General features: G+C 70.8%; 44 protein-coding genes and 1 pseudogene (1 of these 45 only partly in view). 25 read left to right on the top strand and 20 right to left on the bottom strand.

The window, feature by feature from the left end; genetic code table 11:
- Both ACFYMC_RS08720 and ACFYMC_RS08715 read left to right on the top strand, forming a co-directional pair.
- Window positions 1–489, top strand: a 489-nt coding sequence (locus ACFYMC_RS08720) for a transposase (protein WP_388520875.1), incomplete at its 5' end; no start/stop codon positions are given.
- A 23-nt stretch (window positions 490–512) separates the two neighbouring features.
- Complete coding sequence (locus tag ACFYMC_RS08715) at window positions 513–998, top strand: GNAT family N-acetyltransferase (RefSeq protein WP_388520872.1); 486 nt, start codon at window positions 513–515, stop codon at window positions 996–998.
- Here ACFYMC_RS08715 and ACFYMC_RS08710 read toward each other — a convergent pair.
- The 3 genes from ACFYMC_RS08710 to ACFYMC_RS08700 form a co-directional block, all read right to left on the bottom strand.
- Window positions 988–1,971 (bottom strand): GNAT family N-acetyltransferase, encoded by a 984-nt coding sequence (locus tag ACFYMC_RS08710; RefSeq protein ID WP_388520868.1) that lies wholly within the window; start codon window positions 1,969–1,971, stop codon window positions 988–990. The genes ACFYMC_RS08715 and ACFYMC_RS08710 overlap by 11 nt on opposite strands.
- 177 nt (window positions 1,972–2,148) lie before the next feature.
- Window positions 2,149–3,423, bottom strand: coding sequence for an Ig-like domain-containing protein (locus ACFYMC_RS08705; protein ID WP_388520865.1), 1,275 nt, complete (start codon window positions 3,421–3,423; stop codon window positions 2,149–2,151).
- Window positions 3,424–3,613: 190 nt separating this feature from the next.
- On the bottom strand, window positions 3,614–4,111 hold the full coding sequence (locus tag ACFYMC_RS08700; RefSeq protein ID WP_388520862.1) for a hypothetical protein: 498 nt from the start codon (window positions 4,109–4,111) through the stop codon (window positions 3,614–3,616).
- Window positions 4,112–4,218: 107 nt separating this feature from the next.
- Between ACFYMC_RS08700 and ACFYMC_RS08695 the strand changes: the two genes are divergently transcribed.
- Window positions 4,219–4,581 carry a hypothetical protein gene (locus ACFYMC_RS08695; protein WP_388520859.1) on the top strand — a complete coding sequence of 121 codons (363 nt, stop codon included), beginning with the start codon at window positions 4,219–4,221 and terminating at the stop codon, window positions 4,579–4,581.
- Window positions 4,582–4,752: 171 nt separating this feature from the next.
- On the opposite strand, the gene hutH is transcribed toward ACFYMC_RS08695, so the two are convergent.
- The 5 genes from hutH to ACFYMC_RS08670 all read right to left on the bottom strand — a co-directional run bounded on the left by hutH (window position 4,753) and on the right by ACFYMC_RS08670 (window position 10,877).
- Window positions 4,753–6,291 carry a histidine ammonia-lyase gene (hutH, locus tag ACFYMC_RS08690; RefSeq protein WP_388520907.1) on the bottom strand — a complete coding sequence of 513 codons (1,539 nt, stop codon included), beginning with the start codon at window positions 6,289–6,291 and terminating at the stop codon, window positions 4,753–4,755.
- Window positions 6,292–6,573: 282 nt separating this feature from the next.
- On the bottom strand, window positions 6,574–7,692 hold the full coding sequence (locus tag ACFYMC_RS08685) for a diguanylate cyclase domain-containing protein (protein WP_388520856.1): 1,119 nt from the start codon (window positions 7,690–7,692) through the stop codon (window positions 6,574–6,576).
- 106 nt (window positions 7,693–7,798) lie between these two features.
- Window positions 7,799–8,635, bottom strand: coding sequence for an enoyl-CoA hydratase/isomerase family protein (locus ACFYMC_RS08680; protein ID WP_388520853.1), 837 nt, complete (start codon window positions 8,633–8,635; stop codon window positions 7,799–7,801).
- A gap of 25 nt (window positions 8,636–8,660) precedes the next feature.
- Entirely contained in the window at window positions 8,661–9,827 is a 1,167-nt protein-coding gene (locus ACFYMC_RS08675; protein WP_388520850.1) for an adenylate/guanylate cyclase domain-containing protein, read from the bottom strand.
- A 162-nt stretch (window positions 9,828–9,989) separates the two neighbouring features.
- Window positions 9,990–10,877 (bottom strand): biotin--[acetyl-CoA-carboxylase] ligase, encoded by an 888-nt coding sequence (locus tag ACFYMC_RS08670; protein ID WP_388520847.1) that lies wholly within the window; start codon window positions 10,875–10,877, stop codon window positions 9,990–9,992.
- 113 nt (window positions 10,878–10,990) lie between these two features.
- On the opposite strand from ACFYMC_RS08670, the gene ACFYMC_RS08665 reads away from it, so the two are divergent.
- The 4 genes from ACFYMC_RS08665 (at window position 10,991) to ACFYMC_RS08650 (ending at window position 13,698) form a co-directional block, all read left to right on the top strand.
- Complete coding sequence (locus ACFYMC_RS08665; protein ID WP_388520844.1) at window positions 10,991–12,616, top strand: acyl-CoA carboxylase subunit beta; 1,626 nt, start codon at window positions 10,991–10,993, stop codon at window positions 12,614–12,616.
- Window positions 12,617–12,631: 15 nt separating this feature from the next.
- On the top strand, window positions 12,632–12,838 hold the full coding sequence (locus ACFYMC_RS08660) for an acyl-CoA carboxylase epsilon subunit (protein WP_388520841.1): 207 nt from the start codon (window positions 12,632–12,634) through the stop codon (window positions 12,836–12,838).
- 74 nt (window positions 12,839–12,912) lie between these two features.
- Window positions 12,913–13,041, top strand: a complete 129-nt coding sequence (gene mmpB, locus ACFYMC_RS08655) for a morphogenic membrane protein MmpB (protein WP_388520839.1) — start codon at window positions 12,913–12,915, stop codon at window positions 13,039–13,041.
- 54 nt (window positions 13,042–13,095) lie between these two features.
- A complete protein-coding gene (locus tag ACFYMC_RS08650) occupies window positions 13,096–13,698 on the top strand; it encodes a Maf family protein (RefSeq protein ID WP_388520837.1) in 603 nt (200 codons plus the stop codon).
- Here the strand turns inward: ACFYMC_RS08650 and ACFYMC_RS08645 are convergent.
- On the bottom strand, window positions 13,651–14,148 hold the full coding sequence (locus ACFYMC_RS08645) for a hypothetical protein (protein WP_388520834.1): 498 nt from the start codon (window positions 14,146–14,148) through the stop codon (window positions 13,651–13,653). The two genes, ACFYMC_RS08650 and ACFYMC_RS08645, sit on opposite strands and share 48 nt — an antisense overlap.
- A 528-nt stretch (window positions 14,149–14,676) precedes the next feature.
- Between ACFYMC_RS08645 and ACFYMC_RS08640 the strand changes: the two genes are divergently transcribed.
- Complete coding sequence (locus ACFYMC_RS08640) at window positions 14,677–16,437, top strand: acetyl/propionyl/methylcrotonyl-CoA carboxylase subunit alpha (RefSeq protein WP_388520832.1); 1,761 nt, start codon at window positions 14,677–14,679, stop codon at window positions 16,435–16,437.
- A gap of 87 nt (window positions 16,438–16,524) precedes the next feature.
- Here ACFYMC_RS08640 and ACFYMC_RS08635 read toward each other — a convergent pair whose 3' ends face one another.
- A complete protein-coding gene (locus ACFYMC_RS08635) occupies window positions 16,525–17,475 on the bottom strand; it encodes a DeoR/GlpR family DNA-binding transcription regulator (protein ID WP_388520829.1) in 951 nt (316 codons plus the stop codon).
- Window positions 17,476–17,637: 162 nt separating this feature from the next.
- Window positions 17,638–19,077 (bottom strand): NAD(P)H-quinone dehydrogenase, encoded by a 1,440-nt coding sequence (locus ACFYMC_RS08630; protein ID WP_388520826.1) that lies wholly within the window; start codon window positions 19,075–19,077, stop codon window positions 17,638–17,640.
- A gap of 220 nt (window positions 19,078–19,297) precedes the next feature.
- On the opposite strand from ACFYMC_RS08630, the gene ACFYMC_RS08625 reads away from it, so the two are divergent.
- From ACFYMC_RS08625 to ACFYMC_RS08615, 3 genes are all read left to right on the top strand, one after another.
- Complete coding sequence (locus ACFYMC_RS08625) at window positions 19,298–19,735, top strand: gamma-glutamylcyclotransferase (RefSeq protein ID WP_388520823.1); 438 nt, start codon at window positions 19,298–19,300, stop codon at window positions 19,733–19,735.
- Window positions 19,736–20,047: 312 nt separating this feature from the next.
- Window positions 20,048–20,854: a purine-nucleoside phosphorylase gene (locus tag ACFYMC_RS08620; RefSeq protein ID WP_388520820.1), complete on the top strand. Its 807-nt coding sequence runs from the start codon at window positions 20,048–20,050 to the stop codon at window positions 20,852–20,854.
- 81 nt (window positions 20,855–20,935) lie between these two features.
- The gene (locus ACFYMC_RS08615; RefSeq protein ID WP_388520817.1) at window positions 20,936–22,606 is read left to right on the top strand and encodes a phospho-sugar mutase; all 1,671 of its coding nucleotides are present in this window, start codon (window positions 20,936–20,938) and stop codon (window positions 22,604–22,606) included.
- 243 nt (window positions 22,607–22,849) lie between these two features.
- Here ACFYMC_RS08615 and ACFYMC_RS08610 read toward each other — a convergent pair whose 3' ends face one another.
- Window positions 22,850–23,500, bottom strand: coding sequence for a PH domain-containing protein (locus ACFYMC_RS08610; protein WP_388520814.1), 651 nt, complete (start codon window positions 23,498–23,500; stop codon window positions 22,850–22,852).
- A gap of 82 nt (window positions 23,501–23,582) precedes the next feature.
- Between ACFYMC_RS08610 and deoC the strand changes: the two genes are divergently transcribed.
- Genes deoC through ACFYMC_RS08595 form a run of 3 tightly spaced genes read left to right on the top strand, consistent with a single transcriptional unit; the run spans window position 23,583 to window position 26,887 of the window.
- Window positions 23,583–24,551, top strand: a complete 969-nt coding sequence (deoC, locus tag ACFYMC_RS08605) for a deoxyribose-phosphate aldolase (RefSeq protein WP_388520811.1) — start codon at window positions 23,583–23,585, stop codon at window positions 24,549–24,551.
- Between the two features lie 10 nt (window positions 24,552–24,561).
- Window positions 24,562–26,007: an aldehyde dehydrogenase family protein gene (locus ACFYMC_RS08600; RefSeq protein WP_388520904.1), complete on the top strand. Its 1,446-nt coding sequence runs from the start codon at window positions 24,562–24,564 to the stop codon at window positions 26,005–26,007.
- On the top strand, window positions 26,000–26,887 hold the full coding sequence (locus tag ACFYMC_RS08595) for an aldehyde dehydrogenase family protein (RefSeq protein WP_388520808.1): 888 nt from the start codon (window positions 26,000–26,002) through the stop codon (window positions 26,885–26,887). Before ACFYMC_RS08600 ends, ACFYMC_RS08595 begins: the two co-directional genes overlap by 8 nt.
- A 76-nt stretch (window positions 26,888–26,963) precedes the next feature.
- Here the strand turns inward: ACFYMC_RS08595 and ACFYMC_RS08590 are convergent, their stop codons facing one another.
- A complete protein-coding gene (locus ACFYMC_RS08590; RefSeq protein ID WP_388520805.1) occupies window positions 26,964–27,305 on the bottom strand; it encodes a hypothetical protein in 342 nt (113 codons plus the stop codon).
- A 56-nt stretch (window positions 27,306–27,361) separates the two neighbouring features.
- Here ACFYMC_RS08590 and ACFYMC_RS08585 point away from each other — a divergent pair, with 56 nt between their 5' ends.
- The gene (locus ACFYMC_RS08585; protein WP_388520802.1) at window positions 27,362–28,063 is read left to right on the top strand and encodes a uridine kinase; all 702 of its coding nucleotides are present in this window, start codon (window positions 27,362–27,364) and stop codon (window positions 28,061–28,063) included.
- 201 nt (window positions 28,064–28,264) lie between these two features.
- Here the strand turns inward: ACFYMC_RS08585 and ACFYMC_RS08580 are convergent, their stop codons facing one another.
- Window positions 28,265–28,990, bottom strand: coding sequence for a SigE family RNA polymerase sigma factor (locus ACFYMC_RS08580; protein WP_388520799.1), 726 nt, complete (start codon window positions 28,988–28,990; stop codon window positions 28,265–28,267).
- A gap of 184 nt (window positions 28,991–29,174) precedes the next feature.
- Between ACFYMC_RS08580 and afsQ1 the strand changes: the two genes are divergently transcribed.
- Genes afsQ1 through ACFYMC_RS08565 form a run of 3 tightly spaced genes read left to right on the top strand, consistent with a single transcriptional unit; the run spans window position 29,175 to window position 32,036 of the window.
- Complete coding sequence (afsQ1, locus tag ACFYMC_RS08575) at window positions 29,175–29,852, top strand: two-component system response regulator AfsQ1 (protein WP_388520795.1); 678 nt, start codon at window positions 29,175–29,177, stop codon at window positions 29,850–29,852.
- Window positions 29,853–29,862: 10 nt separating this feature from the next.
- A complete protein-coding gene (locus tag ACFYMC_RS08570) occupies window positions 29,863–31,389 on the top strand; it encodes a sensor histidine kinase (protein WP_388520792.1) in 1,527 nt (508 codons plus the stop codon).
- Complete coding sequence (locus ACFYMC_RS08565) at window positions 31,386–32,036, top strand: hypothetical protein (protein WP_388520790.1); 651 nt, start codon at window positions 31,386–31,388, stop codon at window positions 32,034–32,036. The genes ACFYMC_RS08570 and ACFYMC_RS08565 overlap by 4 nt, the downstream gene beginning before the upstream one ends.
- A gap of 46 nt (window positions 32,037–32,082) precedes the next feature.
- On the opposite strand, the gene ACFYMC_RS08560 is transcribed toward ACFYMC_RS08565, so the two are convergent.
- A complete protein-coding gene (locus ACFYMC_RS08560) occupies window positions 32,083–33,174 on the bottom strand; it encodes a LuxR C-terminal-related transcriptional regulator (protein WP_388520787.1) in 1,092 nt (363 codons plus the stop codon).
- Between the two features lie 162 nt (window positions 33,175–33,336).
- Between ACFYMC_RS08560 and ACFYMC_RS08555 the strand changes: the two genes are divergently transcribed.
- Window positions 33,337–34,542: an ATP-grasp domain-containing protein gene (locus tag ACFYMC_RS08555; protein ID WP_388520784.1), complete on the top strand. Its 1,206-nt coding sequence runs from the start codon at window positions 33,337–33,339 to the stop codon at window positions 34,540–34,542.
- Between the two features lie 6 nt (window positions 34,543–34,548).
- Here the strand turns inward: ACFYMC_RS08555 and ACFYMC_RS08550 are convergent, their stop codons facing one another.
- On the bottom strand, window positions 34,549–35,355 hold the full coding sequence (locus tag ACFYMC_RS08550; RefSeq protein WP_388520781.1) for an alpha/beta hydrolase: 807 nt from the start codon (window positions 35,353–35,355) through the stop codon (window positions 34,549–34,551).
- 113 nt (window positions 35,356–35,468) lie between these two features.
- Between ACFYMC_RS08550 and ACFYMC_RS08545 the strand changes: the two genes are divergently transcribed.
- The 3 genes from ACFYMC_RS08545 to ACFYMC_RS08535 all read left to right on the top strand — a co-directional run bounded on the left by ACFYMC_RS08545 (window position 35,469) and on the right by ACFYMC_RS08535 (window position 38,045).
- Window positions 35,469–36,617 carry an adenosine deaminase gene (locus ACFYMC_RS08545; protein WP_388520778.1) on the top strand — a complete coding sequence of 383 codons (1,149 nt, stop codon included), beginning with the start codon at window positions 35,469–35,471 and terminating at the stop codon, window positions 36,615–36,617.
- Between the two features lie 140 nt (window positions 36,618–36,757).
- Window positions 36,758–37,060, top strand: a complete 303-nt coding sequence (locus ACFYMC_RS08540; protein ID WP_388520775.1) for a hypothetical protein — start codon at window positions 36,758–36,760, stop codon at window positions 37,058–37,060.
- Between the two features lie 250 nt (window positions 37,061–37,310).
- Window positions 37,311–38,045: a hypothetical protein gene (locus ACFYMC_RS08535; RefSeq protein WP_388520772.1), complete on the top strand. Its 735-nt coding sequence runs from the start codon at window positions 37,311–37,313 to the stop codon at window positions 38,043–38,045.
- A 32-nt stretch (window positions 38,046–38,077) separates the two neighbouring features.
- On the opposite strand, the gene ACFYMC_RS08530 is transcribed toward ACFYMC_RS08535, so the two are convergent.
- The 3 genes from ACFYMC_RS08530 to ACFYMC_RS08520 form a co-directional block, all read right to left on the bottom strand.
- The gene (locus tag ACFYMC_RS08530) at window positions 38,078–38,293 is read right to left on the bottom strand and encodes a PspC domain-containing protein (RefSeq protein ID WP_388520769.1); all 216 of its coding nucleotides are present in this window, start codon (window positions 38,291–38,293) and stop codon (window positions 38,078–38,080) included.
- Window positions 38,294–38,404: 111 nt separating this feature from the next.
- The gene (locus ACFYMC_RS08525; protein ID WP_388520901.1) at window positions 38,405–38,983 is read right to left on the bottom strand and encodes a VanZ family protein; all 579 of its coding nucleotides are present in this window, start codon (window positions 38,981–38,983) and stop codon (window positions 38,405–38,407) included.
- A gap of 232 nt (window positions 38,984–39,215) precedes the next feature.
- On the bottom strand, window positions 39,216–40,139 hold the full coding sequence (locus ACFYMC_RS08520) for a LysR family transcriptional regulator (protein WP_388520766.1): 924 nt from the start codon (window positions 40,137–40,139) through the stop codon (window positions 39,216–39,218).
- Between the two features lie 98 nt (window positions 40,140–40,237).
- Here ACFYMC_RS08520 and ACFYMC_RS08515 point away from each other — a divergent pair, with 98 nt between their 5' ends.
- The 3 genes from ACFYMC_RS08515 to ACFYMC_RS08505 all read left to right on the top strand — a co-directional run bounded on the left by ACFYMC_RS08515 (window position 40,238) and on the right by ACFYMC_RS08505 (window position 43,514).
- Window positions 40,238–41,521 carry an MFS transporter gene (locus ACFYMC_RS08515; RefSeq protein ID WP_388520763.1) on the top strand — a complete coding sequence of 428 codons (1,284 nt, stop codon included), beginning with the start codon at window positions 40,238–40,240 and terminating at the stop codon, window positions 41,519–41,521.
- Between the two features lie 146 nt (window positions 41,522–41,667).
- Window positions 41,668–42,360 carry a L,D-transpeptidase family protein gene (locus tag ACFYMC_RS08510; RefSeq protein ID WP_388520760.1) on the top strand — a complete coding sequence of 231 codons (693 nt, stop codon included), beginning with the start codon at window positions 41,668–41,670 and terminating at the stop codon, window positions 42,358–42,360.
- Between the two features lie 119 nt (window positions 42,361–42,479).
- Window positions 42,480–43,514, top strand: coding sequence for a sigma-70 family RNA polymerase sigma factor (locus ACFYMC_RS08505; RefSeq protein WP_388520758.1), 1,035 nt, complete (start codon window positions 42,480–42,482; stop codon window positions 43,512–43,514).
- Between the two features lie 36 nt (window positions 43,515–43,550).
- Here ACFYMC_RS08505 and ACFYMC_RS08500 read toward each other — a convergent pair.
- Window positions 43,551–43,704, bottom strand: a pseudogene (locus tag ACFYMC_RS08500) (hypothetical protein); its annotated part runs 56 nt beyond the window's last position; the annotation flags it as partial.

Genomic DNA, 43,704 nt, shown 5'->3' with positions numbered 1-43,704 from the left:
TGCGCCAGCCACTCCCGGTTCTTCTGGGGCCTGCGGCTGTACCTGGTGTGCACCCCGGCGGGCATGCCGATCCTGTGGGCGCTTGCGAACCCGAAGCTGGACGAGCGCGAGGTGCTGACGGCGATGCTGGACCGCGAGCCGGACACGGTCACCGACCGGCCCGGCCTGCTGCTGATCACGGACAAAGGCTTCGCCTCCAAGGAGTTCGAGACCGTTCTGGCCCTGCGAGGGACAGAACTACTGCGGCCCTCGTTCAAGCGGGAGAAACGCCGCAAGGGCGAGTCCCTGCTGAAATCGGTACGGCAACTGATCGAGTCGGTGAACGACACCCTCAAGGGCCAGCTGGACCTGGAACAGCACGGCGGCCGGACCTTCGAGGGCGTCGCCGTCCGCGTCGCCCAGCGCGTCCTCGCGCTGGCCGCGGCGATCTGGCACAACCACAAGACCAAACAACCGGTCATGCGATCCCTGATCGCCTACGACCACTGATCACATCGGAATGACTCGTCTAGATGTACGAGCTCACGCGCGCCTCAGACCAGGACGCCGACGCGGTCGCCGAGGTCTGGCTCCGCTCATACGACGCTTCGCTGCCGGATGTTCGCCGGGCCCACTCCGACGAGGAGGTGCGGGCCTGGTTCCGGCAGGTGGTGGTACCGGCGGGCGGCACCTGGGTGGCCCGCCCTCCGGGCTCGGCCGAGATCGTCGGCGTGATGGTGCTGGAGGCGGGCGTGGTGGAGCAGTTGTACCTGGCTCCGGAGTGCCGGGGGCGGGGCCTGGGTGATGAGTTCATCGCGCTGGCGAAGCAACTGAGCCCGAAGGGGTTGGAGCTGTGGACGTTCCAGGTGAACACGTCGACGCACCGGTTCTACGAACGTCACGGTTTCAGCGTCGTGGAACGAACCGAGGGTGCGCGGAACGAGGAGGGCGAGCCGGATGTCCGCTACCGCTGGCGGCCCGCCCCCGAACCGGGAACCAAACCGCGGGCTAGAGCTTGACCTGGAAGACCGCCGCCGGGCGCTCCCACCGGTAGCCGAGCGCCTCATTGACCGCGCGCATCGGCTGGTTCTCGTCGGCGACCGTGGTCGCGATCTCCTGAACGGTCGGGTGGTGGGCGGCGAGTTCCGCCCGGGCCCGCTCCTTGACCGCGCGCCCGAGACCGCGTCCGCGGTGCGCCGGGACGACCACGGTGTCGTACTGGAGGGCGCGCGGGCCCTGCGGGTCGGGTAGCACGAGCTCCGTGTAGGCGGCGACTTCTCCTGCGGGGTCCAGGGCCGCGACGGTGAGCATCCTTCCACCGCGGGCCAGGATCAGTCGTTCAGCGGAGCGCAGCCGTTCGGCGTCCCAGGTGGGAGGGCGTTCGTCGAGGTCGCCGGTGGGCGCGTCGTCCATGGCGGCGTGGGCGACGGCGGCAGCGGTGGCGTACTCGTCCGGGACGATGCCGGGCCAACTCACCAGACGGTAGGGGTCGGGGAGCCGGCTCGGTCCGGTCGCGCCGGGCACCTCCTGCACGTACCAGGCCATCGGCAGTACGGGGGTGAAGCCCAGGGAGGTGGCGAAGTCCTCCCCGGGGCCACCTAGGGCGAGTTCCACGCTGACCGAGGTGCGGTGGTCGGCCAGGAGTTCACCACGCACCCGCTCCCACAGCGCCGTGCCGACGCCCTGCCGGCGAGCCCGCGGAGTGACCGTCAGGGTGTCCAGGTGGGCGGCGTGTGCGTTGCCCGGGTCGGTGAACAGCAGGACCGAGGCCACTCCGTCGTAAGGGCCGTGCGTCGCGTCGCCCTCTGAGGCCGCCACGAGGTGAACGTGGCGTCCACGGGCCGGAGGCACCCGGAGCCGACCGGCGGCCTCCACCCGGCCCGGGGGCGGCACGGACGGCGGCAGGTCGTGGGTGTGGGCGGCGTGCAGCACGGCCGCCCACGCGTCCACGGCGGCGTCGGACGGCTCCAAGGGGAGCGAGGCAATGGTCATGCACTCGACTCTATGCATCACGGTCTCGGACCGCGGCAGGGTTTTTCGTGACCCTGACGGGGCTCTGACAGTTGAGCCCGGCCTTGCCCCCGAGGGGCGCCGCCTACACCGGATACGCCGATGGCGGAGGGGGCCCGCTGCGGGTCCCCTCCGCCGTCGTACGGGGCGGCGGGTGGCTCAGACGGCCGATCCGGCCTTCCAGTCGGCCCAGCTCATGTTCCACCCGTTCAGGCCGTTCTCCGGCTGGATGGTGCGGTCGGGAGAGTTGATGACGGTCACCACGTCACCGATGAGGGACTTGTCGTAGAACCAGGCCGCCGGCTGGGACGGGTCGTTCGCGCCCTGGACGTCGTTGAGACCGACGCAGCCGTGGCTGGTGTTGGCGCTGCCGAAGATCGAGTCCGGTCCCCAGTAGTTGCCGTGGATGAAGGTGCCCGACGTGGACAGGCGCATCGCGTGCGGCACGTCCTTGATGTCGTACTCGCCCTTGCCGTCCTCGTTCTTGAAGCCGACTGTGGCGCCGTTCATCCGGGTCTCCTTGAACTTCTCGGAGATCACCATCTGACCGTTGTAGGTCGGGTTCGCCGGGGAGCCGGCGGAGATCGGGATGGTCTTGATGACCTGCCCGTCCCGGTTCACGGTCATGGTCTTCTTCTTGGCGTCCACGATGGAGACCTGGCTGCGGCCGATCTGGAAGGTCGCGGTGCGCTCCTGCACTCCATAGACGCCGGGGGCGCCCTCGACCCCGTCCAGCGCCATCTTCAGGGTGACGCTGGAGTTGGCCTTCCAGTAGGTCTCGGGGCGGAAGTCGAGGCGCTGGGAGCTGAACCAGTGGCCGACGACCTCCTGGCCGCTGCTGGAGTTCACCTCGATCGCGGACTGGACGGCCTTCTTGTCCTTGATCGGCTTGTCGAAGCGGATCGAGACGGGCATACCGACGCCGACGGTGCTGCCGTCCTCGGGGGTGAAGGTGCCGATGAAGCTGTTGTCCGGCGAAACGGTGGTGAACGAGCCGTTCTCGTGGGCCTCCCGACCCTCGGAGTCCTCGGCCGTGACGGACATCACGTACTTCGTGGCGCGCTTGAGCTTGCCCTCGGGCTTCCAGCTCATGCCGTCGGCGGCGATCTCGCCCGCCACCTCGGTGCCCTCCGAGGTCTTCAGGGCCACCTCGGTGAGCTTGCCCTCGGTGACGGTGACCTTGGTCGAGCTGTTGATCCCGACGTTGGTCGCGCCGTCCTTGGGCGTGATGGCTATTCGGGCCTTCGAGGTCTCCTTGGCGGCAGCCGCGTCGACCTCCGCCTGGGATTCCTTCGTGACCTCACCGCTGCTTGAAGTGTCCTTGGTGTCCTTGTCGCTGCACGCCGAGAGCACCAGTACGCCACCGAGCAGCGCGGACGCGGCCATCAGACCTCTGCGCCGCCGCTTGCTGTCCGTCCTCACACGCTTCTCCATCGTTGCCGAGCCCCGAGTCCCGGGTATCCCCCCGGGAGAAATCCCCGAGCGAGACCTCCGAAGCCCGGGGGCAGAGAAATCCCGCTCGCTTCGACAACGCGTTCCCGCACCTGATCGGTTCCACTCCCGGACCGACTGTGGGAAAACCCACCGACGGCGAGGGCGGCCTGTCCGCGTGCGGCGGCGGGCGCTACGCGCGGTAGCGGCCGTGCGAGGCAGGGCCCGAATCGCCCTCGCGGGCGCGGCGGTCCACCTCGTCCTGCGGGTGGTCCCGGCGGTCCTCCAGGGGGTCCTCCGGGTCGTGGTCCAGGGCTTCCTGGCCGTCCCGGTCATCCCTGGAGTAGTTCTCGGGGGTGTCCGCAGCGTCGTCGAGGTACCCATCTTCCTCGTCGAGGTCCCACTCCAAGGACTCGGGGTCGTGTTCCACGGGTTCCGTGCTCCAGGAAGCCTGCGCCAACTCCACCCCCGGGACCTCTCCAACCAGGTCAAAGGGGTCGACGAGGTAGGCCAGCGCCTCCGCAGCATCGGCCTGCACGGCACTTTGGGCGTGGTTCCGCTCCTCCTCCGGCATGAACTCATCGTCGACGATCCGTTCCAGGGCGGCGTCGGTCAACGCATCGGCGTCGTCCACCTCCAACACCAAATCCACACGAAGGCGTACATAGCGGGATGTCTCAGGAGAGGTCATACGTCGGAGACTAAGCCCGGGCACCCCCTGGCTTTCCCGCGACCCGCTGCTTTCATTAGCATCGGCCCACACGGCCAATTCACTGCTGCTGCAAGGGGGATCGACCCGTGTCCGCACGACGACCGCTGCTGACCGCCACTGCAGCGGGAACCCTCCTCTGCGCCGCCTGGCTGATGCCCTCAGCCAATGCCACCGCTGAGCACCCCACGGCGGCCACTCCGTCAGCGACCCTGCAGGCGATCCCGGCCCGTACCGCCGATTCGCGTTCCACTTCGCCTTCCGCTTCCGGCCCCACCACCGATTCCGCTTCGATTTCTGGCAGTAGCACCGGGGCGGGTGACGGTCCGTCACTCCACCTCGCCGCCACCGGGAGCATGGAGACCGTCCCCTACCTGATCGGCGGAACCGCCTTCCTGAGCCTGGGTGCCGGATTCGTCGCCTTCTCGGTCCGGCGCGGTCGGGCCCGCTGACCGCGCCCCGACCCGCTCGATCCTCGGTGGACCGACACGGCCCAGGCCCGCCCCCGTGCGGGGCGGGCCTGGGCTGTAAGGACGGGCGGGGTCCGTGCCGCCGCGCTCCTACGTGACCGAGCGGGTCTAAGGGCTGTCCCGTAATCCCCGGCGGGCGCACGGCGACAGCCCTTAGGCCAGTGGGCCGGTCACCGGCTCCACGGCCCCCACCAGTGCCCCGGAACGGACGAAGGCGTCGGCGGCGGCGAGGTCCGGCGCGAGGAAGCGGTCCGGACCCGGCCCTTGGGCGCCGGCGGCGCGCAGGGCCTCGATGGCCGCCCTGCTCGCGGGTGCCGGAGCCAGCCCGGTGCGCAACTCGACGGCGCGGGCCGCCGCGTACAGTTCGATCGCCACGATCCGGGTCAGGTTGTCGATGGCGGTGCGCAGCTTGCGGGCCGCCGACCATCCCATGGAGACGTGGTCCTCCTGCATCGCGGAGGACGGGATGGAATCGGCGGAGGCCGGCACGGCCAGCCGCTTCATCTCGCTGACCAGGGCGGCCTGCGTGTACTGGGCGATCATCAGTCCGGAGTCCACGCCGGCGTCGTCCGCGAGGAACGGCGGCAGGCCGTGCGAACGGTGCTTGTCCAGGAGCCGGTCGGTGCGCCGCTCGGCGATGGAGCCGAGGTCGGCCGCCGCGATGGCAAGGAAGTCCAGGACGTAGGCGACGGGCGCGCCGTGGAAGTTCCCGTTGGACTCCACCCGACCGTCCGACAGGACCACCGGGTTGTCCACCGCGGAGGCGAGCTCCCGGTCGGCGACGAGGGCGGCATGCGCGAGGGTGTCACGGCCGGCGCCGGCGACCTGCGGAGCACAGCGCACCGAGTAGGCGTCCTGGACGCGCGGCGCATCGTCCTGGTGGTGCCCGGTGAGCTCGCTGCCCTTCAGTACCGCGCGCATGTTGGCGGCGGAGGCCCCCTGCCCGGGGTGGGGGCGAATGGCATGCAGTTCGGGGGCGAGGACCTTCTCGGTGCCCAGGAGCGCTTCGAGGGAGAGCGCGGCGGTGATGTCGGCGGAGGTGTAGAGGGTGTGCAGGTCGGCGAGGGCCATCACCAGCATGCCGAGCATGCCGTCGGTGCCGTTCAGGAGGGCCAGGCCCTCCTTCTCCCGTAGTTCTACGGGGGCGATGCCGTGCTCGGCGAGGAGTTCACCGGCCGGCCTCACGGCCCCGTCGGGGCCTTCTGCGTCACCTTCGCCCATCAGCGCCAGCGCACAGTGCGAGAGCGGGGCGAGGTCGCCGGAGCAGCCGAGCGAGCCGTACTCGTGGACCACCGGGGTGATCCCGGCGTTGAGTACGTCGGCCATGGTCTGGGCGACGTGCGGACGGACGCCGGTGTGGCCGGAGGCCACGGTCTTCAGGCGCAGGAACATGAGCGCGCGGACGACCTCCCGCTCCACCCGCGGCCCCATGCCCGCGGCGTGCGAACGGACGATGTTGCGCTGGAGTTGGGCGCGCAGGTCGTGGTTGATGTGGCGGGTGGCGAGGGCCCCGAAGCCCGTCGACACTCCGTACACCGGCTCGGGCTTGGCGGCCAGGGCTTCCACGACCTCGCGCGCCCGGGCCAGCGCTTCGAGGGCCTCGGCGGACAGCTCGACCCGGGCGTTGCCCCGGGCTACGGCGATGACGTCTTCGGCGGTGGTACCGGACGTCCCCACCACGACAGTGTGCATATCCATATTCAGCACCCTACGGACTGAATCCCGAACTGTCACTAGTCCCGTGACCGGGACGGTACCGGCCGGATCGCCCCAGCAGCGGACACCCTCGGCAGCCACCCTGCGGGCCCACCGGAATCCGGCCCGGACCGCGCCGACCGACCGTCAGGGGCGCCCCGCGCGGAGAGTCGAGGACCCGGGGGCCGACTCGATCGCAACCCCACCCCCAGAACCTGCGGTCACCCAGCCGCCGACCAGCGGCGAAGCCGCTCCTCGACGGCTCTGCGCGGCAGGGACCTACCCGCCGTCTCGACCTCGGAAGCGCCGCCGCTCGGCGCTGGTCGAGGGCGGGGCGTCGGCCAGCCGGACCACGGCGTTATCCCGGCCCGCCACGACGGGCCGCGCGGACCGCACCGCCTTCGCCCGGTACTGGGCGGCGTCCGCCAACCGGAACAGCCGCCTGGAGGACTTCACCGGTCCGATCGGGTCCCCGGTGGAGGCGACCCCGCAGGCGACCCCCTCACCGAGCTCCAGATCGGCCGCCCGGGTGCACAGCTCCTCGGCGACCACAACCACCTCGTCGGCCGTGGGTCCCTCACTGACCAGGCAGAACTCGTCCCCGCCCAACCGAGCCGCGAGAGCGCCGGGCAGCTTGGCCCCGCAGAGCGAGAGCACGGAGCCGAATCGTTCCAGCAGCCGATCGCCCATCGCATGGCCGAGGGAGTCGTTCACCGCCTTGAGCCCGTTGAGATCGCAGACCACCAGGCTGACCACCACGTTCCGACTACGGTGCGAGGTCAGGGCCGCGTCCAGGCGCATGTCCACCGCCCTACGGTTGGCCAGGCCCGTGAGCGGATCGGTGAAGGCAAGCCTGCGCGCCTCCTCCAGCCGCTCGGTCTGCACCAGTCCGGCCGCGATCACCGCCGCCAGGACGGTGGCGAACTCCGCGTCCTCGGCGCCGAACTCCACCTCCGCGACGTTGCGCGCCACATACAGCTCACCCCAGGCACGACCGTCCAACACGATCGGGGCGACCACACAGCTGCCCCGCCCCCGCCTGCGCAGTCCGGCTCCACGGCGCCCCCGCTGCTGCCCGTAGGCGGTCTCCACCCAGGCGTGCGGTCCGCCGCCACCGGCCCACCGCTCGTGCAGGAACTCGGTGATCTCGGGGAAGTCGTGCACCGGATAGGACTCGTCCGAGGGGAACTCCCGCTCGTCCGCCCTCCGGTCGCCCTCGTTGACCAGCACCCGCAGCCGCCCGCGGTCTCGCTCCCAGGCCGAGACGGCGGCGAAGGAGCCGTCCATGGCCAGTCGAGCCCCCCGGGCCGCCGCCCGCACGCACTCCCGTGCGTCCGATGCGGCGGCCATGGCCTGCGCAAGACCCACAACGGCCCGCAGCCGCCCGTCGACACCCATCACTCCAGGTTACGGACCTATGTCCGATTTAGCGGCGATTGAGGGCGTCATGCGGGGCTGGCCGGGTGACCGAAAAACGCAGGGCGACTACGTTCCGTGCTCGACGCTACTCCCCCGGCCACACCGGGCGTCGCTTTTCGTTGAACGCCGCCACGCCTTCAGCCCGGTCCCCGGAGAAGGCCACCGACCGCCACGCCGCGTCCTCGACCTCCAGGCCGGCGCGCAGGTCCAGGCCGTGACCGAGGCGCAGCGCCCGCTTCGCGGCTCGCAGACCCACCGGGGAGTTGACCGCCATCGCCGCCGCCAGCTCCAGGGCCCGGGCTCCGTTCCGGCCGGCCTCGACCAGCTCGTCGACCAACCCGATCGCCAGGGCCTCGGGGCCCTCGACCCGACGGGCCGTGAAGATCAGCTCGGCCGCCCGGGCCGCCCCGACCCGGCGCGGCAGCAACTGCGTACCACCACCGCCGGGGATGACCCCGACGGATACCTCCGGCAGGCCCACCAGGGCAGTGGTGTCGGCGACGATCACATCGCAGGACAGGGCGAGTTCGAAACCGCCACCGAGTGCGAAACCGTGGACGGCCGCGATGGTGGGCACGGGCAGTTCCAGGACGCCGGTGTACGCACCACGGGCGAGCGGGCGCTGGCGCACCAACTCGGCGTCGGTGAAGGAATTGCGCTCCTTCAGGTCGGCGCCGACGCAGAAGGCGCGCTCATGGGTGGAGGTCAGGGCGACCACCCGCACCGAGGCGTCGGCCGCGAGTGCGGCGCAGGCCGCGCCGATCGAGCGGGCCATCTCCGTGGAGACCGCGTTCATCGCCTTCGGGCGGTCCAGCACCAGTTCGGCGACGTGACCTCCCTCGCCGTGCCGCCGCACCGCCACGAACTCGCCGAAACGCTGTTCCGCTACTTCTGCCGACCCTGCCGACTTCGCCGACGACATCCCAGCCCCTCCCGGTTAACGAGCGTTACCCGGGGATCTTAGGCGCCCGCCGCGTCAGCAGCCAGGGCTCCACCACGCCGAGCCCGCGCACCGGCCGCTGCCACATCGGCTGGAGCGCGAAACGGTACGAGGGCGCCGCCGCCCCGCCCTGCTGGGCCAGCTCCAGGGCAGCCGCCGCCTCCGCCTCCGACGTGGGCGCATCACCGGTGCGCCCCAGTTCCTCGGCCAGCGCGGGATCCACCAGGACCGCGTTCTTCGGAGCTATCGAGGTGAGCCGACTGGCGAGGTTCACCGTCGTCCCGAACACATCGCCCATGCGGGTCGTCACGGTGCCGAAGGCGATACCGACCCGCAGCTCCGGCATCGTCTCGTCGCCCTCCATGGCATCGATGAGCCGCAGCGCGATCTCCGCCGCCGTGCCCGCGTCGTCGGCCGCGTAGAGGACCTCGTCGCCCAGGGTCTTGATGAGCCGGCCCCCGTGCGCGGCCACCAGATCGGCCGCCGTGGTCTCGAAGGCCTCGACGAGTTCGCCGAGCTCTTCCTCTTCCAGACGCCTGGTCAACCGGGTGAAGCCGACCAGGTCGGCGAAGCCGACGGCCAGCCTGCGGTCCACCATCTCCTCGTCGTCGGCCGCCTGCACGACCCGGCCGGTGGCCGCGGCGAGCTGTCGTCGCCAGACGTAGACGAGGAACTCCTCCAGCTCCGGGAGCAGCAGCTCCACCAGCGGATACGTGACCTCGGTACGGGTCATCCCCGGCTCCGGCGGCTCGGTCAAGCCCTCCAGGAAGGAGTCGATCTGCCATTCGGCCAGCCGGGCCGTCGTCTGCCCGGTGGAACGGGCCACCTGCACCGCCATCGGCTCGCTGAGCAGCCCGGCCTCCACCAGGCCGGCCAGCCGTCGCAGCGCGAGGACGTCCGCCTCGGTGAGCGCCTTGGCCTGGCCGATGTCGGCGAAGCCCATGGCCCGCCAGAACCGGGACGCGAGCTCCATCGAAACCCCGGCGCTGCGCGCCGCCTGGAAGGGCGTGTACCGGCGCTCGGCGCCCAAGATCAGCTGTTCGAGGCGGATCGCGAGCGGATCGGCGGTGGGTTCAGCCGTGTGGTCGACCTCGTGGAGCGGGGTGTGCTGATCGCGGCCCACCGGCCCGATCGGCTGGGGAGTGCCGCCGGAATGAGTGTCGTCGACGGTCACGCGCCGCCTCCTGTCCGTTCCGTACACACTGCCTGGCCTGCCGGTCTCGCCTGGTCGCCAGGCGATCGGGATCGCCTAAACCATACGGCAGGTGTGCCGTAGCTCACTCCCACTCCAACCCTTCAACTACGTGGCTCCGGTCCCCTCCCGTGGCGGCCTTCCTCAACCGTTGCGCAGATGGACCACGTCTCCCGCCCCCACGGCCTCCTCGGCCCCGTCACCAGTTCGGACCACCAGACGCCCTTCCCCGTCCACCGCCACCGCCTCGCCGCTGAGCGTCCGCCCGCCGGGCAGCTCGGCCCGCACGGTACGCCCCAGGGTCGAGCAGCCGGCCGCGTAGGTCTCCTGGAGTCCGCTCGCTCCGGGGTCGCCGCCGGCGGCGCACCAGCGGCCGTACCAGTCCGCCAGGGAGCGCAGTACCGCCCGCAGCAGCGGGTCGCGGTCGGTGACGGCGGCCTTGGCGAGGGTCAGCGAACCCGCGAGCGGCACCGGCAGCTCCGCGGCACTCAGCGTCACATTGAGCCCGATGCCGATGACCACGCTGTCGCCGGCGCGCTCGGCCAGGATGCCGCCGGCCTTGCGCTCCTCGCCCTCGACCGCCACCAGCAGGTCGTTGGGCCACTTCAGGGCGGTGTCCACGCCCGCCGTACGCGAGACCGCGGTGGCGGTGGCCACGCCGGCCAGCAGGGTGAGCCAGTGCCAGCGTTCGGTGGGGACCTGGTGCTCACCCGGTTTGAGCAGGACGGAGAAGAACAGGCCGGAGCGTGCGGGTGCGGTCCAGGTGCGGTCCAACCGGCCTCGGCCGGCGGTCTGCTCCTCAGCTACCAGGACCGCGCCTTCGGGCAGTTCGGCGGCGCGTGCCGCCAGATCGGAATTGGTGGACCCGGTGCTGCTGACCAGCTCGGCGGAGGTCCACAGGCCACCGTCGGTGACCAGCGCCCGGCGCAGCGCGGAGGCCGAGAGCGGCGGGCGCTCCAGATTGGACCAGCGGCCGGCGGACGGGTCGGAGCCGCTCCGGGGAACGGGCGATGAGTCATCTGAAGGCGTCATGCAAGCCACACTAGGTGTGGGAAACACCGCAGTGCCGCGCGGCATGCGCGCCGATACGCTACGTGTCAGTAGCGATCAACAGACAGCAGACCAGTGCAGGGAGCCGCATCCCGATGTCCGAGCCGTCCCACCCCTCACAGAGTGACTCGTCGATCGACTCGCAGATCGACGTCCACACCACCGCCGGCAAGATCGCGGACTTGCAGCGCCGCATCGACGAGGCGACGCACGCGGGTTCCGCGCGGGCCGTGGAGAAGCAGCACGCCAAGGGCAAGTTGACGGCCCGTGAGCGCGTGGAGCTGCTGCTGGACGAGGGCTCCTTCGTCGAACTCGACGAGTTCGCCCGACACCGCTCGACCAATTTCGGCATCGAGAAGAACCGCCCCTACGGGGACGGTGTCGTGACCGGCTACGGGACGGTCGACGGCCGGCCCGTCTGCGTCTATTCGCAGGACTTCACCATCTTCGGCGGCTCGCTCGGCGAGGTGTACGGCGAGAAGATCGTCAAGGTGATGGACTTCGCCCTGAAGACGGGCTGCCCGGTCATCGGCATCAACGACGGCGGCGGCGCGCGCATCCAGGAAGGCGTGGTGGCGCTCGGACTGTTCGCCGAGATCTTCCGCCGCAACGTGCACGCATCGGGCGTGATTCCGCAGATCAGCCTGATCGTCGGTCCGTGTGCGGGCGGCGCGGTCTACTCCCCCGCGATCACCGACTTCACCGTCATGGTCGACAAGACCTCGCACATGTTCATCACCGGACCGGATGTCATCAAGACCGTGACCGGCGAGGACGTGGGTTTCGAGGAACTCGGCGGCGCCCGTACCCACAACACCACTTCGGGCGTGGCGCACCACATGGCCGGGGACGAGAAGGACGCGATCGAGTACGTCAAGTCCCTCCTGTCCTACCTGCCCTCGAACAACCTCTCGGAGCCGCCCGCCTTCCCGGAGGAGGCGGAACTGGACGTATCCGAGGCGGACCGCGAGCTGGACACCCTGATCCCGGACAGCGCCAACCAGCCGTACGACATGCACACCGCCATCGAGCACGTGCTGGACGAGGGCGAGTTCCTCGAAGTCCAGGCGCTGTTCGCGCCGAACATCCTCACCGGCTTCGGGCGGGTGGAGGGCCACCCGGTGGGGATCGTCGCCAACCAGCCGATGCAGTTCGCCGGCTGCCTGGACATCAACGCCTCCGAGAAGGCCGCCCGCTTCGTCCGCACCTGCGACGCCTTCAACATCCCGGTCCTCACCTTCGTGGACGTCCCGGGCTTCCTGCCGGGCACCGACCAGGAGTACAACGGCATCATCCGGCGCGGCGCCAAGCTGATCTACGCCTACGCCGAGGCCACCGTCCCGTTGATCACCGTCATCACCCGCAAGGCCTTCGGCGGCGCCTATGACGTCATGGGCTCCAAGCACCTGGGCGCGGACCTCAACGTGGCGTGGCCGACCGCCCAGATCGCCGTGATGGGCGCGCAGGGTGCGGTGAACATCCTGCACCGGCGGACCATCGCCGCCGCACCGGACGCCGAGACCATGGAGGCGACCCGGGCCAAGCTGATCACGGACTACGAGGACACCCTGCTCAACCCGTACATCGCGGCCGAGCGCGGCTATGTGGACGCCGTGATCATGCCCTCCGAAACCCGGGCGCACATCGTGCGCGGGTTGCGCCAGTTGCGCACCAAGCGGGCCTCCCTGCCCCCGAAGAAGCACGGCAACATCCCCCTGTAAGGAAGGGCGCTCCGCATGATCAAGGTCGTCAAGGGCAATCCGACGCCCGAGGAGTTGGCCGCCGCACTGGCGGTGGTCCAAGCGCGCGCCGCGGCGCTCGCCCAGGTGCCGGCCGGCGCGCCCCGGATCGCCGATTCCTGGTCGGACCCGTCCCGGGTGGCCCGCACCCGACTGCCGCAGCCGGGCCCGCGGACCTGGAGCCGCACCTACTGGCCCGGGTAGGCCCCGTCCACGGCCGGTGCGCTTGAGTACGGGTACTCAGGCGCACCGGGCGCGATCGGCGCCAGGATCGGAGCATGCTGTGGTCCGACCCCGAAGAAGAGCCGCCCGAGCAGATGCGCGAGGCGCAGGCCATGCTGCGCCGTCTGGGGTTGGTGTTGGCCCTCGCGATGGTGCTGGCGATGTTCGTGGCGGGCCTGCCCTGATCGCGGACCGCCCAAGGGCCGCCTGCGAGGAGGGGCAGCGCTTAGGCTGCCCGCATGACTGAACGACGCTCCTTGGTGCTCGCCTCCGCTTCACCCGCCCGGCTGGAACTGCTGCGGCAGGCGGGGCTCTCTCCGCATGTCATCGTCAGCGGGGTCGACGAGGACGCCCTGAGCGCCGACACGCCCGCCGAGTTGGCTCTGGTCCTGGCCGAAGCGAAGGCTTCCGTGGTGGCCGGGCTACCGGAAGCGAAGGGCGCACTGGTCATCGGCTGCGACTCGGTGCTGGAGCTGGACGGCGAGGCGCTGGGCAAGCCGGCGGACGCCGCGGAGGCGACGGCCCGTTGGATGTCGATGCGCGGCCGTTCGGGTGTGCTGCGGACCGGTCACAGCGTGGTCGATACGGACTCGGGCCGGCAGGTGTCGGCGACCGCGTCGACGACCGTGCACTTCGGGGAGCCTTCGGACGCGGAGGTCGCCGCCTACGTGGCGAGCGGGGAACCGCTGCACGTGGCGGGGGCGTTCACGCTGGACGGGCTGTCGGCGCCGTTCATCGACAGCATCAACGGGGACCACGGGAACGTGATCGGGCTGTCGTTGCCGCTCCTGCGCTCACTGCTCGGCGAGCTCGGGGTGTCCATCACCGACCTGTGGGTCTGATCCGGCGTCCGGCGCCGCGCCGGGGTCCGCGGGTCGACCCTGGTCCGGGGGGCCGTCCGGGCGGACGCGATAGACCGTCAGGGCGAGGACCAGCAGGCTGAACGCCGCCATCAGGAAGGCGAAGACCCCCCAGCCCACCGGGCCCACCACGAGTGCGCCGAGGACGGTCTGGGTGATCGCGCAGCCGATCAGCACCAGCCGGGCGGCGCCCGCCGGGGCCCGGTCCCTGGCGGCGGCCAGGACCAGCAGCGCAGCGGCTGCGGTGAGGAACAGGCCCAGGGTGCCGCCGAGAACATACGTAGTCGTGGCCATGACATCCGTATCGATGCCCGCCAGGGACATCGACTGACTCTGCACCGACCTGCCCAGCACCAGATGGACGAAGACCACGCCCACCGCCTCGATGAGCAGGAAGGTGGCGGCCAGCAGTGCCGTACCCTTCCGCGCCACGACACCGACCACTGCGCCACCCCTCGCCTGAGCGCCGATCTCGACACCGGTCCCGCCGGCTTCGGTCCGTGCCGACGGGCCACCAACCACCGGGGCCGGATCGGGCCGGCCACACCATCGGGCCAATCCTGAGCACGACTGTCGCCAGGAGGCTACTAACGAGTAAACGTTCGGACAAGAGTCGAGGTCGCTCGTCATACCGGCGGATCGGCTCCCGCCGGAGGGAGGGGGCGGTCCCTGGTGTACGCCCGGTCGACCGATCCACGAGCGGAGCAGGAAAATATTCGCCCGTTCGTAGGGAACCAACAAAGAATCACGACCGGCCGGAGAGCGTGCACACAGAGACCTTGGCCACAGGACAGCGTTACTGTTCAGTCGGGGACTCCCTCGGGCTGCGGCAGCACAAGGGTTTTCTCGATCCGAGCGAGCCGGAATCACACTCTGTGTGGGCAAGCTCACCTTTGGGAACGGGTCGAAAGGCCGTGTCGGCTGTCCCTAAACTCAGCTTGTTTCAAGGAGGGAGACATCGTGCGCAAGGTGCTCATCGCCAACCGTGGCGAAATCGCTGTCCGCGTTGCCCGGGCCTGTCGGGACGCCGGGATCGCGAGCGTAGCCGTCTACGCCGACCCGGACCGGGATGCTCTGCATGTCCGCGCGGCTGACGAGGCGTTCGCGCTGGGCGGTGACACCCCGGCCGCCAGCTACCTGGACATGGCCAAGGTGCTCCAGGCCGCAGCGGATTCAGGGGCCGACGCCATTCACCCTGGCTACGGATTCCTCTCCGAGAACGCCGAGTTCGCTCAGGCCGTCCTCGACGCGGGGCTTACCTGGATCGGCCCGCCCCCGCAGGCCATCCGCGACCTCGGCGACAAGGTGGCGGCCCGTCACATCGCCCAGCGTGCCGGGGCCCCGCTCGTCGCCGGCACCCCGGACCCGGTGTCCGGCTCCGAGGAGGTCGTGGCCTTCGCCAAGGAGCACGGACTGCCGATCGCCATCAAGGCCGCCTTCGGCGGCGGTGGCCGTGGCCTCAAGGTCGCCCGCACCCTCGAAGAGGTTCCGGAGCTGTACGACTCGGCGGTCCGTGAGGCCGTCGCCGCCTTCGGTCGCGGCGAATGCTTCGTCGAGCGCTACCTCGACAAGCCCCGCCACGTGGAAACCCAGTGCCTGGCAGACCAGCACGGCAACGTGGTGGTCGTCTCCACCCGTGACTGCTCGCTCCAGCGACGCCACCAGAAGCTGGTGGAGGAGGCTCCGGCCCCGTTCCTCTCCGAGGAGCAGAACGCCGAGCTCTACGCGGCCTCCAAGGCGATCCTGAAGGAAGCCGGCTACGTCGGCGCGGGCACCGTCGAGTTCCTCGTGGGCATGGACGGCACGATCTCCTTCCTCGAAGTGAACACCCGACTCCAGGTGGAGCACCCGGTCACCGAGGAGGTCACCGGCATCGACCTGGTGCGCGAGATGTTCCGCATCGCCGACGGGGAGGAGCTCGGCTACGGCGACCCGCAGATGCGCGGCCACTCCTTCGAGTTCCGCATCAACGGCGAGGACCCGGGCCGCAACTTCCTGCCCGCACCCGGCACCGTGACCGTCTTCGCGCCCCCGTCGGGACCGGGTGTCCGTCTGGACGCCGGTGTTGAGTCCGGCAGCGTCATCGGCCCGGCCTGGGACTCCCTGCTGGCCAAGCTGATCGTCACGGGCGCCACTCGCGAGCAGGCGCTCCAGCGCGCTGCGCGCGCCCTGGCCGAGTTCAACGTGGAGGGCATGGCCACGGCCATTCCGTTCCACCGCGCCGTCGTTGCCGATGCGGCATTCGCCCCGGCCGAGGGCCCGTTCAAGGTCCACACCCGTTGGATCGAGACCGAGTTCGTCAACGAGATCCCGGCCTTCACCACGCCCATGGGCGAGGAGACGGACGAGGAGCCCGGCCGCGAGACCGTGGTCGTGGAGGTCGGTGGAAAGCGCCTGGAGGTCTCCCTGCCTTCCTCACTGGGCATGACGCTGGCCCGGACCGCTGCCGCCGGCGGCGCCAAGCCCAAGCGCCGGGCGGCGAAGAAGTCCGGACCGGCAGCTTCCGGCGACACCCTCGCCTCTCCGATGCAGGGCACGATCGTGAAGATCGCGGTCGAGGAGGGCCAAGAGGTGAAGGAGGGCGACCTGGTGGTCGTTCTGGAGGCGATGAAGATGGAGCAGCCGCTGAACGCGCACCGCTCCGGTACGGTCGTGGGCCTGTCCGCCGAGGTCGGTGCTTCCATCACCTCGGGCGCCACGATCTGTGAGATCAAGGACTGATCTCCGCAGAAGACGCACCCGGCTGAGCGAGGGCCGCCCGGATCGATCCGGGCGGCCCTCGCCTTCGGTCCGGGGCCGGCGGAGCCCTCAGCGCCGGCGCAGGTCCGCCACGCGGGCCCGCTCCCCCGACTGCTCGGCGGCCAACGCGGCCGTGGCCCGCAGCTGTGGAGGACCGGTACGGCGTTGGACGGGTAGGGGCGAATCACGGCGCGGACGACGGCCCGGAGGCAGCCCCTCGCCACCCGCGCCCCCGATGCCCCCACCGGCTACGGTGACCTGCACGCCCTGGTCCGCGAGGGCCTGGAGCTCGGTGGCCGCCCGGTCGTCGTGCGCCGGTGGCTCGTCCGTCACCAGGCGGGTGATGAGGTCCGTCGGCACGGTCTGGAACATCGTGTCCGTGCCGAGCTTGGTGTGGTCGGCCAGGACCACCACCTCGGCGGCGGCCTGGACCAGCGCCCGGTCCACACTGGCGGAGAGCATGTTGGAGGTGGACAGCCCGCGCTCGGCGGTCAGCCCGCTCCCGGACAGGAAGGCGCGGGAGACCCGGAGCCCCTGGAGGGACTGCTCGGCCCCACTGCCGACGAGAGCGTAGTTGGACCCGCGCAGAGTGCCGCCGGTCATGACGACCTCCACGCGGTTGGCGTGGGCCAGGGCCTGTGCCACGAGGAGGGAGTTGGTGACGACGGTCAGACCGGGCACCCGGGCCAGCCTGCGGGCCAGCTCCTGGGTGGTCGTGCCGGCACCGACGACCACGGCCTCACCCTCTTCGACGAGGCTGGCGGCGGCATCGGCGATGGCGGTCTTCTCTGCGGTGGCGAGATGAGACTTTTGCGGAAAGCCGGACTCCCGCGTGAAACCACCCGGCAATACCGCACCGCCGTGCCGGCGGTCGAGGAGTCCTTCGGCCTCCAGTGCCCGCACGTCCCGCCGTACGGTCACTTCGGAGGTCTGGACGACGCGAGCGAGCTCCCGGAGCGATACCGCTCCGTTGGCGCGCACCATTTCGAGGATCAGTTGACGACGTTCTGCAGCGAACACGGAACTGACAGTAACCCCAACGACCGTCTGCTTTCAGCACTTTGCGCCGGATAGCAGAAGTTGTTCGCAGCGGAGAGCGAACAGTGGTATGTGCGGGCACCTTGGGCATGCCGCCGATCGAACGCGCCGCTCTCCGCTCAAACCTCGTACGCGTGCGGCAGGTTAGCCCTCGCCCGCCGTCTTGCGGGTGTGCAGTTGACGGGCCACCTCGGCGACCGAACCCGAAAGGGAGGGGTACACGGTGAACGCGTTTGCGATCTGTTCCACCGTCAAATTGTTGTCGACTGCGATCGAGATGGGATGAATGAGCTCGCTCGCCCGCGGCGCGACGACCACACCACCGACCACGATGCCGGTGCCGGGCCGAGAGAAGAGCTTCACGAACCCGTCCCGGATGCCCTGCATCTTGGCGCGCGGGTTGCGCAGCAGCGGCAGTTTCACCATCCGGGCGTCGATCTTTCCGGCATCCACATCGGCCTGGGTGTAGCCGACGGTGGCGATCTCCGGGTCGGTGAACACGTTCGAGGAGACCGTCTTGAGGTTCAACGGTGTCACCGCGTCACCGAGGAAGTGGTACATGGCGATGCGCCCCTGCATGGCGGCGACCGAAGCGAGGGCGAAGACGCCGGTGACGTCCCCGGCGGCGTACACGCCCGGGGCCGAGGTGCGCGAGACCCTGTCGGTCCAGATGTGACCCGACTCTTTCAGCCGCACCCCGGACTCCTCCAGACCCATGTCCGCGGTGTTCGGGATGGCGCCGACCGCCATCAGGCAGTGGGTGCCGGAGATGACCCGACCGTCGGACAGGGTGACCTCGACCCGGTCGCCGACCCGCTTGGCGGACTCGGCGCGCGAGCGGGCCATCACGTTCATGCCCCGCCGACGGAAGACGTCCTCCAGGACGGCCGCGGCATCCGGGTCCTCGCCCGGCAGCACGCGGTCCCTGGAGGACACCAGCGTCACCCGGGAGCCGAGGGCCTGGTAGGCGCCCGCGAACTCGGCGCCGGTCACACCGGAGCCGACGACGATGAGCTCCTCGGGGAGCTCGTCGAGGTCGTACACCTGGGTCCAGTTCAAGATCCGCTCGCCGTCCGGCTGGGCGTCCGGGATCTCCCGGGGGTGCCCACCGGTGGCGATCAGTACCGCGTCGGCCGTCAACAGGGTCTCGGTGCCGTCGGCGGCCGTGACGATCACGTCCCGGGTGCCGTCGATGCCCTGCGGGCCGGCCAGCCGACCACGACCGCGCATCACCCGTGCGCCCGCCCGGGTGACCGAGGCGGTGATGTCGTGCGACTGGGCCAGCGCCAGCCGTTTGACACGACGGTTGACCTTGCCGAGGTCCACGCCCACGACCTTCGCGGACTGCTCCAGCGGAGGGGTGTCGTCGGCGACGATGATGCCCAGTTCCTCGTAGGAGGAGTCGAAGGTGGTCATCACCTCAGCGGTGGCGATCAGGGTCTTCGACGGCACGCAGTCGGTCAGAACCGACGCCCCGCCCAGACCGTCGCAGTCGACGACGGTCACCTCCGCGCCGAGCTGGGCGCCCACCAGCGCCGCCTCATATCCGCCGGGGCCGCCGCCGATGATCACGATCCGGGTCACAAGTCCGCCTCACGTCTACCCGGCCGGCTGCCGCCCCGGCCGGTGGTCCGGGGGGTCTCCCCGGGGGATGCAGTACGTATGCCATTGTCCCGCACGCTTCAAGGTGCGTCGTCCCCGACCCCGTAATCAGGTGGTTGGTCCGGCGGCTGCGCAAGTCGGGAGTCAGTCGCGTGACAGTCCGAAAAGCAGCGAGCGGCGCCCCTCCCGTACCCTCGATCCCATGTCGCTCTACGCCGCGTACGCCGGCAACCTCGACGCGCGGCTGATGACGCGCCGCGCCCCGCACTCCCCGCTGCGTGGCACGGGCTGGATCAACGACTGGCGGCTCACCTTCGGTGGCGAGCAGATGGGCTGGGAAGGCGCGCTCGCGACGATCGTCGAAGCGCCGCGTTCACAGGTCTTCGTCGCGCTGTACGACATCGCCCCGTTGGACGAGGACTCCATGGACCGTTGGGAGGGTGTCGGCCTGGACATCTACCGCCGGATGAGGGTGCGGGTGCACACCCTGGACGGCGAGGAAGCCGCCTGGTGCTACGTGCTCAACGGCTACGAGGGTGGCCTGCCCTCGGCCCGCTACCTCGGCGAGCTGGCGGACGCGGCCGAGTCCGCGGGCGCCCCGCACGACTACGTGATGGAGCTACGCAAGCGGCCCTGTTGAGAGTCGGGGAGCCCCCCCCCAGCGGTGCGGCACGGCAGCCGCGCCACCTCGCCGTTCACCCCGGGCGCGCGAGTACGCCCGGCACGGGTGCGATCCCGTGTCGTGCGACACGGGGTATCCACTGCCCCGCGCGTCTTCGACCCTGCGATCGAGGCGGCGCCGGAAGGGCTATCGCCCTTGCCCCGGCGGCGCCCCTGCCCCGTGTCCCAGGACCCGCTCCGGGCAATTCGTCGGAAACGACAAGGCAACGATCCGAACACCGTGAGCTGCGTCATCTACGCGCGTAGGGATTGAGCGGCTACCCTCATCGGCGTGAACGCTTCTGCTACCGATCCCTACGCCGCCGCCGACGCCGCCGCAGCCCGCCTGCGCGAGCTGACCGGCGCCGAGACCCACGACGTCGCCCTCGTGATGGGCTCCGGATGGGCCCCCGCCGCCGAGGCCCTCGGCGCCCCCGAGGCCGAGTTCCCGGTCACCGAACTGCCCGGCTTCCCGCCCCCCGCCGTCGAGGGCCACGGCGGAAAGGTCCGCTCGTACAAGATCGGCGACAAGCGTGCGCTGCTCTTCCTGGGCCGGACCCACTTCTACGAGGGCCGCGGCGTGGCCGCCGTCGCCCACGGTGTCCGCACGGCCGTCGCCGCCGGCTGCAAGACCATCGTGCTGACCAACGGCTGTGGTGGCCTTCGCGAGGGCATGCGCCCCGGCCAGCCCGTCCTGATCAGCGATCACCTCAACCTGACGGCCGCCTCGCCGATCGTCGGCGCCAACTTCGTGGACCTCACCGACCTGTACTCGCCGCGCCTGCGCGCCATGTGCAAGGAGATCGACCCCTCTCTCGAAGAGGGCGTCTACGTGCAGTTCCCCGGCCCGCACTACGAGACCCCGGCCGAGATCAACATGATCCGCGTCATGGGCGCCGACCTGGTCGGTATGTCCACGGTGCTGGAGGCCATCGCCGCCCGCGAGGCCGGTGCCGAGGTGCTCGGCATCTCCCTGGTCACCAACCTGGCCGCCGGCCTGTCCGGCGAACCCCTCAACCACGAAGAGGTCCTGCAGGCCGGCCGGGACTCCGCCGCACGCATGGGCGAGCTGCTCACCCAGGTGCTGGCCCGCATCTGAGCCCGCCACAGGGCCGCGGGTCGGCAGACCGCCGGGCCCTCAACGAAGAAGCCGGAAAAAGCCGTACGAGAGGCGGAAGCAGTGCAGGACGCGCAGGACGTACACGGTGACGACCTGATCGCCCGGGCCCAGGCCTGGCTGGCCGAGGACCCGGACCCGCAGACCCGGGAGGAGCTCGCTGCTCTCATCGAGTCCGACGCCCGTACCGAACTGGCGGACCGCTTCGCCGGCACCCTGCAGTTCGGCACCGCCGGACTGCGTGGTGAGATCGGCGCCGGCCCGATGCGGATGAACCGCAGCGTGGTGATCCGCGCGGCAGCCGGGCTGGCTTCGTACCTGAAGGACCGGGGCCACACCGACGGTCTGGTCGTCGTCGGCTACGACGCCCGCTACAAGTCGGTGGACTTCGCACGCGACACCGCGGCCGTGATGACCGGCGCCGGTCTGCGCGCCGCGGTCCTGCCCCGTCCCCTGCCGACGCCCGTACTGGCCTTCGCGATAAGGCACCTGGGCGCCGTGGCCGGCGTCGAGGTGACCGCCAGCCACAACCCGCCCCGGGACAACGGCTACAAGGTCTACCTGGGCGACGGCTCACAGATCGTCTCGCCCGCCGACGCCGAGATCGCCGCACACATCGCCGCGGTGGGCGCGCTGGCGGAAGTGCCACGGCCCGAGGACGGCTGGGACTCCCTCGGCGAGGAGGTCCTCCAGGCCTACCTGGAGCGCACCGACGCGGTGCTCACCGACGGTTCCCCCCGCTCGGCGCGGGTGGTCTACACGGCCATGCACGGCGTCGGCAAGGACGTCCTGACGGCCGCCTTCGAGCGGGCCGGGTTCCCGGCGCCGGCCCTGGTGGCCGAACAGGCCGAGCCCGACCCGGCCTTCCCGACGGTGGCCTTCCCCAACCCGGAGGAGCCCGGCGCCATGGACCTGGCGTTCGAGGCGGCCCGGGCGGTCGGCCCGGACATCGTGATCGCCAACGACCCCGACGCCGACCGCTGCGCCGTGGCCGTCCCAGACGAGCAGGTCGAAGGCGGCTGGCGGATGCTGCGCGGTGACGAGGTGGGCGCGCTGCTCGCCGAGCACCTGGTCCACAAGGGCGCCCGCGGCACCTTCGCGGAGTCCATCGTCTCCTCCTCGCTGCTCGGCCGGATCGCCGAGGCCGCCGGCCTGCCCTACGAGGAGACGCTGACCGGTTTCAAGTGGATCTCCCGGGTGGAGGGGCTGCGCTTCGGATACGAGGAGGCCCTCGGCTACTGCGTGGACCCCGAAGGCGTCCGGGACAAGGACGGCATCACCGCCGCCCTGCTGGTGGCCGAACTTGCCTCGGAACTCAAGGAGCAGGGCCGGACGCTGACCGACCTGCTGGACGACCTGGCGATGGAGCACGGCCTGCACGCCACCGACCAGCTCTCGGTGCGGGTGCAGGACCTGTCGATCATCGCCAACGCGATGCGCAGCCTGCGGCAGGCACCGCCGGCCTCCCTCGCTGGGCTGCGGGTCGTCACCGCCGAGGACCTGAACGAGGGCACCGCGAGCCTGCCGCCCACCGACGGGCTGCGCTACTACCTCGAAGGCGACTACCGGGCCCGGGTGATCGTCCGCCCGAGCGGCACCGAGCCCAAGCTCAAGTGCTACCTGGAGGTGGTCGTCCCGGTCGGCGAGGCCAGCGACCTGGCCCCCGCCCGGGCGCGCGGCCAGGAGATCCTGGACGCCGTCAAGAAGGACCTGGCAGCCGCCGCGGGCATCTGACCCCCCGGCGCCGCACACGTCGAAGCCCACGCCCGGCCGGATCGGCCCGGGCGTGGGCTTCGACGTGTGCGCGGTGGACCCGAGCCACCGCGCACAGGTACGAGCTGCTCGGGAGGGGCCGACCTGGGCGACCAGATCCAGGTCGCCCGGCGCCGGGCCACGGGTGCGCACCGGCCCTGCGCCATGGGCTGTCCGTGCGGGGCGCGTCGGAGCAGTGCTTCCGGGGCGCCGCGCACGGGTCGCTCAACGGGTCGCGAACAGCGCCGCCAGCAGCGCCGCACCACCCACCGCCGGCACGATGATCTCGAAGGCCCAGCGGACCGCGGGCGCACCCTTGGCGGTGGGGCGCGCCGCCCCTCGCTCGGCGAGTTCGTTCAGCTCGTCGACGATCCGGTCGGCGGTGGCCCGCCGCACCCCGGCGTCCGCGACGTCGGCATTGACCTTCGTCCGCCCGTAGGGGTCGTCGGTGGCCGCCCGGGCCTGCTGCCGGGAGGCACGTTTGCGTTCACGAAGCGAGACCGGCACCGACCAGAGCTGGTACTTGGCACCGTCGGCGAGCACCTCGGTGGAATAGGAGGCCCGGACCGCGTCGACCGAGCCCCACGGAAGCTCGATGGTGCGGAAGGGGTTGCGCACCCGCATCCGGTCCTCGTTGGCGAACACGGCGGGCCGCAGGGTGAAGGCCACCACCAGGGGCACCGTGAGGAGGAGTCCGGCCAGGGCGAACCAGGGGGTGGAGCCGGTCCCGCGGACGACGGCGTCGATCCCGATCCAGGCGGCGAGGGCCAGGAGCGCCACGCCACCCGCCAGGGACATGGGGGAGCGGTAGACCCGGTCCGCGTACACCGGGCCGACCGGCTCCTTCGGGGGCTGGGGCTGCTGCTCACTGGTCATGCCGCAGATTGTGCCTCACCGCGGCGTCTGGTTCCCGGACAGGGGGGTGACAGGTTGCTACGCGCGTAGATATGCTCATCTGGTGACCATGCCCACCACCCTCACCGCATTCGCCGACGTGACGACGTCCGACAGTGCGCTGCGCCGCTTCCTGCACGGCCTGCCCGGCGTAGACGCCGTCGGCCTGGAAGCGCGCGCAGCCGCCCTCGGCACCCGTTCGATCAAGACGACGGCCAAGGCGTACGCCATCGACCTGGCCATCTCGATGATCGACCTGACGACGCTTGAAGGCGCGGACACCCCGGGCAAGGTCCGGGCGCTCGCCGCCAAGGCCGTCCATCCCGATCCCACCGACCGTACGACCCCGATGACCGCAGCCGTGTGCGTCTACCCCGACATGGTGGCCACCGCCAAAGCCGGACTGAACGGCGCGGACGTCAAGGTGGCCTCCGTCGCCACCGCCTTCCCTGCTGGCCGAGCGGCCCTGCCGGTCAAGCTGGCCGACACCCGGGACGCGGTAGCCGCCGGAGCCGACGAGATCGACATGGTCATCGACCGTGGCGCCTTCCTCGCCGGCCGCTACCTGGAGACCTACGAGCTGATCAGGGCCGTGAAGGAGGCCTGCGTCCGCGAGGACGGCAGCGCCGCACGCCTGAAGGTCATCTTCGAGACCGGCGAACTGTCCACCTACGACAACATCCGCCGCGCCTCCTGGATCGGCATGCTCGCGGGCGCCGACTTCATCAAGACCTCCACCGGCAAGGTGGGGGTGAACGCCACGCCCGCCAACACCCTGCTGATGCTCGAAGCCGTCCGCGACTTCAGGGCGCAGACTGGTATCCAGGTGGGCGTGAAGCCGGCCGGTGGCATCCGGACGACCAAGGACGCGATCAAGTTCCTCGTCCTGGTCAACGAGACCGCGGGCACCGACTGGCTGACCAACGAATGGTTCCGCTTCGGCGCCTCCAGCCTGCTGAACGACCTGCTCATGCAGCGCCAGAAGCTGAGCACCGGCCGCTACTCCGGCCCTGACTACGTGACGGTGGACTGAGCCCATGACCATGGAAACGCGGACTTCCGTATTCGAGTACGCACCGGCTCCCGAGTCCCGCTCGGTGGTCGACATCGCCCCGTCCTACGGACTCTTCATCGACGGGGAGTTCACCGACGCCGCCGACGGCAAGGTCTTCAAGACCGTCTCGCCGTCCTCCGAGGAGGTTCTCTCCGAGGTGGCCCAGGCCGGCGCGGCGGACGTGGACCGGGCCGTCAGGGCCGCCCGCAAGGCCTTTGAGAAGTGGTCCGCGCTGCCCGGCTCGGAGCGCGCCAAGTACCTCTTCCGGATCGCCCGGATCATCCAGGAGCGCAGCCGTGAGCTGGCCGTGCTCGAAACCCTGGACAACGGCAAGCCGATCAAGGAGACCCGCGATGCCGACCTCCCCCTGGTCGCGGCGCACTTCTTCTACTACGCCGGCTGGGCCGACAAGCTCGACCACGCCGGCTACGGCGCCAATCCGCGTCCGCTGGGCGTCGCCGGCCAGGTCATCCCGTGGAACTTCCCGCTGCTGATGCTGGCGTGGAAGATCGCCCCGGCCCTGGCCACCGGCAACACGGTCGTGCTCAAGCCGGCGGAGACCACCCCGCTCACGGCCCTCTTCTTCGCGGACATCTGCCGCCAGGCGGGCCTGCCCAAGGGCGTGGTCAACATCCTGCCCGGATACGGTGACGCGGGCGCGGCCCTGGTGGAGCACCCCGACGTCAACAAGGTCGCCTTCACCGGCTCCACCGCGGTCGGCAAGGCCATCGCCCGGCAGGTCGCCGGCACCCAGAAGAAGGTCACCCTGGAGCTGGGCGGCAAGGGCGCGAACATCGTCTTCGACGACGCCCCCATCGACCAGGCCGTCGAGGGCATCGTGGGCGGCATCTTCTTCAACCAGGGACAGGTCTGCTGCGCCGGCTCCCGCCTGCTGGTCCAGGAGTCGATCCAGGACGAGCTGTTGGACTCCCTCAAGCGGCGCCTGTCCACGCTGCGCCTGGGCGACCCGCTGGACAAGAACACCGACATCGGTGCGATCAACTCCGCCGAACAGCTGGCGCGGATCACCGCGCTCGCCGACCAGGGCGAGGCAGAAGGCGCCGAGCGCTGGTCCCCCGCCTGCGAAATCCCCACCGCCGGTTACTGGTTCGCTCCGACGCTGTTCACCAACGTCACCCAGGCACACACCATCGCCCGGGACGAGATCTTCGGCCCGGTGCTGTCGGTGCTGTCCTTCCGCACCCCCGACGAGGCCGTCGCGAAGGCCAACAACAGCCAGTACGGTCTGTCCGCCGGCATCTGGACGGAGAAGGGCTCCCGCATCCTCGCGGTGGCCAACAAGCTCCGTGCGGGCGTCGTCTGGGCCAACACGTTCAACAAGTTCGACCCGACCTCGCCCTTCGGCGGCTACAAGGAGTCGGGCTTCGGCCGCGAGGGCGGTCGCCACGGCCTGGAGGCTTACCTCGATGTCTGATGCACGTCTCAGCGTCTTCAAGACCTACAAGCTGTACGTCGGGGGCAAGTTCCCCCGTTCCGAGAGCGGCCGGGTGTACGAAGTGACGGACTCCAAGGGCAAGTGGTTGGCCAACGCTCCACTCTCCTCCCGCAAGGACGCGCGGGATGCGGTGGTCGCCGCCCGCAAGGCCTTCGCCGGCTGGTCGGGCGCCACCGCCTACCTGCGCGGACAGATCCTCTACCGCGTCGCGGAGATGCTGGAGGGCCGCCGGGAGCAGTTCGTCCAGGAGGTCGCCGAAGCCGAGGGACTGTCGAAGTCGAAGGCGGCTGCCCAGGTGGACGCCGCCATCGACCGCTGGGTCTGGTACGCGGGCTGGACCGACAAGATCGGACAGGTGGTGGGCGGAGCCAACCCGGTCGCCGGCCCGTTCTTCAACCTCTCCACCCCGGAACCGACCGGAGTGGTCACGGTCCTCGCCCCGCAGGAGTCCTCCTTGCTGGGCCTGGTGTCGGTGATCGCCCCGGTGATCGCGGGTGGCAACACCGCGGTCGTGATCGCCAGCGAGAAGTCCCCGCTGCCCGCCCTCTCCCTCGGCGAGGTGCTGGCCACCTCCGACCTGCTGGGCGGCGTGGTGAACATCCTCTCCGGCAGGGCCGCGGAGATGGGTCCGCACCTGGCAGCGCACCAGGACGTCAACGCGATCGACCTCACCGGGGCCGGCGCAGACCTGGCGCACGAGCTGGAGGTAGCCGCGGCGGACAACCTCAAGCGGGTGTTGCGTCCGCGGTCCGCCGACTGGTCGGCGGACCCGGGCACCAAGCGCCTCGTCGCCTTCCTGGAGACCAAGACCGTCTGGCACCCCACGGGGTCGCTGGGCGCCTCGGGCTCCTCCTACTGAGGCTGCGGGCCGCCTCGCGGCGGCCCGCTCGTGGAGGCACCCCGCCCTGGGCGGGGTGCCTCCGCCCGCCTCCGGCTCAGCCGGGCAGCAGCCCACCCAGCAGTGCAACGCCCGGGAGCTCGCCGACCTTGGCGCCCTTGGTCACCGTGTCGGTGACCGTGGTGGTGCTGATCGGCTGGAAGTCCGCCACCTGGGTCCCCACGCCGTTGTCCAACGGGTCCACCCCGGTGTTGGCCAGCGGGTCCACCTGAAGGTTCTTCACCGGCCCCAGCGCACCAGCGAGGGCGTGCGGTACGGACACCTCACCGGCCTGGGCCGCCGGCACCCCGATGCCGAGCGCCGCACCGGCCATCGAAACCGTCAGACCTGCGTTGAGCAGGGTGCGCCGAGAGCCCCCGGGTACCGCGTGCCGTGCCATGGAAGTCCACCTCACTCAACAGTGATCAAATACGCACGCAGCGTAGTGGAGATGTGATGCTCGATACCAACCGGCCACCTGGGGGATCCCCTACCCGGGTCAATGGTTCACACTGGTGTCCCGTGAGCTTCTCCCCTGTGCCGATGCGTGTCGTACTGCTCGCGGGGCCTTCCGGTTCTGGAAAGTCCTCGCTCGCTGCCCGTTCGGGCCTGCCGGTTCTGCGTCTCGACGACTTCTACAAGGAGGGCGACGACCCCTCCCTCCCCCTGGTCGAAGGTAGTTCGGACATCGACTGGGACTCCCCGCTCTCCTGGGACTCGGACGCCGCGATCCGCGCCGTCTCGGAACTGTGTGAGGGGGGCCGTACCCGGATACCCACGTACGACATCTCCACCAGCTCCCGGGTGGGCTGGGAGGATCTCGACATCTCCCGCACTCCGGTGTTCATCGCGGAGGGCATCTTCGCTGCGGACATCATCGAACGCTGCCACGAACTGGGTCTGCTGGCCGACGCGATCTGCCTCCACGGACGGCCGTCCACCACTTTCCGCCGCCGACTGCTGCGCGACCTGCGGGAGGGGCGCAAGTCCGTCCCGTTCCTGCTGCGCCGCGGCTGGCGCCTGATGCGGGCCGAACGCGCCACCGTGGCCCGGCACACCGCCCTGGGCGCTCATCCGTGCGGGCGGGACGAGGCGCTCGGCCGGCTCGCGGCTGCGGCCGGTGACCGTCGGCGCCCGGCCGGAACGCCCACGTCCTGAGGCCCGCATCGCGGGACGGCCCCTGGCGGACATGAAGGAGCGGGATCCGGCGGACCCCCGACCGCCGAACCCCGCTCCTCCTCCCCCACTCACCCGTCCCACCCCCGCGAGACGGGCTCCCACGTCCCCCGTGTCCGTGGGAAGTGCGGTTCCGGCCCGGCACCACGGCGGCCCCAACCGCCGCACCCGGCCGGTGCGCCCTCAGGCGACCAACTCGCCGAAGCAGTCCGCCTCGTCCCGGCCCTGCCCGAGCGCCTGGTCCTCGCGCAGCCGGCGCAGCGAACGCCAGATGCTCGACTTGACGGTGCCCACGCTGATGTCCAGGATCTCGGCGATCTCCGGGTCGGTGCGCCCCTCGTAGTAGCGAAGGACCAGCATCGTGCGCTGGGTCTCGGGAAGGCGCGCCAACGCCTGCCAGAGCACCGCGCGCAGTTCGGTGCCGCGCATCGCGTCGGTGTCGGAGACGGTCTCCGGGAGTTCCTCGGTCGGGTACTCGTTGAGCTTGCGCCGTCGCCAGGCACTGATGTGCAGGTTCGTCATGGTGCGACGCAGGTAGCCGCCGACGGCCGCCTTGTCGCTGATCCGGTCCCAGGCCCGGTACGTGGAGAACAGTGCGCTCTGAAGCAGGTCCTCGGCCTCGTGCCGGTCACCGGTGAGGTGGAAGGCGGTGGCGTAGAGGGCCGATCGACGTTCCCGGACGTAGGCGGTGAACGCGGCCTCGGCGCTCTGGCTCGGCTCGTGCGCCGGTGCCGGGTCCGGTGCCGGCAGCGCCGCTAGCGGCTGGTGCTGCGGCGCCTGGTGTTGACGGACCGCGGCGCGCGGGGCGCAGACGCGACCGATGCCGGCCGTGCTCTTCTCGGCGGTGCGGTTCACGTCGTGGAGACGCGTGACGACCGCGCTGTTGCTGAAGCTCTTCAGCGTGTTCACCGTGCGCCCCCCGTCGTGGAGTGATGCTGCTTCGTTCCGTGTGCCAACAGCCTGCCCCCGCCAGTTCATGGCGGTGTCCGCCGACTGTCACAGGCCTGTCACAGGGCCCGTGCGGTCGGCGGGGCGTGACGGCACCGCGTCCGGCCGGTCGAAACCCGACTGGGGCATGGGACAGAATGAGCCCGTGCCTTTCCTGTTGCTGATCGAGGACGACGACGCCATCCGCACGGCGCTCGAACTCTCCCTGTCCCGCCAGGGCCACCGTGTGGCCACCGCGGCGACGGGCGAGGACGGGCTCAAGCTGCTGCGCGAGCAGCGGCCCGACCTGATCGTGCTGGACGTGATGCTGCCGGGGATCGACGGCTTCGAGGTGTGCCGGCGGATTCGTCGCACCGACCAGTTGCCGATCATCTTGTTGACCGCGCGCAGCGACGACATCGACGTGGTGGTGGGGCTGGAGTCCGGCGCCGACGACTACGTTGTCAAGCCCGTGCAGGGCCGGGTGCTGGACGCCCGCATCCGGGCGGTGCTGCGGCGCGGGGAGCGGGAGGCGAACGATGCGGCGGCCTTCGGTTCGCTGGTGATCGACCGGGCGGCGATGACGGTCACCAAGAACGGTGAGGATCTCCAGCTGACGCCCACCGAGCTGCGGCTGCTGCTGGAACTGAGCCGGCGGCCCGGACAGGCGCTGTCGCGACAGCAGTTGCTGCGGTTGGTGTGGGAGCACGACTACCTGGGGGATTCCCGGCTGGTGGACGCATGTGTGCAGCGGTTGCGGGCCAAGGTCGAGGACGTACCGTCCTCGCCGACGCTGATCCGCACGGTCCGTGGTGTCGGTTACCGCCTCGACTCCCCTGCGTGAGCGGCGCTCTGTGAAGAAAGCACTGCTCACCGGCCGCCGCTGGACCAGCCTGCGGCTGCGGCTGATCGTCGTCTTCGGTCTGGTGGCGCTCACCGCCGCCGTATCCGCCTCCGGCATCGCCTACTGGCTCAACCGGGAAGCCGTCCTCACCCGCACCCAGGACACGGCCCTCGGCGACTTCCGCCAGGAGATGCAGAACCGGGCAGCTGCCCTGCCGGCCGACCCGACGCCCGAGGAACTCCAACGCACCGCCGAACTCATGGCCGGCGGCGTCCCCGGCTACAGCGTGCTGCTCATCGACGAGAAGCCGGATGGCCGGGTCCTCTTCGGGGCGGCCGGACCGCAGTCCTTCACACTGGCAGACGTGCCTGGCTCGTTGCGCCACGCGGTCAACGACCCGCAGAAGGTCACCCAGGCCAACGACGCCGAGTACCACATGTACTGGCAGCGCACGAAGCCCGCGGGAAACCCCTACCTCATCGGCGGCACCCGCGTGGTGGGCGGCGGCCCCACCGGCTACATGTTCAAGTCCCTCGCCCAGGAGCGCGACGACCTCAACTCGCTGGCCTGGTCGCTCGGCATCGCCACCGCGCTGGCTCTGCTCGGCTCCGCCCTGCTCGCGCAGGCAGCGGCCACCACCGTGCTGAGGCCCGTCCAGCGTCTGGGCGACGCGGCCCGCCGCCTGGGCGAGGGCGAGCTGGACACCCGGCTGGACGTGTCGGGCACCGATGAACTCGCCGACCTGTCCCACACGTTCAACAAGGCGGCCGAGGCGCTGGAGAAGAAGGTCGCCGACATGAGCGCCCGGGAGGAGTCCAGTCGCCGTTTCGTCGCCGACATGTCGCACGAACTGCGCACACCGCTGACCGCGTTGACAGCGGTGACGGAGGTACTGGAAGAAGAGGTCGACCACCTCGACCCGATGATCGCACCGGCGGTGACCCTGGTCGTCAGCGAGACCCGGCGGCTGAACACCCTGGTGGAGAACCTGATGGAGGTGACCCGCTTCGACGCCGGCACCGCCCGGCTCGTCCTCGACGATGTGGACGTCGCTGACCAGGTCACCGCTTGCATCGACGCCCGCGCCTGGCTCGACGCGGTGGAGCTGGACGCGGAGCGCGGCCTGATGGCCCGCCTCGACCCACGCCGCCTCGACGTCATCCTGGCCAATCTGATCGGCAACGCGCTCAAGCACGGCGGGTCTCCGGTGCGGGTCTCCGTGCGCACGGAGGAGGCCGCCACCGACCTGGGCGGGGCGGAGCTGGTCATCGAGGTCAAGGACAACGGCCCAGGGATCCCGGAAGAGGTGCTGCCGCACGTCTTCGACCGCTTCTACAAGGCCAGTGCCTCCCGCCCGCGTTCGGAGGGCAGTGGTCTGGGCCTGTCCATCGCGCGGGAGAACGCACACATCCACGGCGGCACCCTGAGCGCGTCGAACGCGCCCGAAGGCGGCGCGGTCTTCGTCCTGCGCCTGCCGGTGGACGCCTCCCCCCTGCTGCCCCGCCCCGAGGGCACTGCGGAAGGCGGTGCCCGTTGATCACCGTCGCGCCCCCGCGCGCCCTTTGCGCCCGTACCGCGCTGCGCATCGGTGCGTTGTTGATGGTCGGCGCCTTCGCCGGCGCCTGCGGAATCCGCGCCACGACCGTCCCGATCGACGTGGGGCCGGCGCCTTCTCGGGTGTCCTGCGACATGCCGTCGGGTGGTGGCGCACAGTCGGCGGAGGGCTTCAGGGTCGGCGTGCAACTGGTGTGCGGGGCTCAGCTGGTCCAGGTCGTCAGGGTGGTGACGGACGAGGGCCGGGCCGGGCGCGACCGGCTGCGGCTGGCCCAGGCGTTGTTGGCCGAGCTGGAACAGGTGCCCGCGGGCAGGGAGCTCGAAGCCGGCTTCTCCACCGGTGTGCCGACCGGTCTGTACGTCACGCCGGGCCGATCCGGTGACCCGGAAGGCACTGTCCGTCTGAGCCGGAAGCCGGAGGACCTGCCGGCCCTGGCGCTGGCGCAGATCGTCTGCACCTTCGCCGGCAACGGCATCACCGACGCCAAGGGCCCGGTCGTCCTCGGGGGCCCGGACTCCGACCCGCCGCGGGCGTGGGAGTGCACCGACGCGGTACGGGCCCGCCCGGAGGCGGTTCCGACGCTCGGGGAGATCGTCCGACCTACCGCATCGGCCTCCCGGGGGGGCTGAGGGCCACCCCGGTGGTTGCCGCGGGCTCGCTCCCGGAGTCGGACCGCTAGTAGGGTCGCCGGTGTTCGGATTCCCCCCTGGCGGGCCCGCGAGGATCATCCGGAGCGGGCCCGGCGGGCCGCTTCGAGCTTCCTGTGCGGACACCGTTGGCCTCCCGGATCAGGTAGCCGGCCTGGAAGCGGTTGCGAGCGCCGATCGCGCGCATGATCTCGGCGATGTGACGTTGGCAGGTGCGGTCCGACATGCCGAGGCGGCGGGCGATGACCTTGTCCTCCACTCCTTCGGAGAGCAGTTGGACGATGGTGCGCCGAAGGTCCTCGGAGAGGGCCTTGGCCTGTTCGGGGCCGAAGGGGGCCGCCGGATACGGCTCCGCGGTCAGCCAGCACCTTTCGAAGGCCTCCGCCATGAAGTGCACGACATTGGGATCGCGCACCACGAGCGCCGCGCCCGGCAGGTCCTCCTCCGGTACGGCCATCAGCCCGGTGGTGCGGTCGAAGATCAGCATCCGCACGGGGGCGTCGCTGAGGGTGCGGACCTGGGCACCGAGGGCCGTGACCCGCTCCACGTAGGCGGCGGTCGGCCGGTCGTAGCGTGCGGTGTGCTGGTAGAGCGTGCGCATCCGCACGCCCCTGCCCAGCATCGTCTCGTCACGTCCGATGGCTTCTTCCAGTGCGTCACGCGGACGACCCCCGCCGGGCTGGGCGGTGAGGATCTCGCCACGGCAGTCCTGGGCGAGTCCGGCGATCGTGGTGCGGACCGCGCCGAGGTCGGTGATCAGCTCCAGCGCTCCCGAACAGTCCCGTTCACGTCTCTTGGTGCCGCTCTGGTAGAGCGGCACCAACTCCTCCAGCTGCCCCTTCAGCAGGTCCATCCGCTCCTGACCGCGACGCAGTTCGTGCTCAAGCGGGGCCAGTGCGCGGGCCGCCGCGGAGCGCGGCGGTACGGCGCTGACGCGGTCGGTGGTGCCTGGGGTTCGCTGGAGCAGGTGGAGGGCGGTGAGCTCGTCGAGGGCGGCTTCGACGGACTCGGCTCCACCGAGGGCGGGCTCAGATGTGGCCTCCTTTGGCGTGAAGGAGTGCCGTTCAGCCGCGTAGGCGTAGAGGCGAAGCGCGGCTGGACTCAGACGATCCCCTGGCATATGCATATGCGTCCCGCTTTGCCCTGTTTTATAAACCCCTCCAGTTTCCGCCAATACAGAACAAGAGGTGGAACACGGTTCTGAGGGCAGCGCCGCGCGGGCAGAGTGGGACGCGCGGCGCTCGCCGGGGCAGACGGTCCCGGTGGTACGAGGGAGGGCGCGATGGCATCCACGAGACCCGTGGCGTTATTACTCAGCCCCCGCCCGTCCGCCGTGGCTGCGGCCCGCCTCGCCGGCGCCCAGCCGGTGGTGGTCTCGCCGGGACCACCCGTGCCTACCGACCGAGAGGGGGCGGAGCGGCAGGTACGGGTGGACTGGCGAGACCACCACCGGCTGGTGTCCGCGCTGGCCCGGCTGGACTGTGTCCGCCGGAGTCCACACGCCGGTCCCGTCTCGGTCTTCGGCTTCACGGCGGCGAACGCCCTCGCGGCGGCCCGCGCCAACGAGGCGCTCGGCCTCGCGGGCACTCCCCCGGACGCCGTGAGCACCCTGATGGACAAGGCCGCCCTGCGGGGCCGGCTCGGCGGCTGCGCGGGCCCGCCGGTCTCCTACGTGCGCTGCGGGCACGCCTCGCTCCTGCCCTTCCTGGCCGAGCTGATCGGCTATCCGTGCGTGGTCAAACCCCGGGCCGGCTCCGACGGCGAAGGGGTACGACTGATCCGCGGCCCACAAGAGGCCGCCGCCGCCGTGGCGGCGTACCCGGAGATCACCGACCTCCTGGTGGAGGAGTACCTGGAGGGGCCGGAGCTGACGGTGGAGGCGCTTTCCCGGGGCGGTCGCCACCATGTACTCGGCTGCACCCGCAGACTGCCCGGCGGCGATCCGGGCCTGACGGCCGTGGGGCACCAACTGCCCGTCCCTCTGGACCCGCGGACGGTAACCGCGGTGCGGCAGCTGGTGGCGGCCGTGCTGGACCGCACCGGCCACCGGGACGGCCCTTCGCACACGGAACTGGTCCTCACCGAGCGCGGGCCGCGGCTGGTGGAGTCCCAACCCCGTCCGTGCCGCGGCGAGGTGGCGCAGCTGCTGCGACTGGCCTACGGCACGGACGTGTTGGCGCTGGCCGTCGCCTCCGTGCTCGGCCTGCCCGAGCCGCTGCGCAGCCCGCGCGCACCGTATGCGGGGCTGCGCTACCTCGATCTCCCGCCCGGTCATGCGGGCCGGGTCCCGCGCCTGTCGGAGGTACGGTCGCTGCCCGGGGTGGTGAGCGTCCGGCTTTCCGTGCCGCCGGGAACGACGGTGCGACGGCTGCCCAGCGGTTCCTTCCACCACGGCTACGTGCTGGCCGCGGCGGCCAGCGAAACCGAGCTGAACCGGGCCTTGGACCAGGCCGTGGACCTGCTCCGGCCAGCGCTCGCCACTCGTTAGCCGGGATCAGCCGCGCAGCGAGCGACCGAAGCCGGCGGCCAGTGGCATCCGCAGCCCCAGGGGCGGCGGGGCGGCGAACGCATCGGTCACCGGGCGGGAGTAACCACGGGAGAAAACCGCTCCCAGCACGAAGTCCGTTGCCAGAGCGATGACTTCAGCCCGGTGCTGGGACAACGCATGGCCGTCGGAGTGCACTTCGAAGCGGCAGGTGGACCGGTTGACCTTCTTCGCCCGCTCGGCGAGACGGAAGGACAGCTCCGGATCGGTCCGGGCGTCGTTGGTGCCGTGCACGATCAGGACCTGCCGGCCGGCGAGCTGCCGCACCGGCTCCAGGGGAGCGCCGGGGCTCGACTCGGGAACCCAAGGAGCCAGGGCCAGAACCGAGTTGACGGCCGGATGGCCGGCCGCGTGCAGCGCCGCACGAGCACCCATGTCGTAGCCGGCCAGGCACACCGGCACGTCCCCGTACCGGCGGACCACTTCCTCGACGGCCCAGGTGGCGTCCTCGGCAAGGTGGCCGGGTGGCCCGTTCCATCCCCTGCTGCGGTAGCGGACGGTGTGTGCGACCAGGCCCTCGCTGGCTCCGGCTCGGGCAAGGGCGCGCGCGAGCGGGCGCAGGTAGACGTGGGATAGGAGGGAGGGGCGGCGGGTGGAATGTGGGGCTCCGGACGGGAGGAGAAGGACCACACCGCTGACGGCCGAGCCGTCTGGATAGGAGTTGACGTTGCCGTTCGCCGTGCCGAATCCGTTGCCGTGCGCGCTGACCACCCGCCCCAGGCGGGCACCACGCGCCGGGGGCGCATCCTGTGCCATGACAGAACAGTCTCAGAAGTGCGGGTGTACTCCACCCGTCCGCGGGGTCACTGTTACGTATCGACGGAGCCGCCGAGGGAACTGCTCTACGCGCGTAGGAGTAGAGTGCGCAGATGACGAGCGAGACCCCCAACCTGCCCACGCCGGATCAGATCCGCCGGTCCCCGAAGGTGCTCCTGCACGACCACCTCGACGGAGGACTGCGCCCCGGCACGATCATCGAGCTGGCCCGGGAGGTCGGCTACGAGAACCTTCCGGAGACGGACGCCGACAAGCTCGGCATCTGGTTCCGCGAGGCCGCTGACTCCGGTTCGCTGCCGCGCTACCTGGAGACCTTCGCGCACACCTGCGCCGTCATGCAGACCCGCGAGGCACTGGTCCGCGTCGCGGCGGAATGCGCCGAGGACCTCGCCGAGGACGGTGTGGTCTACGCCGAGATCCGCTACGCCCCCGAACAGCACCTTGAGGCCGGCCTGACCCTCGAAGAGGTGGTCGAGGCCGTGAACGAGGGGTTCCGAGAGGGCGAGCGCCGCGCGAGGGCCAATGGCCACCGCATCCGCGTCGGTGCGCTGCTCACGGCGATGCGGCACGCCGCTCGTGCCCTGGAGATCGCCGAACTCGCCAACCGCTACCGGGACAACGGCGTCGTCGGCTTCGACATCGCGGGCGCCGAGGCGGGCTTCCCCCCCACCCGGCACCTCGACGCCTTCGAGTACCTCAAGCGGGAGAACAACCACTTCACCATCCACGCCGGCGAGGCCTTCGGGCTTCCGTCGATCTGGCAGGCACTTCAGTGGTGCGGCGCGGATCGACTCGGCCACGGCGTGAAGATCATCGATGACATCGAGGTGGCCGAGGACGGCGGGGTGAAGCTGGGCCGACTCGCCTCCTACGTACGGGACAAGCGCATCCCGCTGGAGATGTGCCCCACCTCGAACCTGCAGACCGGCGCGGCCAGTTCCTACGCAGACCACCCGATCGGCCTGCTGCGCAAGCTGCACTTCCGCCTGACGGTGAACACCGACAACCGGCTGATGAGCGGCACCAGCATGAGTCGCGAATTCGAGCACCTGGTGGACACCTTCGGATATTCGCTCGATGACATGCAGTGGTTCACCGTCAATGCGATGAAATCTGCATTCATTCCTTTTGATGAACGACTGGCGATGATCAATGACGTCATCAAGCCCGGTTATGCGGAGTTGAAGTCCGAGTGGCTCTTCCGCCAGACGGCTTCGACCAGCGGTTCCGTCTCCGCCTAGCGGCGAAAGTAGCGCAAGTGAAGCGCCCGGGGGGCCATACCCCCCGGGCGCTTTCTCGTACTTACAGATGTTTGCGAGTCGGGGCAGCGCATGACTAGTTTGCGGAGCCGCCCAATTCCCCGTCACAAGGACGAGATCTCATGAAGCAGTCAGCTGCCAAATCCCTCGGTGCCGCCGCCCTCGGTGTCGCCTTCGCCGCAGCCGCCGCCGGCACCGCCTCCGCCGCCGCACTGCCCGAGCTGGGTGCGGGCGGCCCGCTGGGCACCGTGACCGGCCTCGCCCAGGCGATCCCGGCCGCCGACACGGTGGGGCAGCTCACCAACCACACCGAGCAGGGCATGCAGAGCGACAGCTCCGACCCGCTCGCCCCGGCCACAGGGCTGCTCGGCGGCCTGACTGCGGGCGGCGGCCTGCCGACCGGCGGCCTGCCCCTCGGGGGCTGAGCCCCCCCACTCCAGCCCCGCTCCGCAAGGGCCCGTCGCGTCCGGCGCCGTGCGTCGGCACGCGCCGGGTGCCCGGCTGCCGAGCGCCCACGCACCGCTGTTCGCAGTCGCTTTCGGCGAGGTGGGGCATCCACGGGCCGGAACCAGGTCGTGTCCGGGCGCGCGCCTCGCCACGAGGGGTGCGGCCCGGTCCGCGACGCTCCCCTCCGTTCGACGACTCCCCCCGGGGTGAGAAGTGGTGACCAGGCACATGGCGACCAGGCTGACCCGGGTGCACCTGCACGCCCGCCGGGCCGCGGCGCTCGTGACCGTACCGGCCCTCCTGCTGTGCGGCGCGGGATGCAGCGGCGGTGACGGCCGAAACGACCGGGGTGAGGACAAGAGCGCGAGGTCCGCGGGCTCCGAGCCCGCCCGGACCAAACTCCAACAGGCCGCGCTCGCTCCGGCCGATCTCACCGGCTACCAGATCTCCGCACAGAGCAAGGACCCCTCCGCTCCGGCCGGACAGCCACAGGCCGACGAGCGCAGGTGCCAGCCTCTCGCCGACATCATGGGCGACAAGCCCGATCCGGCGGCGCGCGAGACGGTCAACCGGGGCATCGGCTCCCAGAAACAGCTGGGACTGGCCATCTCCGCCTCCCTCAGCTCCTACTCGACGAAGGACGCCAAGCGCCTGGTCGAACAGGTCCGGTCGGCCGTCGCGGCCTGCTCCGAGGGGTTCTCCGCCCGGGTCGGCAAGCAGACGGGAAGCTACCGGGACATCAAGGAACTTCCCTACGAGGCCGGCGGTGACGACAGCGTCAGCTGGACCACCACGGCAGCGGCTGAGGGCGTCTCCGCGCCGGTGCACATCGTGGTGGTCCGCACCGGCGACACCATCGCCCGGTTCATGGCTCTCAACGTCGCGGCGCAGCAGCGCACGGCCGAGGTCCCCCACGAGATCACCGACAAACAGCTGGAGAAGCTCGCGCGGGTCCTGGGGTAGGGCCCGCCCCACCGTTCCGGGTGGCCCGAGCGTTACCAGGCGTTCTTGGCCGCGGTGGCCCGGGCGCTGTTCTCGTCGGGCATCAGGATCCACAGGGCAATGTAGACGAGGAACTGCGGCCCCGGCAGCAGGCACGAGATCACGAAGATCACTCGCATCATCTTGGCGGAGATGCCGAACCGACGCGCCAGACCGGCGCACACACCGGCGATCATTCGACCGTTGCGGGGGCGGACAAGGGCGCTCATGGTGACTCCTTCTGGGTCCGCGTGACTCGCCGCCCGCGGACTTCGCGGGGGCCGCTCCTTGGGCCCCCGATGCCTCCATCCTGCCTCGGGCACCCCGCCAACGGCCTCGCCCTAGGGAGCGATCCGGACCCTGGGAATCCTCGGGGTGGCCCCCTGAGGGACCGACCAGCTCGAAGGGGCGGCCGACGTCCGCGACCGACCGGCGTCCTGGAACCGGTCCTCGCCGCGACCCACCGGTCCTGGCCCACCCCGGCCCACACCCCTGCAGCGCCGTAGCAGCGCCCGCGCCGGCGGTACCAGCGCGAGGTGTGCCAGGGCGATGCCCACACCCCCGAGCAGGACCGAGTCCACATCCGCGACCTGCCCGGGCACTGCCGTCCGTACCAGCTCGACCAGCAACGACAGCAGTGCGCCGGCGGCGACCGTCCGGGCCAGGGAGACCACCGCGGAGCCCTCCAGCCGGCCGCCGGCCACCGGCAGCAGCACCCCGAGCGGAGCGAAGAGCAACAGGGCCGCGCCGATCCGCCTGGCAGCCCCCAGGGGGCCGTAGGACAGATCGGCCCGGATCCCCGCCAGGGGGGTGTGGTTGGACGCGGCTGCCCAGGGCACGTCCAGGGGCCTCAGAGCGAACCAGCCGACGGCCGCCAGGTGGGCGAGGAGCACCAGGACTCCCACCGCGCGGAACCACATGACGGCCCTGCCGCCCTCTTCTTGCCGCTGCACGCCCGTCAAGACGCCCGGTCGGCGTCGGCGGTTCCGGGGGGCGCGCAGGGCCGTACCGCCGCCCGACAGGGATGCGACGCTGCGGGGCCGCACCTGGCCGTACCGCCGGATCACCCGATGACCACCGGGCGGGGGCCTCCCCCACCACCGTGGTCCTCCTGACCCGCGGGCCGATCCGCCGAAGCCCTCAGGGCCAGCCTCATTCCGGCAGCAGCCGGCCCCGACGGGAGATCAGGAATCGCTTGAACGCGGCGACCGGCGGGGTGTCGGGGTGGCCGTCGAGCCAGGCCACGCCGATCTCCCGGGCGGCACGGGGTGCGGTCACGGTCAGTTCCACCACTCCCGGGCGGGGGACGGCGGGCGGGGGCAGCAACGCCACCCCGAGTCCCGCGGCGACCAGGCCGCGCAGGGTCTCGGCCTCCTCTCCCTCGAAGGCGACCCTCGGGCGGAATCCTGCCTCGGCGCACAGGGCGTCGGTGATGCGGCGCAGCCCGTAGCCGGGCTCCAGGGTCACGAAGGTCTCCTCCGCGGCCTCGGCGAGGCGGATCCGTTTGCGGACGGCGAGCCGGTGGTCGTCAGGGACGACCAGGCGCAGCCGCTGTTCGTCCAAGCGGCGGGCGACCAGGTCGGGCGCGTCGGGGATGGGCGAGGTGAGGCACAGGTCGAGATCGCCGGCCCGGAGCCGCTCGATCATCGCCTCGCCGTAGTTCTGTACGAGGGAGAAGCGCACTCCGGGGTGGTCCACCCGGAAGGCCCGGATCAACGCGGGGACGGTTTCCGAGCCCATGGTGTGCAGGAATCCGAAGGCGACCTTCCCGGTGGCGGGGTCGGCATCGGCGCGCACCGATTCGGCGGCCCGACCGACCTCGGCAAGGGCGCGGTCGGTGGAGGCGAGGAAGGTCCGCCCGGAGGGAGTGAGGGTGACGGTCCGGCCCTTACGGGCGAACAGGACCACGCCCAGGTCTTCTTCCAGTCGAACGACCGCTCGGGACAGGGTTGATTGGGGGATGCCGAGTTCCTGGGCGGCCCGGGTGACGTGCTCGTGGCGGGCCACGGCGGCGAACCAGGCGAGGCGGGGTGCCAGCGTTGCTGTCACGGCCATGTCTTCTTCGTAACGACTCATTGACAGTCACCCTCCTGACCTTCGCTGATGCGCATGTGGATCGATTATTGCGTTTTTGTGCATTGGACGCATGAATCGGCGAGGCCTAGTTTCGAGGTATGCCTCCCGCTCATACCGGGGCGCCCGTCATCGCGGGTGCCTCTGCCTCGTCGTTCCCCACCCCCGCCGCTGAGCCGCTGTCACCCGGCGGAGCCGGCTACCGCCGCATGAGCCTGGCGCTGTTCGCCGCCGGACTGGCCACCTTCGCCCTGCTGTACTCCACCCAGGCGCTGCTCCCGGCCGTCTCCGCCGGCTTCCGGGTGACCGCGGGCCAGGCAAGTTGGACGGTCTCGGCGGCCACCGGCGCGCTGGCGCTGTGCGTACTGCCGCTGAGCGCGCTCTCGGAGCGTTTCGGGCGGACCAGGCTGATGACGTGGTCCTTGGCCGTCGCGGTCGCGGTCGGGCTCTTGGTGCCCTTCGCCCCCGATCTGAACTGGCTGGTGGCCCTGCGGGCGGTCCAGGGTGCGGCGATCGCCGGCGTCCCCGCCTCTGCGATGGCCTACCTCGCGGAGGAGGTCCGCCCCAAGGCACTCGTGGGCGCCATCGGCCTGTTCGTGGCCGGGAACTCGATCGGCGGCATGAGCGGACGTCTGGTCACCGGCTGGGCGGCACAGTGGGGAGGCTGGCGGGCCGGACTCGCGGCGGTGGGCGTCCTGGCGCTGGTCTGCGCCGTGATCTTCCGCCTGCTGCTGCCGAAGGCACGCTTCTTCTCCCCGGCTTCGCTGAACCCGCGGGCGCTCGGCGCCGCGGTGTCCGGGCACCTGCGGGACCCGCTCATGCTGCGGTTGTACGGCATCGGCGCCCTGTTCATGACGGTCTTCGGCGCGGTCTACACCGTGATCGGTTACCGCTTGGTGGAGGAGTTCTCGCTACCGCAGGGCGTGGTCGGCTCGGTGTTCCTGGTCTACCTGGTCGGCACCGCTTCCTCCGCGGCGGCCGGGGGACTGGTGGCCCGGCTGGGGCGGCGGGGTGCGCTCTACCTCGCGGTGACCACGACCGCCGCCGGGCTGCTGTTGTCGCTGTCCACCTCGCTGGCCGTGGTGTTGGCCGGCCTGGTGCTGATCACCGCCGGCTTCTTCGCCGGGCACGCGGTCGCCTCCTCCTCGGTCAGCCGCACCGCCAAGACCGGGCGGGCGCAGGCCTCGGCCCTCTACCAGTCGGCCTACTACCTGGGGAGCAGTGCGGGCGGCACGCTCGGCGCCGTCGCCTTCCACAGCGCCGGCTGGCCGGCCACGGTGCTGTTGGGGCTGGTCGCCGTCCTCGGCGTGGTGTCGATCACGCTCTACGGGTCCCGGGTCGCCCACCTGGAACGTCGCGTTCCGGCGACCGTCGCCCTGCGCTGACCCCCTTACCGACGAGCGGCCCGCGCTGCTTTCATACGGAGCGAGCGCCACCGAGGAAGTGCGAGAGCGCAGTCCGCAACCGGCTCCCTTCCGGTGCGCGTCACCCAGAGGAAGTCGCAGGCACAAGGGAACGGGAGGTCCGTCGGATGACGGGCATACGCAAGCGCGCCGCGGTCGTGGGCGCGGTGGTGGGGATGGTCGCACCGCTGACGGTGGCGCTGGGCGGGACGGCCCAGGCTGCCTCCTGCAACGTGACCACGGGGCCCTACCAACGTCAGGTGGAGAAGTTCCTGGGACGGACCGTCGACGGCCGCCAGTCAGCCGCCGACTGCGCGGCCATCAAGGCCTTCCAGGCCAAGCACGGGATCACCCCCACGCGCGGCTACGCCGGACCGCTGACCTGGCAGGTCATGAGCATCATGAACGCGCAGAAGGCCGCGGGGAAGAACCCCAACAAGGCAGGTCGCTGCCCGACCAACAAGGGGCGGATCGCCTGCGTGGACCTCACCCGGCAACTGAGCTGGATCCAGGACGGCTCCCGGCTCACGTACGGCCCGGTGGCCGTACGCACCGGCAAGGACGGCACGGAGACCCGCACCGGATCGAAGAAGATCTACCAGCGGACGCTGCGCCACTGGTCGACCATCTACCACGTGTGGATGCCGTACACCCAGTTCTTCGACGGCGGCCAGGCCTTCCACTCGGTCACCAAGAGCATGTGGAACCCGCCCGGCTCCGGCGGCTGCGTCAACATGACCGACAAGGACGCCAAGGCGTACTGGAACCTCCTCAGGAACGGTGACGACGTGTTCGTCTACGGACGCAAGCCCGGCACCTGAACGGGCCCTTGGCGGCCAGACCTTGGGCCGCCGCCACTGTCCGAGGCCTGAGGTAGGTTCCAAAGGGCGGGCGCCGTGGGGCGCCCGCCCTTCGACCGTTGCGCACAGGGGGATGAAGAATGAGCGAGCTCGCCGCACCACCCGACCTCGACGCCGCCATGGAGCAGTACCGGCAGGAGCTCACCGGGTACTGCTACCGGATGCTGGGCTCGGCCTTCGACGCCGAGGACGCGGTGCAGGACACCCTCGTGCGCGCCTGGCGCAGTTACGCCACTTTCGAGGGCCGCTCCTCGGTGCGCTCCTGGCTGTACCGGATCGCCACCAACGTCTGCCTGGACCTGCTGCGCGCCGGAAACCGCCGGGCCCGCCCGATGGACCTCACTGACCCTCAGACCCAGGCCTCGGCCGTACTCAGCGAGCGGCCCGAAGTGACCTGGCTGGAGCCGGTACCGGACGGTCGGGTGCTGACACAGACCGCCGACCCGGCAGAGCTGGCCATGGCCAAGGAATCGGTGCGGTTGGCCTTCGTCGCCGCCCTGCAGTACCTGCCGGCCAAGCAGCGGGCGGTACTGATCCTGCGGGAGGTGCTGGCCTGGAAGGCCGACGAGGTGGCTCAGCTCCTCGACACCTCGGTGGCCTCGGTCAACAGCGCCCTCCAGCGGGCGAGGGCCACTCTGGCGGCGCGGGAGATCCGCGCGAGCGAGGCGGCCGACCCACTGGACGAGGAGCAGAGCAAGCTGCTCGAACGCTACGTGGCCGCTTTCGAGGGGTACGACATCGAGCAGCTCACGACCTTGCTGCACGAGGACGCGGTGCTGTCGATGCCGCCGTTCGACGTGTGGTTGCAGGGACCCGCCGAGATCGCGGCCTGGCACCTGAACCAGGGGATCGGCTGCCGCGGCTCGCGTCTCGTGCCGACCCGGGCGAACGGACTGCCGGCCTTCGCGCAGTACCGACCGAGCGCGACCGGCACGGGACACGACCCATGGGCCCTCCAGGTCATCGAGATCTCAGCCGGAAGGATCGTCGGGCTGAACGCCTTCCTGGACACCGACCGCTGGTTCCCGCTCTTCGGTCTGCCCGAGCACCTCGACGGGCCCGGGGGCAGCGGCGGGGTCCACCAGGAAGCCCAGTCCGGTCAGGTCGAGCAGTGAACGCAGCGCGGGGGGCGCACCCCGCACGCTGAGACGGTCACCGTGTTGCCGGGCCGTGAGGGTGAGGCGGGCCAGGGCCTCCGCGGCGGCGAGGGTGGGGGCGGTGACCGCGGTGGCGTCGCACACCACCGCGATCGCTCCCGCCCCGTACAACTGCGCGAGCCGCGCACAGAGCGGTCCCACATCCCCG

The sequence above is a fragment of the Streptomyces sp. NPDC006879 genome (genome assembly GCF_042869595.1).
GTDB lineage: Bacteria > Actinomycetota > Actinomycetes > Streptomycetales > Streptomycetaceae > Streptomyces.
Note: the sequence above shows the minus strand (reverse complement) of the source record. Positions and strands in the feature narration are given on the sequence as shown.

Excerpts from the sequence above, each read along its gene's own strand:
- ACFYMC_RS08715 (WP_388520872.1), top strand. The coding sequence starts at position 513 with ATGTACGAGCTCACGCGCGCCTCAGACCAGGACGCCGACGCGGTCGCC.
- ACFYMC_RS08710 (WP_388520868.1), bottom strand. The coding sequence starts at position 1,971 with ATGACCATTGCCTCGCTCCCCTTGGAGCCGTCCGACGCCGCCGTGGAC.
- ACFYMC_RS08705 (WP_388520865.1), bottom strand. The coding sequence starts at position 3,423 with ATGGAGAAGCGTGTGAGGACGGACAGCAAGCGGCGGCGCAGAGGTCTG.
- ACFYMC_RS08700 (WP_388520862.1), bottom strand. The coding sequence starts at position 4,111 with ATGACCTCTCCTGAGACATCCCGCTATGTACGCCTTCGTGTGGATTTG.
- hutH (WP_388520907.1), bottom strand. The coding sequence starts at position 6,291 with ATGCACACTGTCGTGGTGGGGACGTCCGGTACCACCGCCGAAGACGTC.
- ACFYMC_RS08685 (WP_388520856.1), bottom strand. The coding sequence starts at position 7,692 with ATGGGTGTCGACGGGCGGCTGCGGGCCGTTGTGGGTCTTGCGCAGGCC.
- ACFYMC_RS08680 (WP_388520853.1), bottom strand. The coding sequence starts at position 8,635 with ATGTCGTCGGCGAAGTCGGCAGGGTCGGCAGAAGTAGCGGAACAGCGT.
- ACFYMC_RS08670 (WP_388520847.1), bottom strand. The coding sequence starts at position 10,877 with ATGACGCCTTCAGATGACTCATCGCCCGTTCCCCGGAGCGGCTCCGAC.
- ACFYMC_RS08665 (WP_388520844.1), top strand. The coding sequence starts at position 10,991 with ATGTCCGAGCCGTCCCACCCCTCACAGAGTGACTCGTCGATCGACTCG.
- ACFYMC_RS08660 (WP_388520841.1), top strand. The coding sequence starts at position 12,632 with ATGATCAAGGTCGTCAAGGGCAATCCGACGCCCGAGGAGTTGGCCGCC.
- mmpB (WP_388520839.1), top strand. The coding sequence starts at position 12,913 with ATGCTGTGGTCCGACCCCGAAGAAGAGCCGCCCGAGCAGATGCGCGAG.
- ACFYMC_RS08650 (WP_388520837.1), top strand. The coding sequence starts at position 13,096 with ATGACTGAACGACGCTCCTTGGTGCTCGCCTCCGCTTCACCCGCCCGG.
- ACFYMC_RS08625 (WP_388520823.1), top strand. The coding sequence starts at position 19,298 with ATGTCGCTCTACGCCGCGTACGCCGGCAACCTCGACGCGCGGCTGATG.
- ACFYMC_RS08610 (WP_388520814.1), bottom strand. The coding sequence starts at position 23,500 with ATGACCAGTGAGCAGCAGCCCCAGCCCCCGAAGGAGCCGGTCGGCCCG.
- ACFYMC_RS08600 (WP_388520904.1), top strand. The coding sequence starts at position 24,562 with ATGGAAACGCGGACTTCCGTATTCGAGTACGCACCGGCTCCCGAGTCC.
- ACFYMC_RS08595 (WP_388520808.1), top strand. The coding sequence starts at position 26,000 with ATGTCTGATGCACGTCTCAGCGTCTTCAAGACCTACAAGCTGTACGTC.
- ACFYMC_RS08590 (WP_388520805.1), bottom strand. The coding sequence starts at position 27,305 with ATGGCACGGCACGCGGTACCCGGGGGCTCTCGGCGCACCCTGCTCAAC.
- ACFYMC_RS08585 (WP_388520802.1), top strand. The coding sequence starts at position 27,362 with ATGCTCGATACCAACCGGCCACCTGGGGGATCCCCTACCCGGGTCAAT.
- ACFYMC_RS08560 (WP_388520787.1), bottom strand. The coding sequence starts at position 33,174 with ATGCCAGGGGATCGTCTGAGTCCAGCCGCGCTTCGCCTCTACGCCTAC.
- ACFYMC_RS08555 (WP_388520784.1), top strand. The coding sequence starts at position 33,337 with ATGGCATCCACGAGACCCGTGGCGTTATTACTCAGCCCCCGCCCGTCC.
- ACFYMC_RS08550 (WP_388520781.1), bottom strand. The coding sequence starts at position 35,355 with ATGGCACAGGATGCGCCCCCGGCGCGTGGTGCCCGCCTGGGGCGGGTG.
- ACFYMC_RS08545 (WP_388520778.1), top strand. The coding sequence starts at position 35,469 with ATGACGAGCGAGACCCCCAACCTGCCCACGCCGGATCAGATCCGCCGG.
- ACFYMC_RS08540 (WP_388520775.1), top strand. The coding sequence starts at position 36,758 with ATGAAGCAGTCAGCTGCCAAATCCCTCGGTGCCGCCGCCCTCGGTGTC.
- ACFYMC_RS08535 (WP_388520772.1), top strand. The coding sequence starts at position 37,311 with ATGGCGACCAGGCTGACCCGGGTGCACCTGCACGCCCGCCGGGCCGCG.
- ACFYMC_RS08530 (WP_388520769.1), bottom strand. The coding sequence starts at position 38,293 with ATGAGCGCCCTTGTCCGCCCCCGCAACGGTCGAATGATCGCCGGTGTG.
- ACFYMC_RS08525 (WP_388520901.1), bottom strand. The coding sequence starts at position 38,983 with ATGTGGTTCCGCGCGGTGGGAGTCCTGGTGCTCCTCGCCCACCTGGCG.
- ACFYMC_RS08520 (WP_388520766.1), bottom strand. The coding sequence starts at position 40,139 with ATGAGTCGTTACGAAGAAGACATGGCCGTGACAGCAACGCTGGCACCC.
- ACFYMC_RS08515 (WP_388520763.1), top strand. The coding sequence starts at position 40,238 with ATGCCTCCCGCTCATACCGGGGCGCCCGTCATCGCGGGTGCCTCTGCC.
- ACFYMC_RS08510 (WP_388520760.1), top strand. The coding sequence starts at position 41,668 with ATGACGGGCATACGCAAGCGCGCCGCGGTCGTGGGCGCGGTGGTGGGG.
- ACFYMC_RS08505 (WP_388520758.1), top strand. The coding sequence starts at position 42,480 with ATGAGCGAGCTCGCCGCACCACCCGACCTCGACGCCGCCATGGAGCAG.